Here is a 57,671-nt window from a genome sequence, read left to right as displayed (position 1 = left end):
TTATCCGGCGGAGAGAAAAATTTGCTTCAAATCGCGAAAGTTTCGGCCAGCAAGGCGAACGTATTGCTTCTGGATGAGCCGACAAGCCATTTGGACACGTATACGCAAATCGCGCTGGAGAAAGCCATTGTAGACTACAAAGGCGCGATTCTCATGATTTCCCATGATTTCTATTCGGTCGTAAACGGCATGGATTATGTGCTGATCATTGACGATAAGACGATCAGAAAAATGAGTATGCGCAAATTCAGACAGATGATCTATGCGAGCCATTTCGATCGGGACTATCTGGAGAAGGAACAAAATAAACGAGCGGTCGAAATGAAAATCGAACTGGCTTTGAAAGATACTCATTTTGAACTTGCAAAAAAGTTGGTCGATGAGCTCGAAGAGCTGATTAAGCTGCTTTAAATGATAACCTTGCATGTCACATTAACGAATAGTAGAAATAAGAAAGAGCCTTCCTCGCTAAGCGAGGAAGGCTCTTTCTTAATCATACGCGCGCATGCCGGCGATCAAGGCATCGAAATAAGCGCCCATCGCGGAGTCGTTATCGTCCAGCCATTTCTCGTAGAAAACTTGGTGCTTCATGGTCTTGTAGAAGTCCATGAGAGCCTGCTTCATCGTCATGTTCTGCAGCATCAGCCATTTGGGGTCCAAGATCTTGCGGAAGACGAGATCCACTTGGGTCAAATAAATGCGTGCATTGATCGGATAGAAAACGCCAAGCGCAATGCCGCTGTCGAAGTAGTCGGCGAGCTTGTTCTTGCAGAGCTCCACGGCCCCGGCAAGCTTGGCGTACAAGTCGGGATAGGCCGCGCTCAGATCCTGAAGCAGGATGTCGGTCAAATAGAACGACAGCTTGATCGTGAGCTTGAACGCGCGGGCGAAAGACTCGCCGTAGAACTTCAGCTCTTCTGCGGACGGCTGCGAGGGCTGCTCCGGCGACAAGGAAGGCGGGGCTTCCGCCAGCATTTGATTGGACACGTACAAGACGAACTTATCGATGATACTTTCCGCGATCTCGGTTTTCGACGCAAAATATTTATACATCGTCGGTTTGCTGATATCCATATATTTGGCCGCATCGTCCATTTTCAACGCGCTTAAGCCGTTCTTTTGGACGTAGGGCATCAAGCGCATCACGAGCTTCTCCCGTTTCTCGAATAACGGGTCGCAATCGGTTTCCGACATTTCGCAACACCTCCAGGAAGACCAACTCTAAGTATAGAACATCTCGAGGTTATTAGAAACACTGGTTTATTAATTTAACTTTTTTTATTAAATTAGTTTACTTTGTATGGCGAGGTGTGCTATTTTTAGGGCAAGAAATTGATTATGCCTGGGGGAGTTTAACATGTCCACGAAAGTTCTTGCCACCGAGTCTGCGCCCGTCCGTTCGATCCTTGCTCCACTGATCGCGATTGTCGTAGGGATGTTCATGGTAATCTTGGATACGACGGCGGTCAATGTCGCGATTCCAGTGCTTGCCGACGATCTGCACGGCTCATTAAGCCTCATCCAATGGACGATCACGGGCTATTCGCTGGCTCAGGCCGTCGTGATTCCGATGGCGGGCTGGTTCTCCGACCGCTTCGGGGCGAAGCAGACGTTCATCGTATCCATTGTCTTATTCACGCTTGGTTCGATTCTTTGCGCGTTCGCGGGCACGGCAGAGCAGTTAATCGCTTTCCGCGTCATACAGGGCCTGGGCGGCGGGATGGTTATGCCGATCGCCTTCGCGATGACCTACCGAATCAGCCCTCCCGAGTCGGTGGGCAAAATCATGGGCATGATGGGCGTGCCGGTCCTGCTTGCGCCGGCGCTTGGTCCGGTCGTATCCGGCTATCTGGTCGACTACGTGAACTGGCAGTGGATCTTCCTCATCAATATTCCGGTCGGAATCGTCGGCGTGACCATGAGCGTGCTGTCATTGCCGAATCTCCCGAAAAAAGCGTCGGCGCCGCTCGATTACGCGGGCATCGCGCTTGCGCCGTTCGCATTCGGCGGATTATCGTACGGGTTAAGCGAAGCGGGGGAGGGGTGGACTTCCGCGAAGACGATCGCCGGTCTTATCGTAGGCGGCGTCGCCATGGTCCTGTTCGTCATCATCGAGCTCAACCGGAAGAAAGAGCCATTGCTGGAGCTGAGGGTGTTCCGATCCATGCAATTCACTCGCGGGATCATTGTGCAGTGGATCATGCAGTTCACCATGTTCGGGTTGATCTTCGCCATCCCGTATTTCATGCAGCGTCTGATGGGCATGAGCGCGTTCGAGGCCGGATTATGGACGTTGCCGCAGGCGTTAGCTTCCGCGACCATGATGCCGTTCAGCGGGCGGTTGTTCGACCGAATCGGCGCGCGTCCATTGGTCGTCGGCGGGTTGATCTTGGTTGCGATAGGCGCCTACTTGTTCTCGCTTATCGATCCGAGCGACAGCCCGTGGTTGTTCTTGGTTCCCCGCGCGCTGATCGGGTTCGGGACGGGAATGTCCTTTATCGCCCTGAATACGCACTTGATCCAGACCGCGCCCAAGGAACTGGTCGGCAAGGTGACCTCGTTGACAAGCGCTGCCCAGCAGGTCTTCGGATCGTTCGCCATAGCGGGATTGACGACGCTGCTCGTCAGCCGGACGAATCATTATGCGAACCAGGGCGAGAAGCCGGTTCCGGACGCGATGTCGCATGCGTTTCACAACGCTTATCTCTTGATCGCCACGTTCGCGCTGGCGGGATTGCTGCTGGCACTCACGCTCCGACGGCCGGCAAAGGAACAAGCCGTACAGCCGACCGTCGTCATGGACGCAGGTCATTGAGAGGCAGCTCGTCATGGGAAATCATGTTGCTTGCATGAATGGAAGGCGGATACGATAAAGCTAGGCAGTGCCTCTGAAACGTTATGTTTCAGAGGCTTTTTGCTTTATGGATGGATCAGACATCCTTCTGCTTCCACATGCCGAGTACCAGAAAACGAGGGAAAGAGCTCGAGAATGCCATATTGGAAGCGGCCTTCGAGATCTTCCAAACTTCCGGCTATCCAGAGATGACATTCCAGAATATCGCCAAAAAAGCCAAAACGAGCCGAACGGTATTATATCGCCAATAGGGAACCCCAACTTGAGCGAGTCCTACTTGATCATGTTGGTCGACGAAGTGTTAATACCGATGTACTTGAACAGCAAGCCTGACGGGACGGAGTCGACTCGCCATGAGGGCCGTTCCTATAAAGTCAGGTTGCCATGTAGAAAGAAGGAGCCAGGGCCAATCAACGGTTCAATAGTTGGGTGATCATCAAAAACATAAGAGCCGCCACGGAAAAACTCCACGGACGGCTGGCTACTTCTGCGGGCGAGCTCGCAGTTTCACTAGCGCCGATCATTTGAGCAGGAGAAAGGGGAATGATTGATGGAGAGGCCAAGACGCACTCAGGGAAAGAAAAAATTTAAAGCAAAGATAAGAGGTTATTTGCTCGCGGCAACGTTCATCGTTTCGTTAATGGCATTCGGGGCCCCGGCACTTGCCGGACTGGATGAGGGGGACGTCCCCGCCCAAGTCGCCGTGACGTACGACTCGAACGGGGGTTCGCTGGTTAACCCTGAGTTTGTATCGTCGCCCGGAGGTAAGGTACTGTTCCAGCATACGCCGCAGAGGGAGTGCTACAGCTTCGCGGGCTGGTACTACGACAGCGCACTGACGCAAGCCTACAAGGCATCGGATCCGATTTATAACAGCTTGACGTTGTATGCCAAATGGACGGCATCGGGAACAACCGGGACGTGCAGCGCTGCCGTAATAACCTCGAGTATCGGTACGGTGAGTACCGGCGGGACGGCCAACGAGACGATCACCTTCGGAAGCGACATCAAGCTGGCTGCCTTGAAGGCGGCGATCACGCCTTCGGCGAATGCGACGTTCGAGATCTACAATGCGGACGGCGTAACGAAAGCGACGACGCTGGAGACGGGCATGAAGATCATTGTCACCTCGCAAACCGGATCGAGCAAGACGACGTACGCGATTACGGTGACTTCTCCGAACGTAGCGTTAAATCGACCCGCGACGGCCGACAGCATGTGCACTCCCTCGCAAAATGCGGCCAAAGCCGTGGACGACCAAGTAAGCAATGACAGCAAATGGTGCTCCATGTCCGGCAGCCGCTGGTTGCAGGTGGATCTTGGCTCGGTGAAGCAAGTAAGCCAATTCGTCATCAGGCACGCATCGGAAGGCGGACAGCCCGCTTCCTATAACACGAAGGCTTACAATATCCAAATCAGTGCCGACGCGAAGAGCTGGAGCACGGTCGTTAACGTAAACAATAATACGAGCGGCGTTACGGTAGACAACATATCGGATGCGCAGGCCCGTTATATCAGATTGAACGTCACGACGCCTACCCAAACTTCGGATGCCGCGGCGAGAATCTATGAGTTCGAGGTCTATGAGCATCAGAATTTGGCACTGAATAAACCCGCAAAGGCCGACAGCACGTGCAACGTCTCGCAGACGGCGGCCAAAGCCGTGGACGGGAGCGATACCAACGATAGCAAATGGTGTTCCTTGTCGGGCAACCGTTGGCTGCAGATCGATCTCGGCACGGTGAAGCAAGTGAACCGATTCGTCATCAAGCACGCATCGGAGGGCGGAGAAACCGTCTCCTACAACACGAAAGCTTACAACATCCAGGTCAGCAGCGACGGCACGGCATGGAGCACCGTAGTCAAAGTAACCGGTAATACGGCTAGCGTAACCGTGGATAGTATCGCTTCCGTATCGGCCCGCTATATCAAGTTGAACGTCACGACGCCAACGCAAACCGCGAACCAGGCGGCGAGGATTTATGAGTTTCAAGTATTCGGCCCTTCCAATTTGGCCTTCAATAAACCCGCGACGGTCGACAGTACGTGCAATGCCCCGCAAACCGCGGCAAGAGCCGTGGACGGCAGCGTCATCAACGATAGCAAATGGTGCTCCAAGTCCAGTAACCGTTGGCTGAAGATCGATCTCGGCTCCGTGAAGCAAGTGAACCAATTCGTCATCAAGCACGCATCGGAGGGCGGAGAGACCGCCGCCTACAACACGAAGGCGTATAAAATCCTGGTCAGCACCGACGGTACCAATTGGACTTCGGTAGTGAATGTAACGAACAATACGAGCGGCATATCGGTAGATAAGGTTACCGTCGTATCGGCCCGCTATATCAAGTTAGACGTCACGACGCCTACGCAAACGGCGAACGCCGCGGCAAGGATCTATGAGTTTGAGGTATACGGCCCTCCAAATTGACATGACAAGCAAAGCGATATTGTTACTGCGGGAGTTTGATCTAGATAACCGTTCGTGATCCACACGCATAAGAGCCGTCAAGGAGATGCCTCCTTAACGGCTCTTATACGTTAACTATCCTTAGCGAGGCTTAGCAACCGATTATGCGAGACAGTCGCGCCGCTCCCGACAGGGCGTGGACTGGCGCAGCTGCACTGGCTATTTACGTCACGCGTACGGATCGATCGTCCGAATCGTGCCATCCTCGTTGTACTGCAGCTCGGCGCATTTCACGCAGCGCTTATTGTCGGCGCCGCCGGAGAGGGAGCTGTCGTGGTAGAACAGCAGCCATCGGCCCTGGAACTCCACGATGGAATGGTGGGTCGTCCAGCCGACGACCGGGGTCAGAATCGTGCCTTGGAACGTGAACGGACCGTAGGGATGATCGCCGATCGCGTAGACCAGCTTGTGCGTCGTGCCGGTCGAGTAGGAGAGGTAGTACTTGCCGTTATAGGTATGCATCCACGGCCCTTCGAAATAACGGCGATCCTCGTCGCCGGCCAGAATGGGCAGGCCGTCCTCGCCGACGATGGAGACTTCGCGCGGCTCCTCCTCGAACGTCAGCATGTCGCGGCTGAGCCGGGCGACGCGCGGACCGAGGGCCGGCGCATCGGGAGCGGGCCCTTCGGCATTCGCGATGAACGCGCCCGTCTGCCACTTCTCGAGCTGCCCGCCCCAGAGGCCGCCGAAATACATATAGGCCTCGTCCCCTTCGACGAATACGGCCGGGTCGATACTGAAGCTGCCCGGCATATAGCTTGGCTGCGGCTCGAACGGGCCGGCGGGCGACGAGCCTGTCGCGACGCCGATGCGGAAGACGGAGTCCTGGTCGCGGGCCGGAAAGAACAAGTAGTAGGTACCGTCCTTATAGGCCGCGTCCGGCGCCCACAGCTGCTGCTTGGCCCAAGGAATATCGCGCAGATGCAGCGCCTCTCCGTGATCGACGCAAGCCGCGTCGAACCCGTCCATCGAGAGAATATGATAATCTTCCATGTCGTATTGGTCGCCGTTGTCGTTGGACGCCTGTTCATGGTCCAGATCATGCGACGGATAAATATAGAGCTTGCCCTCGAAGACATGCGCCGACGGATCGGCGGTATAGATATGGGTCACGAGAGGCTCGCCCCATTTAAGCGTTTTCATTTTGATCATCCCCCGCAGCAAAGAGTAATCTTCCTGATTTATTCTAGCAAACCTGCTCCGCCTCGCGGCGTCTCCTGTGCTTGTGAAAAATACCGATATCATTGGGTTTTTTGGAATTTGACGTTACTTGACACGCTTTGGGGAATCCATTACGTTGTCTTTAGCATTTATAAGCGAGGCAGGGTTGCCTGTGAAAATACGGGGAATAAGGTTCATCCAGCTGCGGGAACGTAATACCCTACGGAATCAAATTTTTATCAGCTTCACCCTGACGATCATTCTCGTGCTTACCTTCGCGGGAGCGTTCATCTATGGCGAAGTGTCCGTGCTCCTCAAGAATAGCGCGGAGAAGCATATTCAACAGACGGCGATCCAGGCCAATGGAAGGCTGGACGCGCTCCTGAAGCAGGTCGATTCGCTCACGACCCAGATTGCCGTGGATGCCTACGTACAGAAGCTCCTTTCCCGGGAGGCGGAAGGAAGCCGGTCCAATTTCAACGAGCGCCAGTCGCTGCTGCAAATCGCCAACAACTACATGGCATACTCCTCGGGCATCAGTTCCCTGGAGCTGTATACGATCGATAACAAGCGCCTGTTCCCGCTCGACGACTCCAGCCTGAACCGCATCTCCGGGGACGCGCTTGCCGCGGCGGACGAGAAGAAAGGACGGCTTGCCTGGATCGGCATCGATCCGCGTTCGCCGGACACGGTGCTGGCGGTCCGCCGCATTAACCTGCTCGACCATGCCTATTCGCCCGGAGGCTACGTGGTCGTCCGCGTCAACCGGGATTATTTCAATATGTTCGCGTCCGATTCCGCAGACCGCTCCGAAGCGCGGGAGTCCATGCTGCTGAGCGACAGCGAAGGCAATCCGATTCTCTCGGACATGAACGACGAGACCGCGCAGGCCGTCGCCGCCCAGACGGGCAGCACGGTAACGGTCGGCGGGCAGCGAATGCTCGCCGTTCGGCAGCATTCCGACGTCACGGACTGGAAGCTCGTCATGCTCCTGCCGGTCGAGGCGGCTACCGAGGGAATATCGGTGCTGCGCACGGCGATTTACGTGTCGATCGGCATCGCGGCCTTGGCCTTCCTGCTGCTGACGCTGCTGCTGTCCACGATGATTACCCGGCCGATCCAGCAGCTGATGAGAAGCATGCGCAGCGCGCGGTTCGGCGGGCTTAAGCCGCTTCCGGCGACCCGCAACCCTTTGCGGACGATGGAAATCAATGAACTGAATCATACCTACAACCGTATGGTCACCCATATGAACGAGCTGATCCAGGTCGTCTACGAGAAGGAGATTACGCAGAGCCGCACCGAGCTGAAGGCGCTGCAAGCGCAGATCAACCCGCATTTCCTGTTCAACACGCTGGAGGCTTTCTATTGGTCGCTGGAGGAAAAAGAAGAGAGCGAGCTCGCCAGGACGATTCTCGCGATGTCGGGTTTGTTCCGTTACGTCATCGGCAGCGCCGAAGCCCACGAAGAGTGGGTGACCGTTCGCGACGAAGTCGAGCATACGCGGCGTTACCTGCAAATCATGAAGATGCGTTTGATCGACCGGCTGCACTATGAGATCGACGCGGAGGAAGAGCTGCTGCACGTGCCGATTCCGAAGCTGATCCTGCAGCCGCTCGTGGAGAACGCCATCCTGCATGGCGTGGAGAGCCGCATCGGGCCGGGATCGGTCACGGTTCGCATCCGGTCGTCGCTGCCTGGCTTGGTCATGATCTCTGTCAGCGACGACGGGGCCGGCATGGACGCGGAGACGCTGGCAAGGCTCGTTCAAAGCTTGGACGCCGCCGCTCCCCAGGCGTCCAAGAAAGGGGCCGGCGTGGCCATGTTCAACGTGCAGCGCCGCCTGAAGCTCCACTATCCGGCCGTCTCCGGGCCAAGCGGCGGGCTGCATATCGAGAGCAAGCCCGGAGCGGGCACGACGGTAAGCTTTGAAATTACGATGACTTCGAAAGGGGAGGCGCTCCTATGAGAACATTGCTGATCGTGGATGACGAGCCGCGCACGCGCCTGGGCATCCAGAAGACGCTCACCGCCTGGTCGGCAGGCCGGCACAGAATCGAGACGGCGGCGAGCGGGGTAGAGGCACTGGAATGGTTGAAAGCGAATACAGCACATGTCATCATCACGGATGTGCGAATGCCGGAAATTGACGGCTTGCAAATGCTGGAGGCATTGGCTCGGCGCGGACCGCTGCCCGTCATCGTCGTCATCTCCGGCCATGCCGAGTTCGACTATGCGAGAAAGGCGCTTCAGCTGGGCGCGTTCGACTATATTCTTAAGCCGCTCGACAAGGATATTCTGATGGAAACCGTGCAGCGGGCGCTGCAGCTCGAAGAGGGCCGCGAGCGGATGCAGGCCATGGAGAAGCTGGTGGACGCGAAGCTGCTGGAGGTGGGACGCAGCGAAGCGCGGCTCGGCGCGCCGATCAAGGATGCCATCGGCTATATCGAGGCCCATTTGGAGGAGCCGATCAGCATGAAGCAGGTAGCCGATCTCATGCATCTCAACGCGAGTTATTTCAGCGTGCTGTTCAAGGAGCAGACCGGCGTTACGTTCAGCGATTATCTGACCCGCATCCGGCTGCAGAAAGCCAAGGAGCTGCTCGTTTCGACGCGGCTGCCGATCTCGGATATCGCCGAGAAGGTCGGCTACGGCACGGCCAAGTATTTCATCAAGGTGTTCAAAGACAACGAGGGCAGCAGCCCGAGGCAGTACCGCGTGCAGGTGCTCGAGGAAGACCGATCCATCCGATAAAAGTGGAATTTCTCCCAATCGCCGTTACTGTTGCGCTTACATCGCAGATTTTATAATGATGTATGCGGTTACAACATACCGAGCGTAAAAAAGGGGAGGAAGAAACATGAAACGCGCTTTATCCATTTCGACGGCCATTGTCTTATTGTCTTCTGTTCTTACCGCATGCGGAGGGAACCCGAACGCTTCGAACGATGCCGGCACCGCAAACGCAGGCAACGCGGGCGCCAGCAATACCGAGTCGAATACCAAGGCGGATGCCGGCAACGCCGCGGCGAATGCCGATGCGGGCGGCACGCCGGACAAGACCGGGGAAAAAATCACGATTAACCTCTGGAGCTTCACCGACGAGATCCCGAACATGACGAAGAAATACCTCGAGACCCATCCGGACGCGAACGTGGATTTCAAGACGACGGTCATCGCGACGACGGACGGCGCTTACCAGCCGGCTCTCGACCAGGCGCTCGCCGGCGGCGGCAAGGATGCTCCCGATCTGTACGCGGCCGAGTCGGCCTTCGTTCTCAAGTACACGCAGGGCGACGCGTCCGACTACGCGGCGAATTATTCCGATCTCGGCCTCGACGATCAGCAGGTGAAGGACGCCGGCATCGCCCAGTATTCGGTCGATATCGGCAGCAAGGACGGCCAGTTGAAAGGCCTCGCTTACCAAGCTACCGGCGGGGCCTTCATCTACCGCCGCTCGATCGCCAAGGAAGTGTTCGGCACGGATGATCCGGCAACGATCAAGACGAATGTCGGACCGGGCTGGGATAAATTCTTCGACGCCGCCGCGAAGCTGAAGGCGAAAGGCTACGGCATCGTTTCCGGCGACGGCGACATCTGGCACCCGATCGAGAATAGCTCCGACAAGGGCTGGATCGTGGACGGCAAGCTGCATATCGATCCGAAGCGGGAGCAGTTCCTGGACTTCTCCAAGCAGCTGAAGGACAAAGGATACTCCAATGGCACGACTGACTGGACCGAGGCTTGGTACGCCGATATGTCCGGCACCGGCAAACAACCGATATTCGGCTTCTTCGGACCCGCTTGGCTCATCAATTACGTGATGAGCGGCCAAGTCAAAGCCACGAAAGGCGACTGGGCCGTAACCGAACCGCCGACCGGCTTCTTCTGGGGCGGCACGTGGCTGCTCGCGAACAAAGACGTCGTGAAAGACGATGCCAAGAAAGCGGCCGTAGCCGATTTCATTAAATGGGTTACGCTCGACTCCACCGATACGGGCCTCCAGCATTTCTGGGCGAACGGAACCATGAAGGCGGGCGAGCAAGGCACGAAGGACAGCGTCGCTTCTTCCGTGGTCATGTCCAAGTCGGACGGCACGGTCGATCTGCTCGGCGGACAGAACATGTTCGACGTCTTCGTTCCGGCCAACGCCAACGCGACGGGCAAGAACCTCACCCAATACGACGAATCGATCAACCTGATCTGGCGCGACCAGGTCCGTCAGTATGCCGAAGGCAAGAAGAGCCGGGAGCAGACGTTGAAGGACTTCAAGCAAAAGGTTCAGGACCAGCTCGGCATCGACAGCGAGTAATAGTACCGGAGGGGCGGGAGTTCCCGCCCCTCCTATTTTGATCATCGACGAGGTGAGTGCCATGCGCCGCAAGGGCATCAATTATTCAAAATTCGGCTATTTGTTCAGTCTTCCGTTCCTGCTCGCGTTTCTGGTGTTCTCTTTTTATCCCGTTCTGTACACCGCGGTCATCGGCTTTACCGACATGAAGGGGGTCATCCCCAAGCCGGTTCATATCTTGGATCACCCTTTCGATAACTTTAAATATCTGCTGTTCGACAACGTTTCCTTTCGGACGTCGCTCTCCAATACCGCGCTTATCTGGATCCTGAACTTCATTCCCCAGATGGCGTTCGCGCTGCTGCTCACCGCTTGGTTCACCAACCAGCGCTTGAAAGTGCGGGGGCAAGGCGCCTTCAAAGTGCTGCTCTATATGCCAAATATCATCACGGCGAGCACGATCGCCGTGCTGTTCAACTCCCTGTTCTCTTACCCGATGGGGCCGATAAACAGCTTGTTCGAGACGTTCGGATGGATTCATGAGCCCGTTAATTTCCTGCAGGACAAGACGACGGCACGGGGGATCGTAGCCTTCATCCAGTTCTGGATGTGGTACGGGAATACGATGATTATCCTGATCGCCGGCGTCATGGGAATCAATCCCGCGTTGTTCGAGGCCGCATCCATCGACGGCGCAAGCGGGTGGCAGATCTTCTTCCGCGTCACGCTCCCGAGCCTGCGGACAATCATGCTCTACACCTTGATTACCTCTACGATCGGCGGCTTGCAGCTGTTCGATATTCCGCAGCTCTTCCTGTACGGAGGGCCGGACGATGCGACGCTCACGACCTCGGTGTTTATTTACGGCCAGGCGTTCAAGGGCAGCTATATGTTCAACCGGGCAGCGGCGGCCAGCATGATCATGTTCGCCATCGCGGCGGTTCTGGCGGGACTTCTGTTCTACCTGATGCGCGATCGGGACGCGGCTAGAGCGAGGAAAGCAAACCGAATTCGCAACAAAGCTGCCAAAGCAGCGGCAAGGGGGGTATAACCATGGCGAAAAAGAATCGGTCCGGCTCCACGGTCTCCCTTACGTTGAACAAAACGGTCGTCTATGTGGTGTGCATCGTTCTGGCGCTGCTGAGCATTTTGCCATTCTGGATCATGTTCGTCAATGCGACCCGTTCGACGGAGGAGATCCAAAGCGGTCTGTCCTTAATTCCGTCTATGCACTTCAAAACCAATCTGGACGTACTGCTCAGCAAGAGCTTCGATCCCCTCAAGGGATTTTTCAATTCCCTGATGATCTCGGGCTTCTCCACGATCTGCGCGGTCTACTTCTCGTCCCTGACCGCCTATGCGCTGGTGGCCTACAACTGGAAAATGCGCCAGGCCTTCTTCACCGTGATCATGCTGGTCATGATGATTCCGGCTCAAGCCAGCGCCATCGGCTTCTACAAAATGATGTACCAGCTGCACTGGACGAACAATTTCCTCCCGCTCATCCTGCCGTCCATCGCGGCGCCGGCGATCGTGTTCTTCATGCGCCAATATTTGCTCGCGACGCTGTCGATGGAGATCGTGGAGGCATCGCGCATCGACGGCGCCGGCGAGTTTTACACCTTCAACCGCATCGTCATGCCGATTATGGTGCCGGCGATCGCGACGCAGGCGATCTTCGCCTTCGTGGCCAGCTGGAACAACTTGTTCATGCCGCTCATCCTGCTGACGGAGAAGAGCAAATATACGCTGCCGATTATGGTGAGCCTGCTCAAAGGGGATATCTATAAGACGGAGTTCGGATCCATCTACATGGGCCTCTCCTTAACGGTGCTCCCTTTGTTTGTGATATACTTCCTGCTGTCGAGATATATAATCGCCGGCGTGGCGCTTGGCGGCGTGAAGGAGTAAGAGGCTCGCTGCCGCCAAAACCCGCCTTGCCGAACGAGTTGGGTGGGTGGATCGATGAAAGCACGTATGAAATACCGAACGCTGACGGCCCTTCTCATCGGTCTGGCGCTGCTTCAACCCGGTTGCGCCAAGGAATCGGGCGAGGAACCGCAGTGGGCAAGCGAAGAGACGGCCGGAAAGCTGACGATTCATATGATGCATCTGTGGCCGGAGGGCGGCGCGCCCGGCCAGCATCAAATCGTGAACAAGATTATCGCCGAGTATCAGACGGAGAATCCGAACGTCACGATCAAGCAGGAAGTCCTGGACAACGAGCGGTACAAGGCGAAGATACGCGTGCTCTCCGCGGTCAACGATCTGCCGGACGTCGGCTTGACTTGGCCGGCCGGCTACTTGCAGGATTTCGTCCGAGGCGATCTGTTCACGCCCCTCGACGACCTCCTGCACGGCGATCTGGAGAATGCGTTCCTTCCGGGAGCGACGGAGGCTTACAACGTTGGAGGCAAGACCTATGCGCTCCCGCTGGAGTTCAATATTGCACCCGTATATTACAACAAACGCATTTTTGCGCGGTACGGCCTGGAGCCTCCCGCTACGTACGAAGAGCTCCTGCGGATCGTTAAGAAGCTCGCGGATCGCGGCGTCGTGCCGATCGCGCTGGGCGACAAGGATCGTTGGACGGGGTCTCTCTGGTATATGTATCTGGCGGACCGCATCGCCGGTACGGAGAATTTGGCGAGCGCCCTCAACGGCACCGCCTCCTTCACCGGCCCGGGTCTGATCCAAGCGGCGAAGCGGATCCAGGATTTGGCCGGCATGCACGCGTTCAGCAACGGGTTCAACGGTCTCTCCAACGATGAAGCGAAAGCGCAGTTCATGGACAGCCAGGCGGCCATGTATTTGATGGGTACGTGGGAGCTCCCGAACTATACGACCAGCACGGCCGTTCCGCAGTCCTTCCGCGACAGCATGGGATTCTTCAAATTCCCGGCCGTCGCCGGGGGCAAGGGCAATGTCGACAGCTGGGTGGGCGGTCCCGGCGTCGGCTTGTTCGTTGCCGAGAATTCGCCGGTCAAGGAAGAGGCGAAGAAGTTCGTGCGGTATTTCGTGAAGCGATGGGGCGAGGAATCCGTGAACGGCGCGGGAATCCTTCCCGCAACGAAGGTGGACACGTCGAAAAATCAGCTGCCGCAGCTTTACGTGGATTTGCTCAAGGAAGTGAACAAGGCGACGAACATGACGTTGTTTGCCGACATCCAGATGCCGAACGACGCCGCCGAGGTCCATCTAAACCAGATTCAAGCGCTGTTCGGCCGCGAGATTACTCCGGCGGGCTTCGCCAAGGCGCATGATGCGGCGATTAAGAATGAAAACCAAGCATTGCGGGAGTGAGTACGATCGTCGCTGCGATGCGGCACGCATGGCGAAGAAGCAGGCCGAAGCGAAAGCATTTGGCTTTATCGGAGATTCGAACCGTATAGGTAAGCGGAAGGTATGGTATACGCAAAAGGCACCCAGCGAATGGGTGTCTTTTATTTTGAAGGACGTCAAAATCTCAAACCCGCCCTGAAATCGATTCTGTGGTCGCCCTCCAAGGCATTCAGTTCAATGGGATCTCATATCGGTTGTCTCGAAGGCCTGCCGGCCTTTGGGACAACCTTTTTTTGTTTTCTATACCGTTTTCGGCTAATAAGCCATCGTCACGCCTGTTATTTTGTCGGCTAGCCGACTGTTTTGTTATAAACTATGAACTATAATCGTAAATACCGATAAGTAAACTATGATTTACTCGAACAGCCAGAGAGGGGCGCAAGGGCGATGGACCAAGAGGGCATGTCCTCCTATTCGGAAGTAACCCTAACCGATAACGGCGAAGCGGAGCAAATCGCGTTAGCGAAGCTCTTTGAGGAATTCGGCACTTCCCGCGACATGAGGAAGAACGCCTTTATCTTCAGCAGCGAGGAGGAAAGCCAGGAGATCTATTTCGTCCGAGACGGGCTGGTGAAAATCTCGCAGTTTGCGCAAGAGGGCCAGAGCATTACCTTGTTCCTGCGGCGCAAGGGCGAGGTGTTCGGCGCGGCAGAGGTGCTGACGGGGCAGAAGAGGCAGCGCTATGCGCGATGTATCACGGACAGCTGCATTCTCTCCATTCCGGCATCCCAATTCACCGGCTTGCTGAAGGGACATCCGGAAGCCCTCTACGCGCTTACGGTGGCCAACGCCCGCCGCCTGCTGCAGACGCAGCGGTATGTGGAAACGCTCATCTCGAGACCGGTTGCCTGGAGGCTGGCTCAGCTATTGATGCAGCTCGGAGTTCGCGCGGGCAAGGAGACGGTGGTCAAGCTTCCGCTTAGCCATGAGGAGATCTCCTATGTCATCGGCTGCAGCAGGCAGACGGTTACGGAGACATTGGGCCGATGGCGTGACGAAGGCATCGTTCGTTACGAGAAGAAGACGGTCGTCATTCTCGATACCGACGAGTTCCAACAGCACTTGTAACGATAGAAGACATCAACATGGGGGGCAGAGCATGATCCGAGTAGAGAGAGTCGGCAAGACGTTCGCGCAGCGGGGCGGAGCGGGCTACACCGCGTTGGATGACATTACATTCGAGATCGGCAAGGGAGAGTTCGTCTCCATCCTCGGTCCTTCCGGATGCGGCAAGTCCACGCTGCTGAATTTGGTGGCGGGGCTGGAGCGGGCGGATCAAGGCCGCGTCGAAGCGAACGGAAAGGAAGTCACGGCCCCGGGACCCGATCGGATCGTCGTGTTTCAGGAGCATGCGCTGTATCCTTGGCTCACCGTGCTGGAGAACGTCGCATTCGGCCTCAAGCAGAAGGGAATCAACAAGAAGGAGCGCCGCGAGCGGGCCATGGAGCAGATCCGGACCGTCCATCTGGGCAAGTTCGCGGACCGCTATCCCCATGAGCTGTCGGGCGGGATGAAGCAGCGGGTGGCGATAGCGCGGGCGCTCGTCCTGGACCCGGAGATCCTGCTCATGGATGAGCCGTTCGCGGCGCTGGACGAACAGACGAGGCTGCTGCTGCACAAGGAATTGGAGCAGATCTGGCTGAACACGAGGAAGACCATCCTGTTCATTACGCATAACATCCGTGAAGCGGTCACGCTGTCGGAGAGGGTACTCGTCATGTCGACCCGGCCCGGACGGATCAAGAAGGAGTTTCGCGTCCAGGCGACCCGGCCGCGAGCGCCCGGCGATTCCGTTCTGCACCAGATCGAAAGTCAGATCATGGATACGTTGGCTGCCGAGCTGGAGAAGGTGGCGAAGGAGGAATACGGCAATGACTACGCTCTGGAGAAAGGCCCTTTTTCTCATTCTGCTGCTCGTAATCTGGGAGACGGCATATAGGACGATGCATTGGGGCTGGCGCTTCCCATCGGCGCTGCAGACGATGCATACGTTCTACGATGGGATCGCCGACGGGCAGCTGCTCCAAGCGACGCTTAGCAGCCTGAGGCGAATCCTCGTCGCGTTCGCCCTCTCATGCCTCCTCGGCATGACGCTCGGCGTCTTGTTCGCCCGGAGCCGGCTGTTGGACGAGACGTTCGGCTTTGCGGTCGTCGCGCTGCAGACGGTGCCGAGCATCGCCTGGCTGCCTTTCGCGATCATCTGGTTCGGGCTGAACGACTTCGCCGTCGTGTTCATCACGACGAGCGGGGCGACGTGGACGATGACGATCGCGAGCCGAAGCGGGATCAAGAACATCCCTCCGATTTATCTGAAGTCGGCGCAAATGTTCGGAACGGGCCGCGGTTTCCGGCTTTTCTATCAAGTCATGGTCCCCGCCGCCATCCCTCAGCTTATTACGGGCATGCGCATGGCCTGGGCATTCGCCTGGCGTGCGCTCGTCTCCGGCGAGCTCATCGCGCGCGGGATCGGGCTGGGGCAGATGCTGGAGGAGGGACGAAGCCTCGGAGACACTTCCCTCATGCTCTGCATCGTGCTCGTGATCGCGATTCTCGGTACGATCTCCGACCATCTCGTTTTCAAGCGCATCGAGGACCGGATCTGGACCCAATACGGCCTGAATGCTGCCAAATCGTAAGCTTACTTAAGAAAAGGGGAATGATCCATGTTTAAAAAAGCGGTGTTTTCGAGTCTCGCAATCATCTTGACTTTGACTCTGCTATCCGGCTGTGGCTCCTCTGATTCGGGGAATAACGGGAGCTCCAGTTCGGCCAGCCCCATTACGGTGAGGATTGGCTTGCTTAAGAACGTAACCCATGCGCCTGCCTTCGTAGCGATCAAGAAGGGCTATCTGCAGGAACGCCTCGGCGCCAACGCGAAGATCGAAGTTCAAGGCTTCAACAACGGCTCCGACTTCTCGACCGCGATGGCAACCGGCCAGATCGACATCGGCTACGTCGGGCCAAGCCCGGTAATCAATCAATACGTCAGAAGCAAGAATATCAAGATTCTGTCCGGGGCGAACAATGGCGGCGCCGTGTTGGTGGCGAGGAAGGGCTCCGGCGTGACGAGCGTCAAGGACCTGGCTGGCAAACTGGTCGCAATTCCGACCAAGGGGAGCACGAACGAGATCTCGCTTCGTCTGCTGCTTCAGGAGCAAGGTTTGAAGGCGACCACGGACAAGAGCGGGGCGCAGCTCATCGCGATGGCGCCGGCGGATACGCTGACGGCCATGAAGCAAGGCCAGATAGACGCGGCGCTGCTGCCGGAGCCATGGGGCACGCAGATTGCGAACGAAGGCATCGGCGACATCGCCGTCGATTGGGACCAAATCCCGCCGAACAAGGGGAATTATCCGCTCACGATCATCGTATCGAGCGATGACTTCCTGAAGAAGCATCGGGATCTGGCCAAATCCGTACTGCTCACCAACGAGGACGCGATCAAGTTCATCAAGGATAGTCCGGCCGACACGTATTCCCTCGTCAGCGACGAGCTGAAGGAATTGACCGGCAAGGGACTGGCCCCCGAGTTAGTCAAGGCCGCGCTAGCCCATCTGAGCCTGACGACGAACATCGACCAAGATGCTTTGAAGACCATGGCACAGGTCGCGGTCGATGCCGGCTACATCAAGGATGTCGGAGCAGGCGGCTTGGATCTGACAGGCTTATATGACTTATCGTTGTTGGAAGAGATGCAGGAAGGCAAATAAATCGAGAGGAATGACAGCGATGCATATCCAGCCACAAGAGAATTTGCGGCCCGACTATCACCCGGACCTGACCGTCGTTCTGCTCGGAACGGGCTCGCCCCGCGCCTTCTATGGCCGCGCGAAGCCCGGAGTCGCGGTGCTAGCGGGAGACAAGGCGTTCCTCGTCGATTGCGGGGGAGCGGCGGTGGACCAACTGATCAAGGCGGGCATCATGCCCCAACGGATATCCGATGTTCTGTTCACCCATCATCATTACGATCATAACGGCGGATTCTTCGACGTCTTCATCACGAGCTGGCGCACGCATATTACCGCGGAACGCGTCTTCGAAGGCCGTTCGGTGCCCATGCAAGTGTACGGACCGGAAACGACGAAGGCGATCATCGGAAAAATGCGGGAGTCCTTCGAGTTCGACGTCAAGCTCCGGATCAGCTATAACCTCTCGGACGAAGCGGGCTCGCGAATCGAGTATACGGAGTGCAACGAGGGCGTAATATACGACAAGGACGGCATTCGCATTACCGCCTTCGAAGTGGATCATCGCCCCGTCTATCCGGCTGTCGCCTACAAGTTCGAGTATAACGGGAAGACGGTCGTGATCTCGGGCGATACGGTCCCGGTGGCCAGCATGGAGAAGCAAGCGGCCGGGGCGGATCTGCTTGTTCATGAGGCGTACAACAAGCCGTGGCTGGACGCCCTGATCGCGCAGCATCCGGAGCACGAGAAGGCGCTGGCGAATCCGGCGAAGTATCATACGACGACGCTCGAAGCGGCGGGGATCGCGCAGCGGGCTGGCGTCAAGCATCTCCTGCTTACGCATCACATTCCCGCGCCGGAGGCGAACCCGGCGGCGGAGCAAGCGTACATCGAGGGGATGGCCGACATATACGACGGCCCGATCACGGTCGGCCGCGACTTGATGGTCTTCGAATTAAAATAGCGGACGACCTCTCGAAGAAGGGCACCGGCCGGCTGCCCGCCGACCTCCGACTCGGACACGCTGGATACGATTAAAGCGGACCCGATCAGCGGCGCGCTGCCGGCCGCCAACAACGACCGTGTCTTTGTATGGAAAGCCGGGACCCGATCGCGATTCTGAGCCAGACCGAAGAATTGGCTGCATGGCCGACGAGTCTGTGATTAGGCTATCCAGAAAACGAAACTAAGGCGCCCATTAGGGCGCCTTAGTCGTGTCCAATGCAATTAGCTGTTTCAGCCTTCTTTTGTTTAACCGGTAGAACAACGCGATCGCTGCGGCCACGGCGACGGTCAGCAGCAGATAGAGACGATGATGGTCCGTTGCCGATAGCATGCCGAAGGATACGGAGGATAGGACAAGGCCATAGATCAAGTTCCCGATCGTCGTGGCGGCAATAAAGTGCAGCGTCTTGATCGAGCTTAGTCCGGATGAGATATTGATTAGATTCGTAGGCATAAGCGGCAGGATGCGCCCGAATAGAACGAAGGCAAAGCCGTTCTTCTCGATCCTCGCTTGAAATTGCCGCATTTTCTTCAAGTTGGCGAACGCATCATGGAAGAGATGCCGAATCGATAGGAAGACCAGCGTGCTGCCGATGACGCTGCATAGACAACCGAACAAATACCCTCGCCAAAAACCGAATAAGGTGATATTCGCCGTTATGACGAGGATAAGCGGAATGAACGTGAAGATGTTCTGCAGCGTCATAATGACCAACATGATAAGCATGAGCAATATAATATCATCGTGAGCGATCTCGCGAATGGTATCCGGCGTTATGTCGGATACGGTAAGACCGCTGTGCTGCAAGACCAAGAACAAGCAAAGCAGGAAGGCGATGTAGCCGATCAAGCGAATGATTAATTTGCGCTTATTCATCACGTATCCAAACTCCTTTAGGTTACCAAACTAACTATATTATATGGAATAAGCTGCGCGAATGTAAGAAGCAATATACAGTAATTTTTGATCCGCGCGCGGAGCAGCCAATCGATCGGAATCGGTTTTGGCGTTTATATCCATTTATTTTTTGGTATACTGGTTGGTAGATTGCGAGAAGGCAATAGTTGCATGAAATCATAGAAAACGAGGGATGGCTATGTCGTATGTCGTTGATTTTAAAAACGTGTCTACCGTAGGCTTGGAATCTTCGCCCGTCGCCGAGGCGCTGGCCGGACTGCGCGCGAACGAAGCCCGCTACTTCATGAACAAGTACAAGCATGAATTTACGGTTGTGCCGGCTAGCGAAAGTCAAGAGGACCTTGACTACGCGCACCGCATTTTGAAAGAAGAACGCGATATCGTATTCGCGGCCAAGCCCTTGGAAACGTCGCGCTTTCAAGTGGAGAACATCCAATTCACCTACGTGTTCTACGAGGACGGGCTGTCGATCAACGTCATGTATACGGTGGATGACCCGAAGAAGCGGGCGGTTGGTTTCAAGCTGAGCGAGGGGATGGAGATTCCGGCGGAGCTGGCGGAGAAATTTAAGTTCGCCCGGCAGAAGTCGAAGCTGGCCGGAACGATTCGGGGTTCGTTCTTTGTCATTAAAGGGCAATATTAGAGCAAGAGCGGCTAACGGTTGTACGGATGGCTAATCGGCTCAAAATGGCGCCTTATAAGCGCTAACGGTTGTCAGGAGGCTTATTGCGAGATTTTCTTTTTACCCGCCGCCGCATGCCGGCTTCATGATGCACTAGGCTCGGACGCGCAGACCTCTCTGACGGCGTTCATCAATAACAACGCCGCCTTCCCCAAGAGGTTCTTGTCCCTATAAACGATGCCGATGCCGAGGACGGGATTCAGGTCGGCGAAGGGCCTGATGACCGTGGAACCCGCGAGCTCGAGACCGCCGTAAATCGGAACGATGCCCACCCCGGCCGATGCGTTGACCATTTGTTGGATCACGAAGAAACTCCCGACCTCGATGCTCGAGAAGCGGCTCCGACCGGCGGGACAGAACGTCGTTTCCCAGAGCTCCCTATAGATACAAGTCGGCTCTTTGACCAGCACCGTCAGCCCCGCGAGATCACTCGCCTCGATGCTGTCCCGCTCGGCAAGAGGATGGTTCGCCGGCAGCATCACCCCTAATCGCTCCTCGACCAGCGGCTCGAATTCCAGCATGAGACTCGCGTGAGGAGCCGAGCAGATACCGAAATCCAGTTCGCCGGCTCGAACCCTGTCCAGAATCGATTTACTACCGCTCACTTCCATCGTTAACTCCACTTTCGGTCGCGACTTGCAGAAGCCGGCGATAACGGGCGCCAGTCTCTGGCTTGCGAGGGGTTCAATGGCGGCGAAACGAACGGTGCCGTCATCGCCCGCCGCGATATCGGAGACGGTCTGCCTGATGGAGCCGATCGACTTCAGCAGCGCCGCGGCCTCCTGATGGAGCCAGCGGCCGGCTTCGGATACGATCACGCGCTTGCCGTCGCGCACGAATAAGGATACGCCAAGATCGGCTTCGAGACGCTGAATCTGGAGGGTTACCGTAGAAGGCGCATATTGAAGTTCCTCGGCAGCCTTCTGAAAATGGCCAAGACGCACGCAAGCTTCGAAGGTCTTGAGCGCTCGAAGATCCATTTGTCATCACCTTTGGTTTAAGTTTTATGAACCATTCATTCATATAATTCAATTTTACAAAACTTTCCGCTGAATTTACACTAGGGTCAACAACATTATTTTAGGGGAAGATGGGGCAATGGGTACGAAATCCGCATGGAACTGGATCACGCTGTGGGCATCACTGATGTTTGTCGTCATTCTCGGTTTCTCCCGGTTGTCATACGGCATGTTCTTGCCCGGAATACAGCGGGAGATCGGAGGGAGCTACGGGCAGCTGGGCATCTTGGGAACGGTCAATTTCGTCGGATACTTGATCGGTACCTTGTGCCTCTCTCCAATCCTCTCGCGGTTCCCGGATCGCAAGCCGATCATCAATCGAATTACGTGTCTCCTGCTCGGATTGACCATGATCGGCTCGGCAAGCAGCCAGCATTTCATTCAACTCGGCCTGTGGCGGTTCGCAATCGGCTTATTATCGGCCATCGCTACCGTGTTAGTCCTGTCCATTGCCATGGATGCCGTTCGGCCTGCGGAACGAGGCGCGGCGTCGGGTCTCATCTGGTTGGGCGGCTCTGCCGGCATTCTCGTGACGGGCCTGTTCGCCCCCTTTACCATCGACCCCTCGCGATTGGAGGGCTGGCGGTATGCGTGGGCGGGTATGGGCGCGTTCGGCGTCATCGCGGCGGTCGGTTTCGAGTACGCCGCAAGAAGACGGGAACCAGCGGCGGAACCATCTGGGGCAGAAGCAGATTCGAAAGACCATGAACGCATGAATGTGTACCGTCTGCTGCTGCATCCGAAGAAGCTGCTGTTCCTGATCGGCTCCTACTTCTTCTTCGGCTGGGGCTACATCATCTATTTCACGTATCTGATTCCCTATCTGGTGAGCAAAGGCATTCCTTCTCTCGATGCCGGGTTGGTCTGGTCGGGGATCGGAGCGGCGGGCCTATTCAACGGGTGGATCGGCGGGAAGGCCATCGACCGCTGGCCGAGCGGCTATACGCTTGCGGCGGGGTTAACGCTCGGGACGATCGGCGTGTTCGGCGTGACCACCGGCAGTATGATCGGTACGGCAGCGGGCGCGATTACGATTGGACTGGTCTCCTTCATCACGCCGCCGCTGATGACGACCGCGCTTCTTCGGCGCCATGTTCCGCATCACGCCAATGCGGCATGCCTTAGCCTAGCCACGGCCTGTTTTGCCTCCGGGCAGATTATAGGTCCGATCGTTGGAGGCGCTGCGGTTGGCAGGTACGGCTTGCAATTCGGCGTCGCGTCCAGTGCGATCTTCATGGCGATCGCTGCCTTGCTGGCGGGTATATATGGACACGGACAACGGCGGGAGCATAGACAACGATTTCAGCAGAGCCAAACAAGCCAAACACGCCAATAAAGCCAAGAGGCCCAAGGTTTTCTTCGCGGCAATTCATGTTCTGTATATCCATGACAATACCTGTCACTATTAACGATTAGAATGGGTTCATGGAGCTTGAAACCACTAATGAGGAGTGACGCGAGATGGTGAATGCCGGTCCTAACGCCTTAGCCGAGAGGAAGTTTTATCAATCGGGGAATCTTCGGTTGTCTTACCTAGATTACGGCGGGGATAGCAAGCGAGTGATGATTATGCTGCATGGGTATATGGCGAATGCGCGGTCGTTCTCGGAGTTGGCCGTCCGTTTCCAAGATTGGCGGGTCATTGCGCTCGATCAACGCGGACATGGTTGGAGCGGCCATTCTTCCGGTAACGCGTATGCAAGAGAAGATTATATAAACGATATTCTGCATCTGATTCAATCGGAGCTTGGAGGGCAGCCTGTCACGATTCTCGGGCATTCCCTGGGCGGACTGAACGGGTATCAATTCGCGGCCCGTTATCCGGAATTGGTCAAAGCGCTAATCGTCGAAGATATCGGCGCGGAGATTAACGCCGACTTCTCCTTTGCGGACAAGCTTCCCTACCGGTCGGCCTCCTTGAAGGAGCTGCGCGCTTCGCTTGTAAGCGCAGGGCTGCGGGCCATCGATTATTTCTCCGAGAGCGTGCTGGAGGATGAACGCGGCTGGGGATTCCGCACGGATTTGAAGGGACTGCGGGTATCCGTTCCCCAGTCGAACGGGGTCTGGTGGGCGGATTGGCTGGGCTCGAGCTGCCCGATCCTGCTTATTCATGGCGCGAAGAGCTTCATTCTGGATACCGAGCAGGCAAAACGGATGGAAGCGCGCAGACCGGGCACGAAGCTGGTCGTGTTCGAGCAATGCGGGCACGGCGTCCACGCCGAGGACGTGAACGGGTATTATCGCGCGGTAAACGATTATCTGACGGAATTAAATCGAACTTAGGAGATGAGAACATGTACAGCACAGTCGAAGATTTCATTGCGGAGTGGAAGCGGGAGGCCGGATTGACGGAGAAGATCTTAGACGGTTTGACCGATCAGTCGCTCCTGCAGCAGGTTTATCCCGAAGGTCGCACGCTAGGCAGGATCGCATGGCATTTCGTTACGAACATCCCGGAATATTTGGCGGAATTCGGCCTCTCGATCGCGAAAGTACCGCATCCGGACGAAGTGCCGCCCTCCGCAAAGGAAATCGCCGAGACCTTCAGAACGGTAAGCTCCCAAGTCATCCGGGCGCTGGAGGAGCAGTGGACGGACGATACGTTGCGGCAAATCCAACGAGCGTTCGGAAGAATGGAGTCTGGGGTGACGATCTTGATGGGATTGATCAAGCATATCGTCCATCATCGCGGCCAGGTTACGGTACTGATGCGCCAAGCGGGCCTGCTTATTCCGGCCGTTTACGGTCCATCCAAAGAGGGATGGGCGCAGCTGGGCGTGAAACCGCCGCTTTGATAGGCGGGCAAGAACGATAAGGACAAACCCCTGCGTCACAAACCGAAATCGTTAATCGTCATGTACGTATCCATCCGGAGAGGAATGATGTACATGACGCCTAACGACAGCGAGCGCGCCAGGGACGTTGTCATTATCGGGACCGGCGCAGCGGAATTAACGGCCTCCGCCTGCTTGGCACGGGCAGCAAATCCGCGCTTTTGTTCTTATGGGGCCGGAGCATCCGGGATGCTGCTTAATGCCTCATTGTCCGGCGCCAAACAGCCAGCAAATGGTATACTGGCATGGAAGGATAACGTTAAGGAAGGGATCCATCGTGGAGCTTGATTCCGTGTATAAGACGTACAGGCCGCTTCTGCTCTCCATCGCGTACCGCATGCTGGGGTCGGTCACGCAGGCCGAGGATTTGGTGCAGGACGCGTTCGTAACGGTTCAGCAGCAGAACATCCATCAAGAGGGCGGTTCCATCCGCAACCTGAAGGCGTACTTATGCAAAATCGTGACGAACCGCTGCTTGGATGACTTGAAGTCCGCCCGCAAGAATAGAGAGGTCTACGTCGGACCTTGGCTGCCGGAGCCTCTCGTGCAGGATTACGTGCTCCATCCAGGGACCGCTGCAGGACAGGATCCTCTCCAACGCATCGTCCTGGAGGATACGATATCGTATGCCTTCCTCATCATGCTCGAGAGGCTGACCCCGATCGAGCGGGCCGTATTCATACTGCGGGAGGCCTTCGAATTCGAGTATCGCGATATCGCGGACTTCGTCGATAAGACCGAGCTCGGCTGCCGCCAAATCTTCAGCCGCCTCAAACGAAAAATCCAGGAAGACCGGCCGCAGCCGGAGGCAATAGCCAGCGAGCGGTCCGAGCAGCTCGTACTCCGATTTCTCCATGCGACGGCTACCGGCGACATGGAAGGGCTCTTCGCGATGCTCGCTGACGACATCGTGCTGTACAACGACGGCGGCGGCAAGGTATTCGCGGCGGTCAAGCCGATCGTATCCAGCCGGCGCGCGCTTGCGTTTATTCAAGGGATCCTGTCCAAGGACAATGGCTTGGGCCGCATGCGAATGGTCAAGATTAACGGCCAACTGGGCGTCGTGCTTAGCAGCCCTTCCGAATCGTACCCGACCATTGTCAGCCTGGAGCTGCGGGATGGGCGCGTGCAGCGGATATATATCCTGCGCAATCCGGATAAAATGCAGCATTTGAACTTGAGCTTGCTAAGCTGAATACGAAGCGAGCAAAGGCCATTCCAACCAGGATGGCCTTTTCGGCCGTAAGGACGACCTTATGCCGGAAACCCGTTGAAGTTCAACCGGGCAGGCATGGCGTGGTATAGTAGGAATAACGAAAAATCGAGATTGCAGCGTCCGCGTCATCGACGGGAGATGCTGACGCGATAGAAGAGGAGCGTTCGCCGATGACGCAGCAAGTCAGAAATCCCAAGGTTGACGGATTCATGAGGAAGGCCAAGCAGTGGAAGGCCGAGTTCGAACTGCTCCGCGAGATCGTGCTGGACTGCGGGCTGACCGAGGACATCAAGTGGATGCACCCTTGTTACATGTACGAGGATAAGAACGTCGTGCTGATCCACGGGTTCAAAGAATACTGCGCGCTCCTGTTCCATAAAGGCGTGCTGTTGAAGGACAAGCATGGCATCCTCATTCAACAAACGGAGAACGTGCAGGCGGCGCGCCAGATTCGATTCAAGAACGCGCAGGAAATCGTCGATCTGGAGCTCACGATAAGAGCCTATATCTATGAGGCGATCGAGGCGGAGAAAGCCGGCTTGGAGGTCGAATACAAGAAGCCCGCCGAGTTCGCCGTATCCGAGGAGTTCCAAGCGAAGCTCGAAGAAGTCCCTGCTCTGAAATCGGCCTTCGAAGCGCTGACGCCGGGCCGACAGAGAGCTTACCTGCTTCATTTCTCGGAGCCGAAGCAGTCCAAGACGCGAACGGCAAGGGTGGAGAAGTACATGCCGCGCATTCTCGAGGGCAAGGGATTGAACGACTAGAAGAGGAACAAGTCCGCGCGAGAATGAATATCCATACACAAGGAAAGGGGTATTATTTCCTTAACGGAAATTGGCCTTGCCGCAGCGAATCGTTTGCGGCAGCGGACGGGGATGTAGTATACTCGAACTACGTATAGACAAGGAGGTGAAGGTAGGATGAATCGAGAGGTTGTGAATAATCAAGTGAGCCGGCTGCCCATCGCGATGGCTGGCATCGCTCATGGTTTTGCCCAAGACGCGAGAGCTCTGTCTTGTTCTAATCATACGAAATCACAACTCGCGAAGAGGCTCCTACCTTAACCTGAACGGATTGTACCGGAGAGGACGTAGGGATTTTTCCCTGCGTCCTTTTTATATGGTTCTCCATGGTGCCAATCGTACGGGTAGGGCCTCCGCTTAGGAGGAACCCTCATGTTAACGATCAATTGCCAACAAGTGAAGAAATACAACGCCGCCCAGCTCGTCCTGGAAAACGTCACCTTCGAGCTGCATCACGGCGAGAAAGCGGGGCTTGTCGGCCGCAACGGCTCCGGCAAGACTACGCTGCTGCGCATGCTTGCCAAGCTGGATCACCCGGACGACGGCTTGGTGGCCATTCGGAAGAACGCGCGCATCGGCTATCTCCGGCAAGTTCCGGGTTTGGAAGCCGGCATGACGGTCCGCGACCTGCTGGTGGTAGGCTTCCGGGATTTAATCGAATGCCGGGATCGGATGACGGCGATCGAGTCGGCGATGTCGTCGCCGGACCTGAGTCCGGCACGATTGGCGTCGCTGCTCGCGGAGTACGCGAAGCTGCAGGAACGCTTCGAGCTGGACGGCGGCTATGAGCTCGAGGCCCGCATCGATCAGGTCGCCGAAGGCCTGCGCATCCCCCGGGAGTGGTATGGGCGGGAGTACGCATCGCTGTCCGGCGGAGAGAAGACGAAGGTCGGCCTCGCCTCTCAGCTGCTGCGGGAGCCCGAGCTTCTGCTGCTCGATGAACCGACCAACCACCTCGACATGACCGCCGTGGAATGGCTGGAGGAATTCCTGTTGAAGTATGCGGGAGCCTGCCTGATCGTCTCACATGACCGATACTTCCTCGACCGGGTCGTGACGAAGATCGTAGAGCTCGAGGACGGGGAGTCGACCGTGTTCCATGGCAACTACTCGCGCTACGCGAAGGAGAAGGAAGAGCTGATTCTCCGGCAGTTCGCGGATTACCAGGAGCAGCAGAAGAAGCTCAAGAAGATGCGGGAGACGATAAAGCAGCTGTTGGAATGGGGGCGGATGGGCGACAACGGGAAATTCTTCCGCAGAGCGGCCAGCATGCAGCGAGCGCTGGATCGGATGGAGAAGCTGAAGCGCCCTGCGATCGATCGCAAGGAGGCGGAGTTCGAACTGCGGCCTTCCGAGCGGTCCGGCAAGCAAGTCGTTGTCTTGCATGACGTGGAGAAGCGTTTCGGGACGAAGACGATCTTGGGAGGAGTCACGGGAGAGCTTCTCTACGGCGAGAAGGTGATGCTGGTCGGCGACAACGGCTCCGGCAAGTCGACCTTATTGAAGCTTATTCTCGGGGAAGCCCGCGCGGACGGAGGAGAAGTGCGGCTCGGTTCGAGAGTAGAGGTCGGTTATCTCGCGCAGCAGCAGCTCCCGGAGCATCCGGAACAGTCCGTGCTGGACTATTTCCGAATGGAGGCCGGCATGGAGGAAGGCGAAGCCCGCAACCGGCTGGCGGCTTACCTGTTCTATGGCGCGGATGTCTTCAAGCCGGTCAGCCTGCTGTCCGGCGGGGAGTGGACGCGACTGAGGCTGGCGCTGCTCGTGCTACGGAAGCCGAACCTGCTCATTCTGGACGAACCGACGAACCATATGGACATCGCGTCGAGGGAGGCGCTCGAGGAAGCGCTGGAGGATTATCCGGGTACGATTCTGATCGTGACGCATGATCGGTATCTCATCAACCGGCTGGCGCAGAAAATCTGGGAGCTGGACCTTGGGCGTCTCGGGGTCTACCTGGGCAGCTTCGGCGAATACACGGCGGAGAGCGGACGAAGGAAGGCCCGCGACATCGCGAGCGAAGCGGAAGAGCGGCGTCGATTGCGGCCGGAGCCGAGCCGCGCGCCGTCGAACGCCGTGCCGAGCGCGAAGGGCGGAATGCACAGCGCAAAGCTCGAAGCGGAGATCAACGAGGCGGAACGGAAGCTGGCGGAGCTTGATGCCGCGCTGTACGAACCGGAGCAAGGCGCCGAGGCGGCATCTCCCATGGAAAGCATGGAGAAGATGTGGTCCGAGCGAGAGGCGCTGCAGGGGCGCCTGGATCGGCTGATGGAGCAGTGGATGGCGGAGCAGGGAGAATAGAGGGCGGTCAACCGGACTCCACGGGACGGCCGATTCGCTCCATTCAGAATGAAACGTATAAACGAGTCACGGGAATAGTAAAACACATGAGCCGAAGCCTCTGGAATTCCGGATGGCTTCGGTTCGCTGTTTGAAGAGCATTGTTGGCGATAACCCCTACTCGGCGCAGAAAAAGGCTTTTCGTAATCGGAAATCATTTGCAGAGCGGTTGCATTGTCGAGGAAGCATTTGTATACTGAGTGAGTTCATTATTGATCAATCACTTATAAGCAGGAGGCAAACAAACGATGGCAAAATCCGATACGACGTCGGTGAATCGCAAATCGGACATTATCTCGGCGGCGATTGCAATATTCGCGGAAGTTGGTTATTTTCGGGCTACGACGGCGCAGGTGGCCGAACGGGCGAGCATCTCGCAGCCCTACGTATTCCGTTTCTTCGCGACCAAGGAAGCGCTGCTGTTAGCCGCGCTGGAGGCTTCCTGGAATAGGGTAATCGAATCGTTCCGCAAGGTGGTAGAAACAACTGCACCGGAATTGCTGGAGACGGAGCTCGTTCAGGAGTACGTGAACATACAGATGAAGTACGAGAACGAGATGCTCTTGCAGATGCAAGCGCAGACGATTCGGGAGACAGCCATCCAGCAGACGATGCGCAGCGCCTACAAGGAAATCCGCGATCTGGTCCTAACGGCCTTCCGTGATGCCGGTGTGGAGAATGCAGAAGAGCGGTCGATGTTGTTCCTCGCACGGGGAGTACTGTGCAATGTTGCGGTCGCGATTAATCTGCCCGAATTGATGAAGGGATAAGGAGGGAGCGTATTCTGTAAATTAGTTATTGACCAATCAATAACTATCCGTTATATTGAATTCAGAGCTAGTGATTGATCAATCACAAATTATAAGAGCTGCACTTCTCCAGGGCGCAGTCGGTTATCGTGAGACGTTATTCAGCGCAGCCGTGTCTTTGGCAACGGGCCGTTCGCGCAGTTGCACCCGTATCGGGCATTATCGGCTATTTAGTTAGTGATTGATCAATCACAAAAAATACACATCCAAACTTTTATCGAAACGAGGTAGAGAAAATGCAAAAGTCGATGGTAATCGGAGCAAGCGGCGAGCTGGGTTCGGAGAATACGGTAGAACTCAATATTCAAGAGGTGGGTGAGGTTGATGTCGACCGAGACGCACCGGTGATCGTGCATCTATCCATTGAGATCAATGCCGCACCAGAGACGGTATGGAGGATTCAGACAGGCATTGAGCAGTGGCCGACATGGCAGAAAGACATCTCTAGAGCGCAGCTAGCCGGTTCGATCGCGGCAGGAAGCACGTTCCGCTGGGAGACTCATGGACTGGACATTGTCTCCACCATCCGCGAAGTTGTGCCGATGCGGCGTATCGTATGGGGAGGTCCGGCGCACGGAATCGTGGGCATTCATGCGTGGAGCATCACCCCCGCTTCTCAAGGCGTCCTCGTGCATACCACGGAGTCTTGGAACGGCCCGGCCGTAACAGCCGACCCCGGCGGCATGCGAGCAGCGCTCATATCCTCGCTTGCCGATTGGCTCTCCGCGCTCAAGACAACAGCCGAGGCAGCCAACTGATTCGAGGACACCTTTCGAAAGATTGCTAAAACAAAGAAGAATCTGATCAAGAAGAATCTGATCATGAGTAAGTGACTAATCAATTACATAAAGGGGCGATAACGTTTGGCTCGAAGAAAAAGCGCAAGACGACTGATCTCTATCGGACTGCCCTTGGTCGCGGTCCTGCTGATCGCAGCGGCGGTGACCACTTATTTTTGGCAGATGCGGCTTCAGAAGCCAGGTGAGGTTAACATGGCGGACATGACGGATATGGCCGGAATGGCGCATATGGAGCATATGGAGACAGCGGCGAAAAAGGCAGCCTCCGATTCCAAGGACAAGGACGGCATGTTGTCCTGTGCCGCAATCACGGCCCCGGAATCGTCGGCACCGATTCGAAAGTTCGATATAACGGCGGCACGTACGATACTGAAGCTGGATAACGGAGAGACGGTCGAAGCATGGACCTTCAACGGCTCCTCTCCGGGCCCCGAGCTACGTGTTAAGGAGGGCGACCGGGTTGTCGTAACGCTCCATAACAAGGACCTCGAGGACGGCGTTACGATTCATTGGCACGGGATTGCGGTACCGTGTTCACAGGACGGCATTGCGGGCGTTACGCAGGATGCCGTGCCGCCGGGAGGGCAGTTCACGTATACCTTTATCGCAGCATCCCCGGGCACGTATTGGTACCACTCCCATCAGATGAGCTCGATTCAGGCAAGCAAAGGGCTTCTGGGCGCGCTGATCGTCGAACCTAAGCAACGGCCGGTATCCGATCCTTCGACAGTGGAGGCGACAGCTCTCTATCAACAGTTGGGCTCTGCCATGCTGGTGAACGGAAGCGCGAATGGGCTGGCTGTCCCGGGCAAACGGGGGGAGCAAGTCAGGCTTAGGTTGATCAATGCGGGGAATGAAACGATGGAATTCGATGTCGATGGCGCTCCCTTCCGGGTCTTGGCGATGGATGGGCATGAATTGCACAGCCCCGGGCTGCTGGACGGAACGATTATTCCGATCGGAGCGGGACAGCGATATGATCTGCTCATCCAAGTTCCGGAGTCGAGGCAAGCCGTCGTCTACAGTCCCATGGCCGAGAGCTTGTCGATCAGAATCGGCAGCGGAAGCCACCCGCAGCATTCGGAAGGCGGGAAGCTGTTCTCGTTCGTCGACTATGGCATGCCATTACCTAACGACCCCGCCCCGAGCGTCGAGCCCGATCGGCATTTCGAGTTAAAGCTGGGCCAGACCTTGTTCGCAAAGTCGATTAACGGAAAGTCCTTCCACGAGATTCCCCCCATGACCGTGAAGGAGGGCGATCATATTCTCATATCGGTCTCTAACGAGGGCGGTGGCGATCATCCTTTTCACGTTCACGGGCATACGTTTCGCGTCCTGAGCAGAAACGGCGTTGCCTTGAAGGGCAGCCCGGTTTATCTGGATACGCTCCTAACGAAGAAGGGCGAGACCTATGAGCTGTACATGGAAGCCAACAACCCGGGCCTCTGGATGGCACACTGCCACAATCTCAAGCATGCCTCGATGGGCATGAGCATGATGCTCGATTACGAAGGCATCACGACACCTTATCGGGTGGGTACCAAGTCAGGCAATCTTCCGGATTTGTAAAATAGAGCACTCCAAAAGGTGAGTAACAGACTCGAGCGCATAATTAAAAGGAGACGTGATGATATGACGCAGATGAAAGCAATGGTAATTGGAGCGACCGGCGGGACGGGAATGGCAATTACGGAAGAACTAGTGAGACGAGGGATCGACACGATTGCATTTGGGCGCTCGCGCCAGAAACTCGTGCAGCTTGCCGAGCGGCTGGGCAGTCCCCCGAATCTGGCGCTTGGCGTAGGGGATGCTGCGCGCCCCGACGATATTGCTTCTCAAGCAAACGGAGCTGACGTATGGTTCCATTGCGCGAACGTTCCCTACCACGAGATGGCGAGCAAGCTGATTCCGCTGGGCGAGTCGGTGATGGAGGCAGCCGAGCGTTTGGCCGTCCGAGTCGTCGCGATCGACGGCATTTACCCTTACGGCCGGAGACAGGCAGAACTGGTGACCGAGGAGCACCCCAAGCAGCCCCATACTCGCAAGGGCAAAGTACGCTTGGACTATGAACGGATGTTGTTCAGCAAACGGTGGAAGAAGGCGAAGGTACTCATTGCCCGGCTGCCCGATTATTACGGACCAACGGCCAATGAGGCCTCCTATCTGGGCTCCACGTTGGAAGCCATCGCTGCCGGAAAGATGGCGTTCTACATTGGCAACATGCATACTCCCCGCGAATTCATCTATTTGCCGGATGCGGCTGCCATGATCGTCGAGCTGGCCGGCAGGGATTTCGCCTACGAGCAGAATTGGAATATCCCGGGGGCCGGGATGATTGCCGGAAGAGATATCGTTAAGCTCGCGCAAGCGTCGAGCGGCAGCTTTAAACCGGTCATTGCGTTGAAGAAGCTGGGCTTATCCTTGCTCGGAATCTGCCTGCCCGTCATGAAGGAAGTCGTGGAAATGCTATATTTGACCGAAGAACCGCTGACGCTAAGCCGCCAAAAGTACGAGCTTCATGTTGGTCCGGTCGTGGCAACGCCGTTCCAGGAAGGAATCGCCTCAACGATACAAGCATTGCAAATGAGGAGAGCAAATACCTAGCACGAATTAATGGGTCACTCACCAGGCGCGGTTCCTCAAGGTTTTGGGGAGGCTGCGTCTTTTTCTTCGCGGGTGCTTTCAAGTTTGAAGAAGAGTGGTTATCCTAAGGGGAGTAGACTGCAGCATAACGGATAGAAACCAATCGATGAAAAGGGAAGTGACGGAGAGCGCATGATCAACGCCGCACATATCATTCTTTACAGTACCGACGCGGAGGCGGACCGGACGTTCATCCAAGAGGTACTCGGATTGGCAGGCGTTGACGCCGGAGGCGGCTGGCTGATCTATAAATTGCCTCCTGCCGAGATTGCCGTGCACCCTACGGAGGGGCCGAGCAAGCACGAGTTCTACTTTATGTGCGATGATATCGAGGCGACTTTAAAGGAATTAACCGCCAAGGGCGTTACGATCTCGCAGCCGGTCAGCGACCAGCGCTGGGGACTGCTCGCCTCCATCAAACTGCCGAGCGGGGCCGATCTGCCGCTCTATCAGCCGCTCCATCCTACGGCCTTCGACCTGGAAGGTTGAGCCGAAGACGCATTCGCTTGCGATAAATCAAGAGCGGGCCATCCCGTCCCAGATGGCCTTTCTGTAAATCTAAGGAGTGACGGACATGGCGCGCGTGTTATTCATTAATGGCGGTTCCGAAGGACATATCAATCCCACGGTCGGCGTCGTGCAGGAGCTTGTGTCGCGCGGCGACGAGGTCGTGTACGTCTGCGTCGAAGCGTATCGGGAGCGTATGGAGAAGGCGGGAGCCTCCGTACGGACCATCGAAGGCCGGCGCTTTATCGAAGCCTTTATCTCGGGCGGACGAACGTACGTGCTCGAGAGAGCGATCGGGCTGCTGCTGACGGCGGAGGTCGTCCTGCCCAGCGTCCTTGAACAGATCCAAGGCGAGCGATTCGATTACATCATCCATGATTCCATGTTCGGCTGCGGACGGCTGCTGGCTCAGATTCTCAAGCTTCCCGCCGTCAGTTCCTGCACCTCGTTTGCGCAGACGCAAGCGTCCTTCGACGACCAGCTGGAGCAGTTCTATGCGAACGTCCCGGCGGAGATCGTCGAACCGATCACCGATCGCTTCGAAAGCCTGACGGCCAAGATCAAGGAAACCTACGGCGTAGAAATCCTCTCCCCCTACGAGGCGTTTTGCAATCCCGCGCCGCTTACGATCGTCTATACCACGCGCGAGTTTCAGCCTGACGGCGAGGCGTTCGACCGCACGTATAAATTCGTCGGCCCCTCCATCTCGGCGCGCGCATCGCAGGGCAGCTTCGACTTCTCCGCGATTGAAGGGAAATCCACCCTATACATCTCGTTGGGAACGGTCTTCAACCAAGCCGTTGATTTCTACAAGCTTTGTATGGAGGCATTCGGAAACACGGCGCATACGGTCGTGATGGCAGTCGGCAATCGAACGGCGCTATCTGATTTGGGGGACATTCCGAGCAACTTCATCGTCGACCATTACGTACCGCAGACCGATATTTTGCGTCATTCGAGGTTATTCATCACCCACGGGGGCATGAACAGCACCCATGAAGGCCTCTATTATGGGGTTCCGCTCATCGTCCTCCCGATCGGCGCCGATCAGCCGATCATTGCCGGGCAGGTTGCACGGATCGGAGCGGGCATGCAATTGGCTATCCAAAGCCTGACTGCCGATCAACTGCGGGAGGCAGCCGATCGCGTGTTAAGCCGCTCTTCGTTCAAGGAGGCGGCCGCCGCTATGGGGGAGGTCCTTCGCCAAACAGGCGGGTACCGCCAAGCGGTTGATGAAATCGCGGCATTTCGAAATCACCAGTCTAGCTAAAGCAAATCAGGTAGAGGCCACCCGTCGAAGGGTGGCCTTTTTGGCGTGAACCGTTCTCGGACATGACTTCATCCGCCGCGTGGCACACTAGTTATATCGCTGTTAGAGCCCAGTACAGAATTAATTTGAAAAAAAATAGACCGCAATGAAAAATATCGGGGCGCTCGATTGTATTACAAGTGAAAGGAGGTGCTGAGGTGTACAATTCATATGAGCTCAATGAATCTGTACGAAAGGCCTTGGAGCTATACTCTCAAAGCATGATCAAAATTGCCTTTGCCTATTTGAAAAACACGGCGGATGCGGAAGAAGTGACGCAGGAAGTCTTTCTCGCCTATTTGCAGAAACGTCCTGTATTCGAAAATAGCGAGCATGAAAAAGCGTGGCTGATTCGCACGACGATCAATAAAAGCAAAAACATGCTGAAAACCGGTTGGTTCAAAAGCAGGAATCCTGTTCCCGAGGACCTGAGCTACCTCCCCAGAGAAGAAAGCGAGGTTCTGCAGGCCGTGCTTGCTCTGGACAAGAAATATCGAATTCCGATTCATCTGCACTACTACGAAGGTTATTCGATCCAGGAGATCGCGGAGATCCTTCAGGCCAAGCCCGCTACGGTCGGAACATGGCTGGCCAGGGGACGGTTTCTCCTGAAAGAACAGATTGGAGGCCAGGGGGATGAAGAAGTCTGTATATAAATCCGCTATGGACCGCTTGAAAACAAGCGAAGATTTCAACGAAGCGACTTACGAGAAGTTGATGTCGGAGATGGACAAAACCGCACAAACCCATACAACTACAAGCAATCAAAAGGAGAGAGTGAAAATGGAAAACGTTATGAAAAGAAAGCTAACGGGTTGGACAGTCGGAATTGCAGCAGCTGCAGTGCTATCGGTCGGGGTATTCTCGATGCTGCCGCACTCGGCGACGCCTACGGCGCCTCCAACGACCAATGTCGGAACGAAGCCGCCGATCATGGGTAAAGTGGCCGTCAATATCGATGGCGTGATCTCCGAAGTGAGCGCGGACGGCAAGAGCTTCAAGGTCGGCGATCTGTGGGTAACCGTAACGGATCAAACCGCGATGGGCAGCAAAGAACCTACGGCAGCGAAGCCGACGGAAGAATTGCTCGGCAAAGAGTTCAAAGTCGGCAACACGGTATCGGGTTTCACTTCCCAAGACGTCAGCACCGGCAAAGTGACTGCGGACGTCATCTATAACAACATCGCGCCGCAGAAGGACGCGGCTTCGAACACGGCGATCAAGGGCAAAGCCGCAGCTAACATCGACGGCCAAATCACGGAAGTAAGCGCGGACGGCAAGAGCTTCAAGGTCGGCGATCTGTGGGTTACGGTAACGCCGGACACGCAGCTGGGCATCGATGGCCCAACGGCTGCCGCACCGTCCGAAGAGCTGCTGCAGAAGGAATACAAAGTCGGCAACTTCGTATCCGGCTTTACGACGGAAGACGTAAGCTCGGGCAAAGTGAACGCAACTCGCATCTACAACAACTTTGCAGCGCAAAAGTAATCGACGCACGGCTGCTGCTGCATCATGCGAGCCATCGGCCGGCGGCAGAATACGAGTGGAGTACGGAAGAAGAACCCTTAGCGCATGCAGGGGTTCTTCTTTGCGTCTTCTTTGCGTATTCATTGCGTTTTTATATCGTTTTCCTAGCAGTTTCTTGTCGTTATCCCCGCGTTTCCAACAAAGGAGGTGGCATTGCGCGGCGTAAAGGTTATTATGGATCTAGGTGAGATAAAATAAGGGTAGGGAACGATTACCTCCAAGGACAGGATAGGATAGGTTACATGACAGTTGAGCATAAACAGCGTTACCGCTTCAGCGAAGCGCCGATCTGGCAGATGCAGCGGGCGTATTACGAAGAAGTAGGCTTAAACGCGTGGAACAATGACAAGATTCCTCAATATGCGACCTCCAATCCTGTGATTGCCGGTGCCTATGCAGAGATGATATTCGGGTTTCTTCAAGATCGGGCCGGCAAGGAAGAGCGCTCGGCGTCGGCGTGGGAGCCGGTTCAAATCGTGGAGCTTGGCGCGGGAGCGGGCCGGTTCGCTTTTCACGTCCTTCACGAGCTAAGCCAATTGATCGACTACGCGGGGATCGCGCTGCCTTCGTTTCGATATATCATGACGGATTTGGCGATGAGCAACGTATTGGCATGGAGAGAGCATCCCGCGCTGCAAACTTTTATTGCCCGAGGCATGCTCGATTTCGCGGGATTCGATGCCGTTCAAGACACGGAGCTGAACCTGATCGTGTCCGGCGAAACCATTCGCGGAGGGGATTTGAAGCAGCCGCTGATCATCGTGGCCAACTATTTCTTCGATAGCATCCCGCAGGAGCTGCTGTACGTGAAGGAAGGCCGGATCTATGAGGCCGACGTGCTCATCGAGTATCCGGAAGGCAGCGATTCCCTTCAGACGGCCGAATTGCTCGATCGACTCTCGTTTCAATATACGCATCGGCATGCGCCGGAATATGAGCAGGAATCGTATCCATACCGGGATATCATCGCTCTCTATCGGGAGCAATTGGAAGATTCACATATCTTATTCCCGGTCGCCGGATTGAATTGTTTGGCGCGCTTGAACCGGCTGTCCCAGGCAGGCATGCTGCTTATTACCGCGGACAAAGGGGATCATTTGCTGGAAGACTGGGCCTTCATGGAACCGCCGGAGCTGACGCTGCACGGAAGCGCCTTCTCGTTAACGGCCAATTACCATGCCATCGAGCAGGTTATGAAGCGGGACGGCGCGCTCGCGTTATTCCCTCCGCATCATTATCGCAATATAAATGTGGGCTGCATCATCCAAGTGGACCAGCCCATGAGCTGCGTCCAAACCAGGCTGGCCTATCGCCGGGTGATCGAACGGTTCGGACCGGACGAATTTTTCAGCTTGAAGGAATGGATCGACCCCAACATAGCGGGTATGGAGCTGCAGCAGCTGGTAAGCTTCTGGCGGTTGGGCGGCTATGACGCGGAGTTCTTCATGCAGAGCACGGAGCAGATCTCGAGCCTGCTGGCTGAGGCTGCGGACCAAGAACTGCAGGACCTGTCGAGGGGCATAGAAATCATGTGGTCCTCGTACTACGAGATGGAGCAGCGGTACGACTTGGCGCTGGAAGCAGGCTTATTGCTGTTTGAGATGGACATGTATGCGGATTCCAAGCGGTTCCTCGAAATCTCCGTACGCAAAGACCGGGAAGAGATCGTATCCACCGTCTATTATTGTCTTGCGATCTGCTGCTTCGAGATGGGCTTGGAGGATGAGGGGCTGCAGTACACGAGAGAATTAATCAAGCTGGAGCCGGATAACGAAGAAGCGTTAGCGTTGATTCACAGATTCGAATCGGTATAGATCGGCGGATTACAATCAGATAGACGACGTTCATGAGCTGAAAACGACCTTCAATTCGGCTGCTCGATGACGGATGGATAATTGTTAAGGCAGGCTCCGCGCCTCATCTAGTGTATAATGCTAGTAGGAAGCCCCCGCATGGACGGCGGCTGAACGAAGGAGAGCTTATGACATTCGAACAATTGCAACTTATTTCCCCTATTCTTAAAGCGTTGACCAAGGAAAATTATACGGAGCCGACGCCGATTCAAACCCAGGCGATCCCGCCGGTACTGGCAGGCCGCGACATATTTGGCTGCGCCCAGACGGGAACCGGCAAGACGGCTGCGTTCTTGCTGCCGATCCTCCAGCTGCTGAGCGCGAAGCAGGACCGCCCGAACGGCAAGCGCGTTATCCGCTCGTTGATTCTGACGCCTACGCGAGAGCTGGCGATTCAGATTGCCGATAATTGCAAAGCCTACGGACGTTTCTTGAACCTGCGCAGCGCCGTCATCGTGGGCGGCGTCTCGCAGCGGGCGCAGGAGCAGGACCTCGCGCAAGGCATGGATATTCTGATCGCAACGCCGGGCCGGCTGATCGATCTCATGAATCAAGGTTTCGCCGATCTGCGGCATGTGCAGATTCTGGTGCTGGACGAAGCCGACCGGATGCTCGATATGGGCTTCATTCACGACATGAAGCGGATTATCGCCAAACTGCCCGCCAAGCGGCAGACGCTGTTCTTCTCGGCGACGCTGCCGAACGAGATCAAGTCCCTAGTGGACTCGCTGCTGACCAATCCGGTGAAAGTCGAGATTACGCCCGTCTCTACGACGGCGGAGCGCATCCAGCAATCGCTGTACTACGTGGACAAGACGAATAAACTGCCGCTCTTGATCGATATCATGCAGGACAAATCGATCACCAGCGCGCTCGTCTTCACCCGTACGAAGCGCGGTGCGGACCGGATCGTTCGCGGTTTGACGAAGGCGAATATCACCGCGCAGGCGATCCATGGCGACAAGTCGCAGACCGCCCGCCAGACGGCGCTGAACAACTTCAAGAACGGCTCGACGCGCCTGCTGGTGGCGACGGACATCGCCGCACGGGGCATCGATATCGATGAGCTGTCGCATGTCATCAACATCAACCTGCCGAACATTCCGGAGACGTACGTGCACCGGATCGGCCGCACGGGACGCGCCGGATTGAGCGGAATCGCGATCTCGTTCTGCGAGCACGAGGAAATTCCGTTTCTGAAGGATATCGAGAAGCTGATCAAGCAGCGGATTCCGGTCATTCAGGATCATCCGTATCCGCTGACCATGACGGAGCCTGCTCCGGTGCCGGCCATGGCGGCCAAGGCCGGCAGAGCGCCGTCCGGTAACGGTACGCCGCGCGGCAACGGCGGAGGAGCACCACGCGGCAACGGCGGCGGCGCTCCGCGCGGCAACGGAGGCGGTGCTCCGCGCGGCAAAAGCGCAGGCGCTCCACGCGTAGGCGCCTCTGGAAGAGAAGGCGGCAGCGGTGCAGGCACGGGTTCCGGCGGCAGCAAAGGCGGATTCCGGGGAAGACGGCCCGTTGGCAAGTAAGCAGTTCAGGATCGCTTGAATAAGTGCATGCATGATAGGTGAGGGTTACCTGATGGACGGTTGATATGACCGCCGGGGTAACCCTCTTTTTTGCGTTGGCCAAGGGGTGATAGGTCCTCTTCATCGGGGACAGGCTAAGGAAGGAAAGCGCATGATTGCGATCGATCGGTCCATGCTCCTGAAACGGATGGCCGGCCTTGCCGTATACGTGAATAAGCGATGATTCGTTCAGCTATCATTTCGATATAGCGAGGAGAGGTACTGGTGGATTCACTTTGGTTAGAGTACGCTTGGGCATTACTGATTCTTATCGGACTGGAAGGCTTGCTGTCGGCGGACAATGCGCTCGTATTGGCGGTCATCGCCAAGCATTTGCCTGAGGATCAGAAGAAGAAAGCCATTAATTATGGGATTCTGATGGCATTCGTTTTCCGTTTCGCCGCATTGTTTGCCATTTCCTTCATCGCCAACGTCTGGCAAATTCAAGCGATCGGAGCGGCTTACCTGCTGTATCTGGGGTTAAAGCACATCATCCAAGCGCGTTTCGGCAAGAAGAACGAGGATGTTCATGAGGACGTTAAGAAAGATGCCGCGGGCAAAGCATTCTGGCCGACCGTAGGCAAAATCGGCCTCGCGGATCTCGCCTTTGCGATCGATTCGATTCTCGCGGCGGTCGCGCTGGCACTGGGCCTCCCGGATTCGCCGCTTCGCGATTTCGGCGGCATGGACGGCGGGAAATTCCTGATTGTCCTGCTTGGCGGGATCGCGGGTCTCGTTTTGATCAAATTCGCGGCGACATGGTTCGTCAAGCTGCTTGGGGAGCGGCCGGCGCTCGAGACCACGGCTTATGCGATCGTCGCATGGGTCGGCGTGAAGCTTGCCGTCATTACGCTGGCGCATGAAGATATTGCGGCGCTGGATCACGAGTTCCCGCACAGCACGACCTGGACCCTAATCTTCTACGGCGTCTTGATCGCGATTGCGCTGGTCGGATGGTTCACGCCATCGAACAAGAAACAGGTACAGGTGGATACGAATTAGAAGAATCGCGGGCGGAGCGCAGTAATCGCGATACGGCGGGTGACGGTACCGGAATGCTGCTGTTATACTAGGTGAATAAGAAAACCGCTGGACATGGACAAAACGGAAGCAGTAACGACAAGAGACATTTCACGAAGCGTGAAGGGTCTCTTTGGTCTATGGTCGTTGGTTATTCGGGCAGCCCGGGGGAGGCGATGAACATGAAAGAATTCGAATACGAATTCGCGGAGAGCCTGTATTATACGGCGTCGGAATTCGAGAAGAAAGGCGGCATCTGGCCCATCCGCGCGGGCAGAAACCAAGCGAAGCCGGGGTACGCCATCGGGCCGAAAATCATCGAATGCTACTCCATTCACTTCGTCGCGGAGGGGGCCGTCGAGTTCGAATTCAAAGGCGGCGCGGCGACGCTCGAGGCCGGCGACCTGTTCTGCCTGTACCCGCATCATAAATACCGCTACGAGCTCGGCAAAGGGGGAACAGCGCCGCTGCGCATGTACTGGCTTGCCTTCAATGGCCCCCAGGCGCCTTACCTGCTGGATCGTCTCGGCATAAGCCGCGAGCGGCCGTACCTTCGCGGCCGGTTGACGCCGGATACGGAAGCCGCGCTTCAGGAGACGCTTCGTTTCATACGGAGCGGGAACGCCGGCGAAGAGTGCCTGTTATCCGCCTCCATCTACCGCATATTCGGAGCGCTGCACGATCCATCGGCCTGCGAGCAGTCGGACAAAGGCGAAGAGAAATGGACGGCCAGAACGCTTAACCATATGCATACGCATTACATGGAAGGCATTACGGTCGCGGACGTCGTGCGGGTGGCCGGCGTCCATCGCTCCCATCTGTACGGCGAGCTGACTCGCCTTACGGGCATGGGGCCGCAGCAGTATCTGACGAAGCTGCGCATGGAGCGGGCCGCCGAGATGCTGCAGCTGCGGGCGTACAGCATTACGGAAATCGCGTTGTCGCTGGGGTACCCCGAGCTGTACTCGTTCTCCCGTGCTTTCTGCAAGCATTACGGGATGCCGCCCAGCCGCTATCCGCGAGACAAAGGGATGGACTAGACAAAATGACAATTGCCGACTAGACATTCTGGTATTTTATCGCGCTGTCGATCGAATTAGAATTGAGGTATGCCAAAGGGTAAGGGCGTATTTCTGCTTACATAGGGGAGTAAATAGGTGTGAATAATAAGTAAACTTTTTGCGGATTCCTCAATTTACGAGTGAGTGAAAGGAAGTGCGCCGTGCCACGCAAACGCAAGAATATATTGCTCATAACGAGCGACCAGCAGCATTGGAACACGCTCGGATTCCGTAACCCGGAGGTGTCGACGCCGAATCTCGACCGCCTCGCGTCGCAAGGGACGACGTTCAGCCGTGCCTATTGCCCGAATCCGACCTGCACGCCGACCCGATCTTCCCTCATTACCGGCCAATATCCGAGCCAGCACGGCGCGTGGACGCTCGGCACGAAGCTGTCCGAAGCGCAGCATACGGTCGGCGAGGACTTCACGGCCGCAGGCTATCGGACGGCGCTTGTCGGGAAGGCGCATTTTCAGCCGCTTGCGTCCACGGAACAATACCCGTCCAGCGAATCCTATCCATTACTTCAGGACCTCGATTACTGGCGGACATTCACCGGGCCGTTCTACGGCTTCCAGCGCGTCGAGCTGGCGCGGAACCATACGAACGAAGGGCATGCGGGGCAGCATTACGGGATATGGCTGGAGGATAGCGGCTGCGACAACTGGCGCGACTACTTCCTGCAGCCGGCGGGCACGATGGATCCTGCGGAGAAGCATACCTGGCGAATCCCGGAGCAGTATCATTACGACGCCTGGATTGCCGAGCGGACGAACGCGCTGCTGGCGGAATATACCGAGAGCGAAGAGCCGTTCTTCCTCTGGTCCAGCTTCTTCGACCCGCATCCGCCGTATCTTGTGCCCGAGCCGTGGGACACGATGTACGATCCGAACAAGCTCACGATTCCGGCCGTTGTCCCGGGCGAGCATGAGGCCAATCCGCCCCACTTCGGCATGACGCAGCAGCGCGACCCGGATTTCTCGGCTTACCTCGAATCGGGCAAAGGCATCCACGGGATGCATTCCCACCTGCACGACGATCATGAGCTGCGGAAGAACATCGCCGTCTATTACGGCATGATCAGCCTGATGGATAAGTACATCGGCACGATTCTCGATCAGCTGGAACGGCTCGGGCTGGCGGACGACACGGTCGTCGTGTTTACGTCCGACCACGGGCACGCGTTCGGTCATCACGGCCTCATCGCGAAGGGGCCGTTCCACTACGAGGACTTAATCCGCGTGCCGATGATCGTCCGGCATCCGGAGCAGCGGGAGCGGGGGCAGGTCTCGGACGCGCTTCAGTCGCTCGTCGACTACGCGCCGACGTTCCTTGGCCTTGCAGGCTTGCCGATCCCGAACGCGATGACGGGCCTTGACCAAAGCGCGGTATGGCAGGGGGAGCAGACGCGACTACGGGACCATATCCTGTGCGAGAACCATCACGAACCGACCGCCATCCACTTGAAGACGTACGTGGAGGATCGGTACAAGCTGACGGTCTACTATAACCGGGAATACGGCGAGCTGTTCGACCTTCATTCCGACCCCGGGGAGCTGCGCAACCTGTGGAACGATCCCGAGGCGGCGGAGCTGAAGTCCAGGCTCTTGCTTCGTTACATCTGGGCGGAGCTGGGCAAGGAACCGATGTGGATGCCTCGGGTCTCGGGAGCGTAGGATAACGGGTGCGTCATGTGCATGAGTGATTAAGATCGCGCATTGCGCCGTGAAGAGATGACCCTGCAAGCGGGTCGTCTTTTTTATTCGCAGGTACGGTGTCGGGTCGATGTCGCGACATGGATCACGCTCGTCGCCGGCATCCATTTTGCAGCGCCGAAGCTTCAGGTCGCGAGCAGCGCGATTACGGGAATAGGCTCCGGCACGAGCTGGCCGAGAAATTTCGTGATCGCGCTGATTGCCGAGACGATCGCGATTCAGCCTATCGCCCGCTATGCGATGGTCAGGCTGCATGGCGCCCAAGAGAAGAAGCTGCGGGCGGGGCAATCGGTATAGCAAGACGCCAGGTTATGGTCTGTACGGCTTGCACCTGTACGGCCTGCACACGCAAAAAGAACCCGGAGCCGGGTTCTTTTTTTTGGACCGCGATTCCGTCTGGAGCGGATTAAGCCTTCGGCAGCCCATGCTGAACTCGAACGGGCCGGACTTCGAAACGCTCGCGTCGCATTCCGGAACGATCGATCAAACGTTCAAATCAAACGTCAGGCAGATCTGCTCCAGGAACAGCTCGGGCGAATAACCGCGTTCCGTTCGCTGGAACGAGTACGAGTCGCTGCTCAGCGCCATCAGGAGCATATCGGCCTTGAAGACGCTGTTCGGACGGGCCTTCCCGGAATCGGCCATCTCGTCGAAGAGATCGACCAGCAGTTGATGAAGCTCGAGGTAGAGCGGGCCATGGGTGCGCGACCGTGAACGGTTGGTCGTCGTGGATTCCTCGACGCCCGCGAGCAATTGGGACTTCTTCTCCCGAAAGCGGATGAAGAGGTTCAGAATGCCCTTGAGTCGCTCGATCGCGGGTTCCGGCTTGTTGTCGTTCAAGTACGCTTCGATATTATCGAAGAGGAGAATGATGTTCTCCTTCATCAAGTCCGTGCATAGTTCGGCTTTGTTGCGATACCGGCGGTACAGCGTTCCCGGGCCGATCTGCGCTTCTGCGGCAATTTGGTTCATACTGACCTGTTCCACGCCCTGCTGCTCGAATAGCCGAAGCGCCGCATCCAAGATGCGCTGGCGGTTCTCCGCGGCATCGCGTCGTTCGGAACGCGGCGGAGTTGACTGCGAATCAAACATGATAAGGCTCACTTCCTCGCATACGGAGATCGATGTCTTGACAAGCGGAGATGTCTCCGTTTATCATCAAGTGGAGACGTCTCCGCTTGATTGTAGCATACGACATAGGCGGGTACAACAGATGCGGAAAGAAGGCTTTAGCCGTGCCGATATGGAAAAGGAATCTAATCGTCTGCTGGTTCGGCATGTTCGTGACCGGCATAGGCATGAGTCAGATCGCGCCCGTATTGCCGCTGTTTATTAAGCATCTCGGCGTTCAGGATTCGGGTTCGATCGCCGAATTATCCGGCATTGCGTTCGGCGTGACCTTTATCGTTTCCGCGATTTTCTCCCCGATCTGGGGAGCGGCAGCAGACCGGTTCGGGCGCAAGCCGATGCTGCTGCGAGCCAGCCTCGGCATGGCGGTCGTGATCGGATGCATGGGCTTCGCCCATCATGTTTACGTGCTGATCGGGCTGAGATTGGTGCAGGGCATCATCACCGGTTACGGCACGGCCTGCACGACCCTAATCGCGACGCAGACCGATAAGGAGCACGCAGGCTATGCGCTCGGGACGCTGTCGACGGCAAGCATCGCGGGCTCGCTGCTCGGACCGATGGTCGGAGGATTCGTGGAAGAGAATTTCGGCATGCAAAACGTATTCTTCATCACGGGGGCGATGATGTTGATCGCCTTCCTGACGACGGCGTTATTCGTCCAAGAAGCGTTCGCGCGCCAAACGAAGCAAGTTCAAGGCGCCAAGGAAATCTGGGCGTTGATACCCGAGAAGAGCCTGACGATCACGATGTTCGTGACGTTCTTCGTCTTGACGGTGGCCCTGTATTCAGTGGAGCCGATTATTACCGTCTACATCGCCGAGTTATCCCATAATCTCGGTCATGTGGCGCTGATCGCGGGCATCACGTTCTCGGCTTCCGGGTTGGCGAATATCGTGGCCGCTCCGCGGCTGGGCAAGCTGTCCGACCGAATCGGGGCGCATAAGGTAATGTTGTTCGCGCTCGCAGCGGCGGGCATCATCTTCATCCCGCAAGCCTTCGTGACGAGTCCTTGGCAGTTAATGGCGCTACGGTTCTTATTAGGGCTGACATCGGCGGGACTGACCCCCGCCGTCAATATTTTGATCAAGAAAATAACGCCGACGGCCATCACGGGCCGGGTGTTCGGCTTCACGATGTCGGCCGGGTACCTGGGCGTCTTCGGCGGGGCGGTCCTCGGGGGCGAGGTAGCGGATTGGTTCGGCAGCCGGTACGTATTCATCGTGACGGGCATGCTGCTGCTGGCGAACGCGGCATGGGTGTATCTGAAAGTGTTCAAGAAGCTGCAGAGCCGCCAAACGGCGACTGCCGCCCGCTAGCCGCCGACTCTCAACCGCGAATTACGAACCATCAACCACCAAACGAAAGACAAGGAGCGCGGCATGCATGCAGATTAAATGGTTCGGCCACTCTTCATTTCTGTTGACCTCGGACGCCGGGACGAGGATTCTGATCGATCCCTATTATAAGTTTCTCGGCTACCGCATGCCGGTACCGGTGGAATCGGACATTGTCGTCGTCACGCATAATCATGGCGATCACAATAAAGTCAAAGCGGCATCGGGCGATTACCTGCTCGTGAACGAGCCGAAGGCATACGGCCGCGGCGATGTGCGCATCGACGGGTTCAAGACGTTCCATGACAAGGTGAATGGGAAGAAGCGCGGGCCGAACATTATTTTTCGTTTCCAAATCGACGGCTTGACGGTCTGCCATTGCGGCGACCTGGGACACTTGTTGACGGCGGAACAAGCCGAAGCGATCGGCAGGACGGACGTGCTCATCGTTCCCGTAGGCGGAAGGATGACGCTCGATGGAGCGGAGGCCGCTCAAGTGATGCGGCAGCTGCAAGCGACGGTGGCGATTCCGATGCATTACCGCACGAAGGCGCTAGGCCTTCTGGGGAAAATCGTTTTCGCGAAGGCGGATCCATTCCTGACGGCTGCCGGTACGCGGACGACGCCCGATGTGCCGCTCCTGAATGTGTCGAAGGACAGCCTGTCCCAGTATGCCGGCGTCGTAACGATGCGGTATAACTAATAGCGGCATGCGAAAGGGAACTTTGCCGGTGAACTGCCTGCTGCCCAGGACGATATGGCCGCGATGCTCGCGAACGGCGTCCGTGATCCGCAGGATATCGCTCGCCAGATACTGTCCGTCGCTGTTCGCGCAGACGACGCCCTCCCCGCTGCCGCACTGCCCCATATAATCGTAATGATCGTCATGCTGCGAGCCTCCTTCTTTTTTAGGACTCGGGAATGTAGATAATATCGCTGACGCCCCGTTCATTGCCTTTGCCCAGCGGATCGTTCGCCACTCTGCCCATGAAATACATCGTGGACGAGCCGCCGCCGTCGAAATTATAAGCCTCCCCGGCACTCAGTTCATGGAATAGATTCGCGAATTCGGTCAGCGTCATCCCCCGGCTGCAGCCGCTCTTTCTGCCATCAACCACGATGAACAGAAAGTGATTCGGCGCCATCATACCGGTACCGGTGCGCGGATTGGCGTCTTAAATGGAATGATTCCCGAAATTTTTATCGATTCTCACACTTCTGAAATCGCCCGCGATCTCGCCGTTTTCGATGAGAATCGGACCGGAGGAGAAGTGTTCGTGACGCCCCCGGCCAGCAGTGCGTCCGAAGAGGGTTCCTCTTCTTTATAGGGCTGGAGGGTGCCGCTCTCGAGCAGCGCCAGGCCGTCATGCGCAGGATATTCGCGGCATACGGTGCCGTTGCGTATGATGACGCTGTCGTTACGGAAGCCGTAATAATCGCCGTTGATCGCGAATACGGCATTGTGGCTGGCCGCGATCGTCGATGTGTCTTCGACGGTATTGGTCCCGAAGGGGTTCTTGGCGAATGCGGTCAGTAGATTGCTGTTTTTGTCGAATATCACATCATCCGTGATAACCGGAAGGGGCGCGATCTTGCATGGAGAGCGGAATCGCGGAGGCAGGAGTTTGAAGACGACGAAAAGGGGGCTCGCCATCCGATGGATGGCACGAGCCCCCTTGCTGCGTAACGCGAATGATATTATCCCAATAACTGCAGCTCCTGCGTGATCATCAGCGCTTGCGTGCGGGACGAGACGCCGAGCTTATCGTAGAGCCGGGAGAGGTAGATTCTTACGGTGCCCTCGGACAAGGCGAGGCCGGCCGCGATTTGTTTATTGGTCGCCCCCTGCCGGAGAAGCCGCAGGAGGTTGCACTCCCTTGCGGTCAGCCTCTCGGCCGGCTGGGCATCTAGACGAGGGATTGGCGCGTGCGTCTCGGGGAACAGTTCCAGCAGCCTGCGGACATAGCCGTGCATCGCATCCGGAGAGGAGCCGGCGGCTTGTTCGCCGCCTCGGGTCAGATAGGCCGCCAGCAAATCCGCCATCGCCGGTCCTTCATCCAGGAAAGTCCGGACGTAACCGAATTTCTCGCCGATCGCAAGCGCTTCGCGCAGGTATTGCAGCGCGGCGCCGGTTTGCCCGCGCTGCGCTTCCAGCAGAGCCTGCAGGCATGAGATCTCCGCCAGGCTTGAATAGAGCTGCTCCCGTTCGGATTGGGGCCGAAGCTGTTCGAGCAGCCGAAGCGCTTCGTTCTCTTGCCGCTGTTTGCCCAGCAGGCGGCATAACGTCAGGAACGGGAACTCTTGATTGAACGCCGGCTTGGCTGCGGCGTTCAGGCGAAGCGCGGCCAATTCCTTCTTGGCTAGCGGGATCCGCTCTTCCTGCATGTAGATCCGGGCCTTGAACGCGCGCAGCGCGTCGATCCAGTGAATGTCAGCCGACGGGAGGCCGGCCAATTCCGAGAGCGCCTCGTCGATGCGATCATGGGCCAGCTGGCTGCGGCCCACGGCTAGATGAATGCGGGCTTCCGTAATGCGGAGCGGAACGAGCAAGCCGGGCGTTTGCCTGGCGGCCGATGACTTCCGAAGCGCGGCGAGGAGCTCTCGGCAATGCTCCAGCCGATTCCACTCGTAGTAGCCTTCGCACAAGGATTGCTTCACGTACAGATGAATCAGGGACTCCTGCCAGCCGTGGGATTGCAGAACGCCCGTGAACAGGCTGCCGATCGTTTCCGTGTCCTGCGATAGCATGCCTTTCAGACCGAGGGCCGTCCGCCGCACGAGCGGTTCGGTCGTGTTGTAGTTAAAATTGTAATAGGTCGGGTCAGCCGGAAGAATGCGATCCAGTATGCCTTCGGAGAAGGCGAACCACCTGCCGAAGTCCCCGTTCGAGAAGACCAAATTCGACGTCACGAAGAGAATTCCACTCTGCAATTGCTCCCATCTCCCGTTACGGTCAATGCTTTGGCAGGCGCGTTCAATGCGCGACAGCTCCTGCTCCGCTTGTCCAAGATTCCCGGTCAGAACGAGCACGAAAGCGCGAAGGAGAGACAGCTCGAGTGAAATTTCGGTCTCCGCCGGCATGCGCTGGAACCAGTGCAGCGCCGTCGCCAGTTCGCCTTTGCCCAGCACGGTCGGAATATGCCGCTCCAAATAAACGCGCATGCCGACGGAATCCTCCGCCTGCGCGGCATGTCCAAGAGCCTCCTCCATCATGCCGCGCGCGGCGAAGCACTCCCCGGCCAGTCGGTTGGCTTGGTTCCATACTCCTGCATTCTTCGCCAGCTCCTGCAGAAACTGCGCGAATAGATGGTGGTAGCGAAACCAGCGGTTATGGTCGTCGAGCGGAATCACGAACAGATTCAGGCTTCGGAGGCGTTCCAACAGCATGGCGCCGTTCTCCCCGGTGACGGCATTGCAGACGACCGCATCCATCCGGTCCAGGACGGAGGTTCGGAGGAGAAAGCCGTAGACGTCCGCGGGCAGCTTGGAGACGACCTCGTGAACTAAATAATCGGCGACGTTCCGGTGATTTCCTTCCAACGAATCCAGCAGACGGGAATGCGGAGTCCCCGCGTGCAGACTTATCGAGACCAGCTTCAGCGCCGTGATCCAGCCTTCCGTCCGAAGCGTCAATCGTTCCGTCTCGGCATCCGAGAGCTTCGGCCCGGGCAGCGCGTCGAAATACGACGCGGTCTCGCGCGCCGTGAAAGAAAGCTGCGCGGCGTCTATGGCATGAAAGTCCCCGTTGGCCAGCCACTTGACGGTCGGAAAAGGCAGTTCGGTCCGGCTGGCAAGGAGCACGTGCGCGGTTGCGGGCAAATAATCGATGAAATAGGAAAGGCTGTCGTGGATGCGCTCATTATGGATGCGCTGATAATCGTCCACGATCAGGATGATCTCTTCCGCCGGCGCTTCCGAGAGCGAGTACAGTTCATTCAGCAGCGCATCGAGGAAGGTATGGATGGATACTTGCGGCAGCGCCTCGGCCAACCGGAAGATCCGCTGCCCGACCGGTTCGGGGACGACGGCGGCCAGCGTCCGGACGATATACCGCCAAAAGCGGACATGGTCGTTATCCGTCTCGTCAAGCGAGAGCCAGGCGGGAACGCGCTGCCGATCATGCGCCCACTGCGAGAGCAGCGTCGTCTTCCCGTAGCCCGCGGGCGCGGACACGAGCGTAAGCTTGCCTTTCAACCCGAACGTAAGAGCCTCATGCAGCCGACCACGCGCGACAGGGGCTTCTTTCAGCAGCGGAAGGGTGGTTTTGGCTTTTAATAAGATGGGGGATGGTTCGTGCATCATGGAGCCCTCCCATATTGCGACATATGCTTGCAAGAAGTAGCAATCAATGGCTTTATTATACGAAATAACAAGCGGAAAGTTAACATTCGTCAATCGTCACGCGTCGAATGAGCTCGTAAAATGGAGGTGGAAGCAGAAAACGGACAGATTGACGGAGGTAAAGCATGTCGATGCGACTGAACAAAATCATACTCGCGCTTGTTGTTTTATGGGGGATTATTCCGGCGGCTCCCATGAAGTTCGCGCATGCCGATGCCTATCTCACGGCTCCGCAGCTGGCCACGGGTTATTACCACAGCACCGTGCTGCTGAGCGACGGATCGGTGTGGGCGTGGGGGCGCAACGATAGAGGGCAGCTAGCCGCGAGTTCGGGGACCTACTCGGCGAAGCCGGTGCAGATCAAAGGGCTGGACCGCGTCAAGCAGATCGCTTCCAGCATTATGAGCACGTACGCGCTGAAGGAAGATGGAACCCTGTGGGCATGGGGGTTGAACGAAAACGGACAGCTGGGCGACGGCACGTTGGAGAATCGCGCGGCGCCGGTACAGGTAAAGGGGATAAGCGGAGTAACGGCCATATCGACCGGTCTCGGTTATCATGTGCTCGCTCTCAAGAACGACGGCACCGTATGGGCATGGGGACGCAACGATAACGGGGAGCTGGGCGACGGGACGACGACGCAGCGGCAATTGCCGGTCCAGGTAGCGGGGTTGACGAACGTCGTGGCGCTTGTGAATGCCGGGTATCACAGCCTGGCGCTGAAGTCGGACGGAACGGTCTGGGCGTGGGGCCGAAATTCGTACGGGGAGTCCGGAGGCGGCGTGTCCGCAGACCGTACGGTCCCTTACCAAGTGGCGATCGATGGCGTGAAGGCGATCGCCGCGGGCGATCATCACAGCATGGCGGTGAAGGACGACGGGACGGTCTGGACGTGGGGCAGGAATACCTACGGAACGCTGGGCGACGGAACCGCCGTAAACCGGGTATCGCCCGTGCAGGCGGTCGGGATCGACCATGTGAAGAGCGTTGCGGGCGGCACGCATTTCAGCTATGCCCTGAAGGACGACGGGACGGTCTGGAGTTGGGGAATTAATAATTACGGCCAATTGGGCGACGGGACGACGTCGACGAGGCTGAGTCCGGTGCAAGTAAGCGGGTTGACGGACGTGGTTTCCCTGGGTGCCGGCGGGTACAACGGCATCGCGATGCAGTCGGGCGGGGCTATATGGGCTTGGGGCTATAACGGATACGGCGAGCTGGGCGACACCACGAGAGAATCGCGCAGCATCCCTGTTCGCAACGCGGCGAGCGTGGATGTGACGCCGCCTGCCATCGCGAATCCGGCGCTGACGGCCGCCAACATTACGGAGACCGGCGTCACGCTGTCGTGGGCGCGAGCGACGGACAATCTCAGCAAGCAGGCAGAGCTGCAATACCAGGTCTACCAGATCAGCAGCCGGACGGCGGTGACCGTCAGCGCCGTTGAAGCGGGCGGCGTCCGGATCGGAACCTACACGGCGGATATGGATACGAAGCAAGTCACGGATCTCTATGACGGTCAGACCTACAACTTCACCGTCATCGTGAAGGACAAGGATGGCCGGAAGAGCATTTACGATAAAATAGCCGTTCGAACGCTCGCGATTCCGACATACGCCGTCACCTATCATGCCAATGGCGGCACGGGGAACGTGCCGACGGACGATTATGTCTACTACGAGAACGAGCAGGTGACCGTGCTTGGGGACAGCGGTCTGACTAAGCCGGGGTATACGTTCGCAGGGTGGAATACCCAAGCGGACGGGGAAGGAACGCCCTATGCGGCGGGATCCACGTTCACGATTGGTGCGGAGGATGTCGAGTTGTACGCGAAGTGGACGGCGAATCCGACGTACGGCGTGACGTACGACAGCAATGGCGGAACGGGAGAAGCGCCTGTCGACGGCAACGCGTATGAGCAGGGCACACAGGTAACGGTGCTTAGCGGCGACGGTCTGACGAAGCCGGGGTATACGTTCGCGGGCTGGAATACCCAAGCGGACGGGGAAGGAACGGCCTATGCTGCGGGAGCTGCGTTCAGCATGGGAGCGACGAATGTTGAGCTGTATGCGAAGTGGACGACGAATCCGACGTACAGCGTGACGTACGACAGCAATAGCGGAACGGGAGAAGCACCTGTCGACGGCAACGCGTACGAGCAGGGCACGCAGGTAACGGTGCTTAGCGGCGACGGTCTGACGAAGCCGGGCTATACGTTCGCTGGCTGGAATACCCAAGCGGACGGGGAAGGAACGGCCTATGCGGCGGGAGCTGCGTTCAGCATGGGAGCGGCGAATGTTGAGCTGTATGCGAAGTGGACGACGAATCCGACGTACAGCGTGACGTACGACAGCAATGGCGGAACGGGAGAAGCGCCGGTCGACGGCAACGCGTACGAGCAGGGAGCGCAGGTAACGGTGCTTAGCGGCGGCGGTCTGACGAAGCCGGGGTATACGTTCGCGGGCTGGAATACCCAAGCGGACGGGGAAGGAACGCCCTATGCGGCGGGATCCACGTTCACGATTGGTGCGGGGGATGTCGAGTTGTACGCGAAGTGGACGACGAATCCGACGTACAGCGTGAGGTACGACAGCAATGGCGGAATCGGAGAAGCGCCGGTCGACGGTAACGCGTACGAGCAGGGAGCGCAGGTAACGGTGCTTAGCGGCGACGGTCTGACGAAGCCGGGGTATACGTTCGCGGGCTGGAATACCCAAGCGGACGGAGCAGGAACGCCCTATGCGGCGGGGGCTGCGTTCAGTATGGGAGTGGCGAATGTTGAGCTGTATGCGAAGTGGACGACGAATCCGACGTACAGCGTGACGTACGACAGCAACGGCGGAACGGGAGAAGCGCCTGTCGACGGTAACGCGTACGAGCAGGGAGTGCAGGTAACGGTGCTTAGCGGCGGCGGTCTGACGAAGCCGGGGTATACGTTCGCGGGCTGGAATACCCAAGCGGACGGGGAAGGAACGCCCTATGCGGCAGGGGCTGCGTTCAGCATGGGAGCGGAGGATGTCGAGTTGTACGCGAAGTGGACGCCCGATTCGGATGAGAGCCCAACGGATGGCGACGGCGAAGGCGATGGCGGCGATGATCCCGGAGACGTTCCGACAAGCCCGCCATCTAGCGGGTATTCATTGGAAACGGCTATGGGATTGCAAGTGACCGTGAACGGGGAAAGGCATGACTTAATCGGTACGCTGTCCATGACCAGGTCAGATCAGCGAACCTCTATGGCAGTAAGCGTGGATGCGGCTGCATTGCAGGCCCAGCTGGATCGTACGGCGGCAAAGCCGGAGGTCATCGTTGCCGTCGAACAGGACGTCGATGCAATAACGGTCGCGTTAAACGGGACTGTCGTCAACGGGCTTGCCGGCAAACAAGGGACCGTAGTCGTCCAGACCCGGAACGGGAGCTGCAAGCTGCCTCTGGATCAGCTTCTATTCGATTCCTGGACGGCGGCATTAGGCGAGCAGCGACCAGAACCGTCGGATATAACCGTTCAAATCGGCATCGCCAAGAGCGATACTGCCCAGCTTGCGGGGCTAACGGACGCAGCACATAAAGCTGGAGTGACCCTGAGCGGTTCCCCCGTGGACTTCGAGGTAACGACTCTTTATCATGGCAACAGGCTGGAAGCACCTGCCTTTCATGCCTATGTCGAGAGGGAAATTCCGCTTCCGGACGGGGTGAGCGCGGACGGCCTTGCTACGGCAGCGCTCATGGATCCGGATGGGACGCTGCGCCACGTACCTACGCGGTTCGTGATTGACAGGGATGGGAAAGCGGCGGCCATCGTGAATAGTCTGACCGACGGCGTCATTGCGCTGATTGCCAACAAGGTGCAATTCGCGGATGTCGCGGCCCACTGGGCCAAGGACGAAGTAAACGACATGGCGGCGAGAATGGTGACGGGCGGCGTCGACCAGCGGCACTTCGATCCGGATGCGCCGATCACGCGGTCTGAATTTGCGGCCATTCTCGTTCGCGCGCTCGGCTTGCCGGAGGCCGCGGCATCCGCTTCGTTCTCGGATGTGAGACGCGGCGCATGGTATGACGGCGCCATCGCCGCAGCCGTGGCATACGGGCTGATTGAAGGCTATGCGGACGGAACGTTCCGCCCCGCCGGCTCGATTACGCGGGAGGAAGCGATCGTCATGATCGATAGGACGATGACGCTGATCGGGCTGCCCGCGAATGTGGACGAAGCGGAGGTCAAGGGCGTATTGGCCGGATTTGCGGACGGCGCGGCCGTCCGCGCATGGTCCGGTCAGGCGGTCGCCGCGGCCGTAAAGAACGGGCTTATCCAAGGCTCCCGGGAGGAGCTCGCGCCTGAGCGCGACATGACTCGGGCAGAAACGGCGGTCATCGTGCGGAGGCTTCTGCTCCGCGCCGGTTTGATTACCGATTAACCATTCGAGAGGCGACCCCCCGCGGGTCGTCTCTTTATTTGCGTTGCGCGCTGGATCCGCATAAGAACGCCGCCGCTTCGCAATATCCGACAAGTTCAAATGAGAGAGAACTAATGTTGCGTGGGACTCTGGCATGATGCTTGCTAACACTTCGTATGGCAAAGTAATACTATGGAATGCTTTTGTTGTTGTGACGTGCGTTGGCGGCTCTAAGGCTTGACCAAAAATCGAATTCCAGGAGGAAAGCAACGATGAACTATCATTTCTTCGTAGGTAACGATAACGGTAACAGCGAGCATGACTTGGTGATTGACGGCAGACTGATCCAACAGCCCAATGTGAATTGCCCGGTGGACGAGCTGCCGTGGAGGGAAGAGCAGGCGCCGGAAGGCTTCGTGAAGCAGCTGCAGGACCATCTGGTCGTGACGGTGGACTCGCCTGCGGCAAGACCGGGCATGTACTACGTCGGCAAATTCGCGCTGGAGAGTGGCGAGATTATCGATAATATCCAAATCGGCATCGATTCCAAGAGCGACATGGACCTGCCGATCGTGAATACGCTGGCCCAGATTGCCGCCGTGGCCGTGCAGAAGGCGTATGAGGAGGAGAAGCAGATTCCGCCTCAGATCGACGTCGAAGTGGACATGGCGACCGCCCTGCCCGTCACGCAGCATACGGATGAGAGCTCGGCCAAGTTCGAGAAACGGTTTACCTCCGGCTCGCATCATGTGACCGTGCATCTCGGCATCCAGCGCGTAGCGGTGAAGATCGTATTCCAGTTCGTGAAGGTCGTACCCGAAGCGACGCCGGTTATTTTCACGCTGCAGAAGGATGCGGCCGGGAACTGGAGGGAAGGCGACATCTTTGCCGAATTTTCGGCAGCATACGGCATCGAGAAGAAGTTCAACGGCAGCTACTTCAAGGATAAGCGTATCCTGCATGTCGACATCGGAGACGGCTCTACGGAATATCCGATCACGGAGGGCAATCGCTTCCTGCGGCAATTCGTGCATGGCAGCCACCATGGGGCGGGTTATGCGATCGAAGAGGCGTTGCAGGAGTTCAATCGGCTGATTCATCTGCCGGACAGCCCGAGGCAGTTCTTCAGCGACGTGCTCAAGAACCCGAAGCATAAGTACCATGCCAGGGCGCTCAAAACCTTGCGCCGGCCGCTCGAGAGCCAAGTGAAGCAGATCGTGCAGCATGTGAAGAAGCAGCTGACCAAAGCGCGCAATGAGATCGACCTGATCTGCGTATACGGAGGCGGCAGCATTCTCATGCGAACCGTGCTGTATCCGAATTTGAAAGCCCTTTGCGATGAACGGGAAATCAAGCTGCTGTATATTCCGGCCGATTATGCCGTCGAGCTGAACGCGGCAGGACTCGATGCTTTCGTGCGGGGCAAAATCTTCGATGCGCTGAAGCATAAAGCGGATGTGGAACAGCCGGCATAAGGGGCATGCCGAAGCACGGATATAAGTTCTATGGAACCGGCAGGTGATGATGGCGATGAAGAAGACCAAGCTTCCGGGCGGCAATATCAGCCTGAAGACGAAGAAGACGGAAGATCCGCAAGTGATGGCGTGGTTGAATGCGCAAACGAACCTGATGGATTCCCTCCGGTATTTGGTGGAGAACGAAATCAAGCTGCATGGCATCCGGAATTTGCAGTCATATATCCCGATGGAACGATCGGGCCTGCAGGAGTGGCCGGGGGCTCGGGCGGCAGGGGAGCCGCCTGACAGCCGCGCGGTAGTGGCGTCGGCGCGCCAGCAGCTGGCCGCTGGCGCGGAAGAGACCGCGGAATTCGACGCGTTCGACGCAGCAGCGGAAGCGGAGGCAGAGTCAGACGAAGAGGCGGAAGGGTCCGATACTTCCTCCGAGCCTGCCGCGGAAGAAATCGATGACGAGGATATCGAGGCATGGAGCTGAGTGCAGCCCTTTAGGCTTATACGAATTGGATGCTAGCAGTGACTGAATGCCATCATGTAATGCCGAATAACAAGAGGTTTTTTGTCAAGTAATACTTTGTAATCCTAAACGTTACTTAGACATACTAGGTATTACTTAGTGGTATTTAGAAATACGCGACTACACTCATTCGGGTGATGCCGGGTAATTCTAAGTTATACGAAGTAATACCAAGTGATGCAAAGTAATGCTCGGAAACGCTCGGTAGTACGAAATAATACTGCGAAAACTAAGAAATATCCAAAGCCACTCCTAACAAGGGGTGGCTTTTGATTTCTATAGTAAGGCATCTCAAAGTGGAATTATGCATCCAGCAGCTGCAATGCGCTGAAACTGTCAACATGATTTTGACGCCGCAAAGCAGCACTGGACATGCATTTCCGCGCTGGCAACCTAAGGTTGCGGGGGGACGTAACTAGAAGTAGCTTTACTTATGGCCGTCCGTTTACTAACAATGTGGATGTAGAGCGCAGGAAGGGGATTCCGAGATGATCTTTGGTGAGAAGCTGAAGAACGAACGAAAGAACAAAGGCTGGTCGCAGGAGGAATTAGCCGAGAAGCTGTTCGTCAGCCGGCAGTCCGTGTCCAAATGGGAGAACAATCAGAATTACCCGAGCATTGAAATCATCATCAAAGTGAGCGATCTCTTCGGCGTCACCATCGACGAACTATTAAGGAGCGATGAAGAATTGACCAAGAAAGTCATTCATGACGGCAAGCAGTTGGCCTATCCCAAGCTGAAATGGATGTTCGACGCGTTGTTCATGCTGGGCGTCGTGCTGCTGGCGGTCAAACTCGGCGCGCTGCTGCTCAATAGGATTGCCGATGCGGACATTGATTTGGCCGGCAACTTATGGCTGCTGAATATCGGTCCGCTCATCCTGATGATCGGAGGAGGAATCGGCTCCGGTATCGTGAAAGAAAAGTATAAAGAAGGGTAGAGGAGAGGTTTGCCTTAGGAGGGGCTGTTTCGGAGTCTAGCGCGGCTCGGGGCAGCCTTTGCTATTGAGATCGTATATCCAGAATATGAGCCGATATGGTATAA

Annotated in this window: 50 protein-coding genes (1 of these 50 only partly in view); 42 read left to right on the top strand and 8 right to left on the bottom strand. The window is 57.0% G+C overall.

Translation table 11 applies throughout. From position 1 onward, the window contains the following. Positions 1-411: the 3' portion of an ABC-F family ATP-binding cassette domain-containing protein gene (locus tag GT003_RS17325; RefSeq protein WP_161700211.1), read on the top strand. It extends 1,329 nt beyond the left edge of the window; only the last 411 of its 1,740 coding nucleotides appear in the window; its start codon lies off the left edge, out of view; its stop codon occupies positions 409-411. A 78-nt stretch (positions 412-489) separates the two neighbouring features. Here GT003_RS17325 and GT003_RS17320 read toward each other — a convergent pair whose 3' ends face one another. Next, positions 490-1,194 (bottom strand): TetR/AcrR family transcriptional regulator, encoded by a 705-nt coding sequence (locus tag GT003_RS17320; RefSeq protein WP_161700036.1) that lies wholly within the window; start codon positions 1,192-1,194, stop codon positions 490-492. A 163-nt stretch (positions 1,195-1,357) separates the two neighbouring features. Here GT003_RS17320 and GT003_RS17315 point away from each other — a divergent pair, with 163 nt between their 5' ends. From GT003_RS17315 to GT003_RS17305, 3 genes are all read left to right on the top strand, one after another. Then, the gene (locus GT003_RS17315) at positions 1,358-2,815 is read left to right on the top strand and encodes a DHA2 family efflux MFS transporter permease subunit (RefSeq protein WP_161700033.1); all 1,458 of its coding nucleotides are present in this window, start codon (positions 1,358-1,360) and stop codon (positions 2,813-2,815) included. An 83-nt stretch (positions 2,816-2,898) separates the two neighbouring features. Continuing rightward, positions 2,899-3,105, top strand: a complete 207-nt coding sequence (locus GT003_RS33145) for a TetR/AcrR family transcriptional regulator (RefSeq protein ID WP_420831471.1) — start codon at positions 2,899-2,901, stop codon at positions 3,103-3,105. Between the two features lie 359 nt (positions 3,106-3,464). After that, positions 3,465-5,282, top strand: coding sequence for a discoidin domain-containing protein (locus GT003_RS17305; RefSeq protein WP_161700029.1), 1,818 nt, complete (start codon positions 3,465-3,467; stop codon positions 5,280-5,282). Between the two features lie 207 nt (positions 5,283-5,489). On the opposite strand, the gene GT003_RS17300 is transcribed toward GT003_RS17305, so the two are convergent. Further along, positions 5,490-6,464, bottom strand: coding sequence for a glycoside hydrolase family 43 protein (locus GT003_RS17300; protein ID WP_239566034.1), 975 nt, complete (start codon positions 6,462-6,464; stop codon positions 5,490-5,492). A gap of 190 nt (positions 6,465-6,654) precedes the next feature. On the opposite strand from GT003_RS17300, the gene GT003_RS17295 reads away from it, so the two are divergent. From GT003_RS17295 to GT003_RS17245, 11 genes are all read left to right on the top strand, one after another. Next, complete coding sequence (locus GT003_RS17295; RefSeq protein WP_338045999.1) at positions 6,655-8,451, top strand: cache domain-containing sensor histidine kinase; 1,797 nt, start codon at positions 6,655-6,657, stop codon at positions 8,449-8,451. Next, the gene (locus tag GT003_RS17290; RefSeq protein WP_161700027.1) at positions 8,448-9,236 is read left to right on the top strand and encodes a response regulator transcription factor; all 789 of its coding nucleotides are present in this window, start codon (positions 8,448-8,450) and stop codon (positions 9,234-9,236) included. The genes GT003_RS17295 and GT003_RS17290 overlap by 4 nt, the downstream gene beginning before the upstream one ends. Before the next feature lie 106 nt (positions 9,237-9,342). Beyond that, positions 9,343-10,794 carry an ABC transporter substrate-binding protein gene (locus tag GT003_RS17285; RefSeq protein ID WP_161700025.1) on the top strand — a complete coding sequence of 484 codons (1,452 nt, stop codon included), beginning with the start codon at positions 9,343-9,345 and terminating at the stop codon, positions 10,792-10,794. 61 nt (positions 10,795-10,855) lie between these two features. Further along, entirely contained in the window at positions 10,856-11,824 is a 969-nt protein-coding gene (locus GT003_RS17280; RefSeq protein WP_161700023.1) for a carbohydrate ABC transporter permease, read from the top strand. 2 nt (positions 11,825-11,826) lie between these two features. Then, the gene (locus GT003_RS17275; protein WP_161700020.1) at positions 11,827-12,684 is read left to right on the top strand and encodes a carbohydrate ABC transporter permease; all 858 of its coding nucleotides are present in this window, start codon (positions 11,827-11,829) and stop codon (positions 12,682-12,684) included. Positions 12,685-12,738: 54 nt separating this feature from the next. Beyond that, on the top strand, positions 12,739-14,076 hold the full coding sequence (locus GT003_RS17270; protein WP_161700018.1) for an extracellular solute-binding protein: 1,338 nt from the start codon (positions 12,739-12,741) through the stop codon (positions 14,074-14,076). 426 nt (positions 14,077-14,502) lie between these two features. Then, positions 14,503-15,183 carry a Crp/Fnr family transcriptional regulator gene (locus tag GT003_RS17265; RefSeq protein ID WP_161700016.1) on the top strand — a complete coding sequence of 227 codons (681 nt, stop codon included), beginning with the start codon at positions 14,503-14,505 and terminating at the stop codon, positions 15,181-15,183. A gap of 31 nt (positions 15,184-15,214) precedes the next feature. Beyond that, positions 15,215-16,054 carry an ABC transporter ATP-binding protein gene (locus GT003_RS17260; protein WP_161700014.1) on the top strand — a complete coding sequence of 280 codons (840 nt, stop codon included), beginning with the start codon at positions 15,215-15,217 and terminating at the stop codon, positions 16,052-16,054. Beyond that, a complete protein-coding gene (locus tag GT003_RS17255) occupies positions 15,987-16,751 on the top strand; it encodes an ABC transporter permease (protein WP_170312249.1) in 765 nt (254 codons plus the stop codon). Before GT003_RS17260 ends, GT003_RS17255 begins: the two co-directional genes overlap by 68 nt. A gap of 27 nt (positions 16,752-16,778) precedes the next feature. Next, positions 16,779-17,825: an ABC transporter substrate-binding protein gene (locus tag GT003_RS17250; protein WP_161700012.1), complete on the top strand. Its 1,047-nt coding sequence runs from the start codon at positions 16,779-16,781 to the stop codon at positions 17,823-17,825. A gap of 19 nt (positions 17,826-17,844) precedes the next feature. Further along, positions 17,845-18,765, top strand: a complete 921-nt coding sequence (locus GT003_RS17245; protein WP_239566032.1) for an MBL fold metallo-hydrolase — start codon at positions 17,845-17,847, stop codon at positions 18,763-18,765. 234 nt (positions 18,766-18,999) lie between these two features. On the opposite strand, the gene GT003_RS17240 is transcribed toward GT003_RS17245, so the two are convergent. Next, positions 19,000-19,683: a TVP38/TMEM64 family protein gene (locus GT003_RS17240; RefSeq protein ID WP_161700008.1), complete on the bottom strand. Its 684-nt coding sequence runs from the start codon at positions 19,681-19,683 to the stop codon at positions 19,000-19,002. A gap of 220 nt (positions 19,684-19,903) precedes the next feature. Between GT003_RS17240 and GT003_RS17235 the strand changes: the two genes are divergently transcribed. Next, positions 19,904-20,368: a phage tail protein gene (locus GT003_RS17235; RefSeq protein WP_161700006.1), complete on the top strand. Its 465-nt coding sequence runs from the start codon at positions 19,904-19,906 to the stop codon at positions 20,366-20,368. Between the two features lie 122 nt (positions 20,369-20,490). Here the strand turns inward: GT003_RS17235 and GT003_RS17230 are convergent, their stop codons facing one another. Then, positions 20,491-21,387 carry a LysR family transcriptional regulator gene (locus GT003_RS17230; RefSeq protein WP_161700004.1) on the bottom strand — a complete coding sequence of 299 codons (897 nt, stop codon included), beginning with the start codon at positions 21,385-21,387 and terminating at the stop codon, positions 20,491-20,493. A gap of 118 nt (positions 21,388-21,505) precedes the next feature. Here GT003_RS17230 and GT003_RS17225 point away from each other — a divergent pair, with 118 nt between their 5' ends. The 20 genes from GT003_RS17225 to GT003_RS17130 all read left to right on the top strand — a co-directional run bounded on the left by GT003_RS17225 (position 21,506) and on the right by GT003_RS17130 (position 43,731). Beyond that, positions 21,506-22,762, top strand: a complete 1,257-nt coding sequence (locus GT003_RS17225) for a YbfB/YjiJ family MFS transporter (protein ID WP_161700002.1) — start codon at positions 21,506-21,508, stop codon at positions 22,760-22,762. A 125-nt stretch (positions 22,763-22,887) separates the two neighbouring features. Then, positions 22,888-23,709 (top strand): alpha/beta fold hydrolase, encoded by an 822-nt coding sequence (locus GT003_RS17220; protein ID WP_161700000.1) that lies wholly within the window; start codon positions 22,888-22,890, stop codon positions 23,707-23,709. Between the two features lie 11 nt (positions 23,710-23,720). Further along, a complete protein-coding gene (locus GT003_RS17215; RefSeq protein WP_161699998.1) occupies positions 23,721-24,221 on the top strand; it encodes a DinB family protein in 501 nt (166 codons plus the stop codon). Positions 24,222-24,537: 316 nt separating this feature from the next. Beyond that, positions 24,538-25,455: an RNA polymerase sigma-70 factor gene (locus GT003_RS17210; RefSeq protein ID WP_161699996.1), complete on the top strand. Its 918-nt coding sequence runs from the start codon at positions 24,538-24,540 to the stop codon at positions 25,453-25,455. Between the two features lie 191 nt (positions 25,456-25,646). Further along, positions 25,647-26,240, top strand: a complete 594-nt coding sequence (locus GT003_RS17205; protein ID WP_161699995.1) for a YdeI/OmpD-associated family protein — start codon at positions 25,647-25,649, stop codon at positions 26,238-26,240. Between the two features lie 411 nt (positions 26,241-26,651). After that, the gene (gene abc-f / locus GT003_RS17200; RefSeq protein WP_161699993.1) at positions 26,652-28,580 is read left to right on the top strand and encodes a ribosomal protection-like ABC-F family protein; all 1,929 of its coding nucleotides are present in this window, start codon (positions 26,652-26,654) and stop codon (positions 28,578-28,580) included. 287 nt (positions 28,581-28,867) lie between these two features. Then, on the top strand, positions 28,868-29,389 hold the full coding sequence (locus GT003_RS17195) for a TetR/AcrR family transcriptional regulator (protein WP_161699990.1): 522 nt from the start codon (positions 28,868-28,870) through the stop codon (positions 29,387-29,389). A 275-nt stretch (positions 29,390-29,664) separates the two neighbouring features. After that, complete coding sequence (locus tag GT003_RS17190; RefSeq protein ID WP_204798950.1) at positions 29,665-30,186, top strand: SRPBCC family protein; 522 nt, start codon at positions 29,665-29,667, stop codon at positions 30,184-30,186. Positions 30,187-30,291: 105 nt separating this feature from the next. Beyond that, positions 30,292-31,797 carry a multicopper oxidase family protein gene (locus tag GT003_RS17185; protein ID WP_239566031.1) on the top strand — a complete coding sequence of 502 codons (1,506 nt, stop codon included), beginning with the start codon at positions 30,292-30,294 and terminating at the stop codon, positions 31,795-31,797. Positions 31,798-31,860: 63 nt separating this feature from the next. After that, positions 31,861-32,832 carry an NAD(P)H-binding protein gene (locus tag GT003_RS17180; RefSeq protein WP_161699988.1) on the top strand — a complete coding sequence of 324 codons (972 nt, stop codon included), beginning with the start codon at positions 31,861-31,863 and terminating at the stop codon, positions 32,830-32,832. 171 nt (positions 32,833-33,003) lie between these two features. Then, positions 33,004-33,360: a VOC family protein gene (locus GT003_RS17175; RefSeq protein WP_161699986.1), complete on the top strand. Its 357-nt coding sequence runs from the start codon at positions 33,004-33,006 to the stop codon at positions 33,358-33,360. 85 nt (positions 33,361-33,445) lie between these two features. Then, positions 33,446-34,648, top strand: a complete 1,203-nt coding sequence (locus GT003_RS17170; RefSeq protein WP_161699984.1) for a macrolide family glycosyltransferase — start codon at positions 33,446-33,448, stop codon at positions 34,646-34,648. 197 nt (positions 34,649-34,845) lie between these two features. Beyond that, positions 34,846-35,343: a sigma-70 family RNA polymerase sigma factor gene (locus GT003_RS17165; RefSeq protein ID WP_161699982.1), complete on the top strand. Its 498-nt coding sequence runs from the start codon at positions 34,846-34,848 to the stop codon at positions 35,341-35,343. Further along, the gene (locus tag GT003_RS17160) at positions 35,324-36,175 is read left to right on the top strand and encodes a DUF5666 domain-containing protein (RefSeq protein WP_161699980.1); all 852 of its coding nucleotides are present in this window, start codon (positions 35,324-35,326) and stop codon (positions 36,173-36,175) included. The genes GT003_RS17165 and GT003_RS17160 overlap by 20 nt, the downstream gene beginning before the upstream one ends. A 281-nt stretch (positions 36,176-36,456) precedes the next feature. After that, positions 36,457-38,028 (top strand): SAM-dependent methyltransferase, encoded by a 1,572-nt coding sequence (locus GT003_RS17155; protein ID WP_161699978.1) that lies wholly within the window; start codon positions 36,457-36,459, stop codon positions 38,026-38,028. Positions 38,029-38,195: 167 nt separating this feature from the next. After that, the gene (locus GT003_RS17150; RefSeq protein WP_161699976.1) at positions 38,196-39,599 is read left to right on the top strand and encodes a DEAD/DEAH box helicase; all 1,404 of its coding nucleotides are present in this window, start codon (positions 38,196-38,198) and stop codon (positions 39,597-39,599) included. A 264-nt stretch (positions 39,600-39,863) separates the two neighbouring features. Then, the gene (locus tag GT003_RS17145; protein ID WP_161699974.1) at positions 39,864-40,640 is read left to right on the top strand and encodes a TerC family protein; all 777 of its coding nucleotides are present in this window, start codon (positions 39,864-39,866) and stop codon (positions 40,638-40,640) included. Between the two features lie 200 nt (positions 40,641-40,840). Continuing rightward, on the top strand, positions 40,841-41,698 hold the full coding sequence (locus GT003_RS17140) for an AraC family transcriptional regulator (RefSeq protein ID WP_161699972.1): 858 nt from the start codon (positions 40,841-40,843) through the stop codon (positions 41,696-41,698). Between the two features lie 182 nt (positions 41,699-41,880). Further along, positions 41,881-43,395, top strand: coding sequence for a sulfatase-like hydrolase/transferase (locus tag GT003_RS17135; protein ID WP_161699970.1), 1,515 nt, complete (start codon positions 41,881-41,883; stop codon positions 43,393-43,395). Between the two features lie 42 nt (positions 43,396-43,437). Further along, positions 43,438-43,731: a hypothetical protein gene (locus GT003_RS17130; protein ID WP_161699968.1), complete on the top strand. Its 294-nt coding sequence runs from the start codon at positions 43,438-43,440 to the stop codon at positions 43,729-43,731. Between the two features lie 186 nt (positions 43,732-43,917). Here the strand turns inward: GT003_RS17130 and GT003_RS17125 are convergent, their stop codons facing one another. Beyond that, positions 43,918-44,526 (bottom strand): TetR/AcrR family transcriptional regulator, encoded by a 609-nt coding sequence (locus tag GT003_RS17125; protein ID WP_161699966.1) that lies wholly within the window; start codon positions 44,524-44,526, stop codon positions 43,918-43,920. 143 nt (positions 44,527-44,669) lie between these two features. Here GT003_RS17125 and GT003_RS17120 point away from each other — a divergent pair, with 143 nt between their 5' ends. Together GT003_RS17120 and GT003_RS17115 are read left to right on the top strand one after the other, a co-directional pair. Further along, positions 44,670-45,881: an MFS transporter gene (locus GT003_RS17120; RefSeq protein WP_161699964.1), complete on the top strand. Its 1,212-nt coding sequence runs from the start codon at positions 44,670-44,672 to the stop codon at positions 45,879-45,881. A gap of 67 nt (positions 45,882-45,948) precedes the next feature. Then, the gene (locus tag GT003_RS17115; RefSeq protein ID WP_161699962.1) at positions 45,949-46,602 is read left to right on the top strand and encodes an MBL fold metallo-hydrolase; all 654 of its coding nucleotides are present in this window, start codon (positions 45,949-45,951) and stop codon (positions 46,600-46,602) included. A gap of 205 nt (positions 46,603-46,807) precedes the next feature. Here the strand turns inward: GT003_RS17115 and GT003_RS32530 are convergent, their stop codons facing one another. The 3 genes from GT003_RS32530 to GT003_RS17105 all read right to left on the bottom strand — a co-directional run bounded on the left by GT003_RS32530 (position 46,808) and on the right by GT003_RS17105 (position 50,198). Then, a complete protein-coding gene (locus GT003_RS32530; RefSeq protein WP_239566030.1) occupies positions 46,808-47,044 on the bottom strand; it encodes a phosphodiester glycosidase family protein in 237 nt (78 codons plus the stop codon). Positions 47,045-47,109: 65 nt separating this feature from the next. Further along, positions 47,110-47,460, bottom strand: a complete 351-nt coding sequence (locus GT003_RS32525; protein ID WP_239566029.1) for a hypothetical protein — start codon at positions 47,458-47,460, stop codon at positions 47,110-47,112. A 137-nt stretch (positions 47,461-47,597) separates the two neighbouring features. Beyond that, entirely contained in the window at positions 47,598-50,198 is a 2,601-nt protein-coding gene (locus tag GT003_RS17105) for a winged helix-turn-helix domain-containing protein (RefSeq protein WP_161699960.1), read from the bottom strand. Between the two features lie 167 nt (positions 50,199-50,365). Here GT003_RS17105 and GT003_RS17100 point away from each other — a divergent pair, with 167 nt between their 5' ends. From GT003_RS17100 to GT003_RS17085, 4 genes are all read left to right on the top strand, one after another. Next, the gene (locus GT003_RS17100; protein ID WP_161699958.1) at positions 50,366-54,655 is read left to right on the top strand and encodes an RCC1 domain-containing protein; all 4,290 of its coding nucleotides are present in this window, start codon (positions 50,366-50,368) and stop codon (positions 54,653-54,655) included. Positions 54,656-54,906: 251 nt separating this feature from the next. Further along, on the top strand, positions 54,907-56,109 hold the full coding sequence (locus GT003_RS17095; protein ID WP_161699956.1) for a ParM/StbA family protein: 1,203 nt from the start codon (positions 54,907-54,909) through the stop codon (positions 56,107-56,109). Between the two features lie 55 nt (positions 56,110-56,164). Beyond that, positions 56,165-56,587: a hypothetical protein gene (locus tag GT003_RS17090; RefSeq protein ID WP_161699954.1), complete on the top strand. Its 423-nt coding sequence runs from the start codon at positions 56,165-56,167 to the stop codon at positions 56,585-56,587. Between the two features lie 527 nt (positions 56,588-57,114). Further along, entirely contained in the window at positions 57,115-57,567 is a 453-nt protein-coding gene (locus tag GT003_RS17085) for a helix-turn-helix domain-containing protein (RefSeq protein ID WP_161699952.1), read from the top strand. Positions 57,568-57,671 lie beyond the last annotated feature (104 nt).

Origin of the sequence: Paenibacillus sacheonensis (genome assembly GCF_009909195.1) — a bacterium.
Classification (GTDB): Bacteria; Bacillota; Bacilli; order Paenibacillales; family Paenibacillaceae; genus Paenibacillus_Z; species Paenibacillus_Z sacheonensis.
This window is presented reverse-complemented; position numbering and strand designations above follow the sequence as displayed.

Bases quoted from the DNA above. Each gene is read 5' to 3' on its own strand.
- GT003_RS17320 (WP_161700036.1), bottom strand. From the start codon at position 1,194: ATGTCGGAAACCGATTGCGACCCGTTATTCGAGAAACGGGAGAAGCTC.
- GT003_RS17315 (WP_161700033.1), top strand. From the start codon at position 1,358: ATGTCCACGAAAGTTCTTGCCACCGAGTCTGCGCCCGTCCGTTCGATC.
- GT003_RS33145 (WP_420831471.1), top strand. From the start codon at position 2,899: ATGTTTCAGAGGCTTTTTGCTTTATGGATGGATCAGACATCCTTCTGC.
- GT003_RS17300 (WP_239566034.1), bottom strand. From the start codon at position 6,464: ATGAAAACGCTTAAATGGGGCGAGCCTCTCGTGACCCATATCTATACC.
- GT003_RS17290 (WP_161700027.1), top strand. From the start codon at position 8,448: ATGAGAACATTGCTGATCGTGGATGACGAGCCGCGCACGCGCCTGGGC.
- GT003_RS17285 (WP_161700025.1), top strand. From the start codon at position 9,343: ATGAAACGCGCTTTATCCATTTCGACGGCCATTGTCTTATTGTCTTCT.
- GT003_RS17280 (WP_161700023.1), top strand. From the start codon at position 10,856: ATGCGCCGCAAGGGCATCAATTATTCAAAATTCGGCTATTTGTTCAGT.
- GT003_RS17275 (WP_161700020.1), top strand. From the start codon at position 11,827: ATGGCGAAAAAGAATCGGTCCGGCTCCACGGTCTCCCTTACGTTGAAC.
- GT003_RS17270 (WP_161700018.1), top strand. From the start codon at position 12,739: ATGAAAGCACGTATGAAATACCGAACGCTGACGGCCCTTCTCATCGGT.
- GT003_RS17265 (WP_161700016.1), top strand. From the start codon at position 14,503: ATGGACCAAGAGGGCATGTCCTCCTATTCGGAAGTAACCCTAACCGAT.
- GT003_RS17260 (WP_161700014.1), top strand. From the start codon at position 15,215: ATGATCCGAGTAGAGAGAGTCGGCAAGACGTTCGCGCAGCGGGGCGGA.
- GT003_RS17255 (WP_170312249.1), top strand. From the start codon at position 15,987: ATGACTACGCTCTGGAGAAAGGCCCTTTTTCTCATTCTGCTGCTCGTA.
- GT003_RS17250 (WP_161700012.1), top strand. From the start codon at position 16,779: ATGTTTAAAAAAGCGGTGTTTTCGAGTCTCGCAATCATCTTGACTTTG.
- GT003_RS17245 (WP_239566032.1), top strand. From the start codon at position 17,845: ATGCATATCCAGCCACAAGAGAATTTGCGGCCCGACTATCACCCGGAC.
- GT003_RS17240 (WP_161700008.1), bottom strand. From the start codon at position 19,683: ATGAATAAGCGCAAATTAATCATTCGCTTGATCGGCTACATCGCCTTC.
- GT003_RS17235 (WP_161700006.1), top strand. From the start codon at position 19,904: ATGTCGTATGTCGTTGATTTTAAAAACGTGTCTACCGTAGGCTTGGAA.
- GT003_RS17230 (WP_161700004.1), bottom strand. From the start codon at position 21,387: ATGGATCTTCGAGCGCTCAAGACCTTCGAAGCTTGCGTGCGTCTTGGC.
- GT003_RS17225 (WP_161700002.1), top strand. From the start codon at position 21,506: ATGGGTACGAAATCCGCATGGAACTGGATCACGCTGTGGGCATCACTG.
- GT003_RS17220 (WP_161700000.1), top strand. From the start codon at position 22,888: ATGGTGAATGCCGGTCCTAACGCCTTAGCCGAGAGGAAGTTTTATCAA.
- GT003_RS17215 (WP_161699998.1), top strand. From the start codon at position 23,721: ATGTACAGCACAGTCGAAGATTTCATTGCGGAGTGGAAGCGGGAGGCC.
- GT003_RS17205 (WP_161699995.1), top strand. From the start codon at position 25,647: ATGACGCAGCAAGTCAGAAATCCCAAGGTTGACGGATTCATGAGGAAG.
- abc-f (WP_161699993.1), top strand. From the start codon at position 26,652: ATGTTAACGATCAATTGCCAACAAGTGAAGAAATACAACGCCGCCCAG.
- GT003_RS17195 (WP_161699990.1), top strand. From the start codon at position 28,868: ATGGCAAAATCCGATACGACGTCGGTGAATCGCAAATCGGACATTATC.
- GT003_RS17190 (WP_204798950.1), top strand. From the start codon at position 29,665: ATGCAAAAGTCGATGGTAATCGGAGCAAGCGGCGAGCTGGGTTCGGAG.
- GT003_RS17180 (WP_161699988.1), top strand. From the start codon at position 31,861: ATGACGCAGATGAAAGCAATGGTAATTGGAGCGACCGGCGGGACGGGA.
- GT003_RS17175 (WP_161699986.1), top strand. From the start codon at position 33,004: ATGATCAACGCCGCACATATCATTCTTTACAGTACCGACGCGGAGGCG.
- GT003_RS17170 (WP_161699984.1), top strand. From the start codon at position 33,446: ATGGCGCGCGTGTTATTCATTAATGGCGGTTCCGAAGGACATATCAAT.
- GT003_RS17160 (WP_161699980.1), top strand. From the start codon at position 35,324: ATGAAGAAGTCTGTATATAAATCCGCTATGGACCGCTTGAAAACAAGC.
- GT003_RS17155 (WP_161699978.1), top strand. From the start codon at position 36,457: ATGACAGTTGAGCATAAACAGCGTTACCGCTTCAGCGAAGCGCCGATC.
- GT003_RS17150 (WP_161699976.1), top strand. From the start codon at position 38,196: ATGACATTCGAACAATTGCAACTTATTTCCCCTATTCTTAAAGCGTTG.
- GT003_RS17140 (WP_161699972.1), top strand. From the start codon at position 40,841: ATGAAAGAATTCGAATACGAATTCGCGGAGAGCCTGTATTATACGGCG.
- GT003_RS17125 (WP_161699966.1), bottom strand. From the start codon at position 44,526: ATGTTTGATTCGCAGTCAACTCCGCCGCGTTCCGAACGACGCGATGCC.
- GT003_RS17115 (WP_161699962.1), top strand. From the start codon at position 45,949: ATGCAGATTAAATGGTTCGGCCACTCTTCATTTCTGTTGACCTCGGAC.
- GT003_RS32530 (WP_239566030.1), bottom strand. From the start codon at position 47,044: ATGGCGCCGAATCACTTTCTGTTCATCGTGGTTGATGGCAGAAAGAGC.
- GT003_RS17105 (WP_161699960.1), bottom strand. From the start codon at position 50,198: ATGCACGAACCATCCCCCATCTTATTAAAAGCCAAAACCACCCTTCCG.
- GT003_RS17100 (WP_161699958.1), top strand. From the start codon at position 50,366: ATGTCGATGCGACTGAACAAAATCATACTCGCGCTTGTTGTTTTATGG.
- GT003_RS17095 (WP_161699956.1), top strand. From the start codon at position 54,907: ATGAACTATCATTTCTTCGTAGGTAACGATAACGGTAACAGCGAGCAT.
- GT003_RS17090 (WP_161699954.1), top strand. From the start codon at position 56,165: ATGAAGAAGACCAAGCTTCCGGGCGGCAATATCAGCCTGAAGACGAAG.
- GT003_RS17085 (WP_161699952.1), top strand. From the start codon at position 57,115: ATGATCTTTGGTGAGAAGCTGAAGAACGAACGAAAGAACAAAGGCTGG.